Raw genomic sequence first — 55,769 nt, 5'->3', positions numbered from 1 at the left:
TCCAAGTCTAAGCGACCGGTAAAATGTCTATTAGCCTGACACGGGGCAGCGGCCAGCAGGCGTGAGCGAGACACAAGAGCCAGAGAAGAAGCGCGTCACGGTTCCGAACCTGCTGGAGGCCGTCGCAATTGTCTTGGTGATTCAGCTCGCGGCGCTCGGCATCACGTACCAGAACCTGCCTACCTACGTCAACTTTGTTGCAACTAGCGGCTACACCTACGCCCCACTGGGTACATCAAGTGCCGGCTCGGCAGGAAACGCGATAATCCTCGTACTCGTTGTGTTCGCATCGACGTTGGCTCTCGTGTGGGTCCTTCGAAGGAAGAGGGTCATGTCGTTCCGGGTTCTCATCTTCGCTTCTGTTTCGCTCTCCGCGTTCCTCCTGACTTTGACGACTGTCGACGACATCATCTGGAGGTACGTTCCGCCCGTGCTGGAGCTGCCGATTGACGCTGCAGCATCGCTGACCGTTGTTGTGCTGATCGGGTACACGATATTCGTGAAGAGCAACCCTTGGCTCTCGGACGCGATTCTCGCTTTCGTGGGAGCTGAGGTGGGCAGCTTCTTCGCCTCGACCCTCCCACCCCTTACAGCCCTAGCGCTACCAGTAGTCTTCTCGGTCTATGACATCTACGCCGTGTTCAGGGGGCCCCTGAAGCAGTTAATCGGGATGGCCCCAGGGGTCGCCCTGCAAGGGATGTCCATCCGGGCTGGCGAGTTCACACTCGGGCTGGGCGACATTGTGTTCTACACTATGCTCCCGTCGCTCGCCCTGTTCTACCTGTCGCCGCTTGTGTCTCTTGTGACCATCTTCACAATAGACGCGGGGGTGATTGCAACGCTGTTTCTCCTGAGCAAGAAGAGGTTGCTTCCTGGACTCCCTATCCCAATGGTGCTTGGGGTCGCCCTTCTCGCCATATTTCTACTCTAGGTCAGTACTCTACGACGTCTATCTTCAGTCCCTTGGTCAGCTCGTCCGCTTCCTCTGTCGTCGTCTTGTAGGTGACGAGAGAATCCTTCGTCTTAAGCTTCAGCTTCGCGTTGTCGCCGCTCCTGACCACTCTCACCTCGTCAGCTGACTCCAAGAGCTTCTGGAATTCTTCCTTCGACTTCAGTTCAGTTGGCAATCTGGCCAGGCCTCCTTCACCCCCCATATCAATCCTATCCTAACCCTTGCAGGCGCAGAATGTCTAGACGCGAGGACGGAATAGTTCACAATAATAGGATGGAGAGGCTGAACGGAGAGTTCAGAGACAGAGAAAAGGTCATGCGGGGGGTAAAGCGGGGGGACACCCATCCTCAAGGGCTACCAGATTTACCACAACTACGTCAGACCGCACATGGGTTTGGACGGGGCGACTCCTGCGGACAAGGCGGGAATCATCGTGCGGGGGGAGGACAAGTGGCTGACGCTGATTCAGAACGCGAGTCATCCGACGAAAGTTTCCAACTCAGAGAAGGGGATCGAATCCGACTAAGACTTTCCAGAACCCGACAACGTCACGTTTAATAACCCGAATCGGAGGTCGCTTCTTCAGCGGTACCGAAAAGACGCTAGGATGTGAAAAGACGAGTTTCGGACGAGGAGGAGGCTACGGCCGCAGCGGCGGTTCGAGTGGAGGCGGTTTCAGGTCCTTCAAGCCAAAGCCAGTTGAGGTCGGAAAGGAGTACGACGTTACCATTTCCGAGATCAGCAGGCGCGGCGACGGCATCGCAAAGGTCGACGGTTTCGTCATCTTTGTGGCCGGCGCAAAGCAGGGCTGGCAAGGAAAGGTCAAGGTCACTCAAGTAGCCAACAGGTTCGCCACGGGTCAAGTCGTCGGCGGGTCTGAGGGCGGCGAGTCCTCCAGCTCAGAGAGCGAAGAGACAGGAACGTAGGGTCCACGCGACCCTGCACTGTTCGCAGGCGGCCTGTCTCAGAGACGGCCGCTCCGTTTTCATTTTCATTCTTGATACCGCTTCTTACCCAGATAGGGACGCAGAAAGGCTATATTGGACGTAGGCACACTAAGATACAATGGTCCTCTACGCAAGGGACATTCTTCAGAAAGACCTGCTGGCGCTTCCGAAGGAGACCACGGTCCTGGAGGCAGCAAAGACGATGAAGTCTGCAAGGCACGGCTTCGTTGTCATCGACTCGCCGACGCATCCAGCTGGTTTGGTGACGGAGTGGGACATCGTCTCGAAGGTTGTGGCCGAGGGCAGGGACCCTGCCACCGTCAGGTTGGCTGAGATAATGACAACGGAGCTCTTCTCAGTGAAGGCGAGCGAAGGAATCGCGGCCATCTCCCAGATGATGAGCGAGAAGGGCATCAGGAGGATGCTGGTCAAGGAGGGTGACCAGGTTGTCGGATACATCACCGAAAAGACGGTATTGGCCAATCTCCAAGCCTACGTGGACAAGGTGTCTTCCCAGATCAGTAGGCTTCAGGCACCCTGGTTCTAGCAAGGAGGCCACATCTCTGACAGCGACGGTCTACATTGATGGGCTAAGCGAACCTCGCAATCCGGGGACGGGCACCTACGGGTTCACAATCTACGAGGGTTCGAAGAAGATCGCGGAAGGAGAAGGGCTGGCCGGCTACGGCGTAACGAACAACTTCTCAGAGTACACGGCGCTCGTCGAGGCGCTGAAGAAGCTGAAGCAGCTCGGGGTCAAAGGAGACGTGACCGTCAGGTCTGACTCAAGGCTGCTCGTCGGCCAGATGGGGCTGGGGTGGAAGGCCAAAAGAGGCGGCTACCTTCCGAAACTGAAGGAAGCGAAAGAACTGGTCAGTCAACTCGGGTCGGTGAAGTTCGAGTGGATTCCGCGCGAGAAGAACGAGGAAGCCGACCTGCTGTCGCGGGTCGCCTACGAGAAGCACAAGAGATAGACCTGCTCGACTCCGACGGCACGCATCATTTCAGCGCGCAGCCCACTATAACTTCAGCAATTGCCGAGCGGTTACGGCTCCAGACGGTCGTCCGCAGCCTCGTGAAATGAAGCCGCATGCTTGAGGTGGGCCGGAGGAGAATTGAACTCCTGACTTCGAGCGTGTGAGACTCGCGTCCTACCAGGCTAGACCACCGGCCCCAGCGACCCGCCTTCAACTCACTCGATATTTGCTTTACTTTTTCACGCCGACTGAGCGGTTCTTTAGCCTCAGGTCAGAGGTCCTGCACTTCCTGCACCGCTCTGCCTGCAACGGGTTCCTCGCGCCGCAGCGCAGGCAGACCTTCAGGTAGAGCCTCCTCTTCTGGGCTATCTGCTTCTTGGTCACGTCGGCTATCGGCAAGTCGTTCTATGCCCCCGGCGTTCTCCTTTTCAACCTGTCGCCTGCTTCAGCAGGCTTGGAACATCCGAAGGCGTCATCGCCACCCTCACTCCCGAGTCCCTGAGCGCGCTGATCTTGGAGTCGGCAGTCCCGACGTTGCCGTAGATTATTGCCCCGGCGTGGCCCATCTTCTTCTCCTTGGGCGCGTGCCTGCCTGCCACGTACGCCACAACAGGCTTCTTCGTCCCAGACTTTGCGATGTGCCTCGCGAGCCTCTCTTCCGCGTCGCCGCCGATCTCCCCGACGGCCACTATAGCCTTGGTCTCCTTCATGCCTTCGACGAAGTCGAAGCACTCCGTGGGGGTCAGCCCCGTGACCGGGTCCCCCCCTATCCCTATCGCGACGGACTGCCCGAACCCAGCGAGCGAGAGCTGGTTTGCGATCTCATAGGTGAGGGTGCCGCTCCTCGAGAACAGGGCTACGCTACCCGGCTTGAATGATGGGGCCGGCATGATCCCCAGCTTGACCTTCTCGGCGGGCACGATGAGGCCCGGGCAGTTCGGCCCCACTATCGAGGTGGAATGACTTTTGGCGAGCTCAAGCATTCTCAGTGTGTCTCTGACGGGGATATGCTCCGTGATGACCACGAGCAGCTTGATCCCCGCCAGTATCGCCTCCTCTGCTGCGTCGTACGCGAACTGCGCGGGCACGAAGAACACAGATACCTTCGCCCCCGTCTCCTTGACCGCTTCCGCGACCGTGTTGTACACTGGAACGCCCTCGACCGACAGACCTCCCTTGCCCGGGGTGGCCCCGGCAGCTATGTTGGTGCCGTAGTCGAGCATCAGCCGAGTGTGGAGCGCCCCATACCTGCCTGTGATGTTCTGGACGACCACAGGGTCGCCCCTTCTGGGAAGGATCATCTCGCCTTCACCACTGCCTCCACCGCCTCCTGCGCGGTCCTGAAGAGCTTCACCTTGGAGCCCGAGAGCAGCTGCTTCGCCTCCTCCTCCTCAGCCCCGCTTATCCTGGCGAAGACGGGCTTCACAGGTCCGCCTGCGAGGACGTCCTTGATCCCCTCCGCTACGTCCGTTGTCCTCGTGATGCCGCCGAAGATGTTCACAAGTATCCTCGAAGCGTTCGGGAGCTTGTTGACCAGCGCCAGGGCCGCTACGATCCTCTCACGCTGCGCTCCCCCTCCGAGGTCCAGGAAGCACGCAGCGTTCCCGCCCGCGTCCCCCACGAGGTCCAGGGTGGAGAGCACCAGCCCCGCCCCGTTCCCAACTACTGCAATGTCTCCCTCCAGGCGGACGAAGGCGAAGCCCTGCCTCGAGGCCTCCCCCTCGAACTCGTCCAAGGGGTGGACCTTCGCGAACTCGGGATGGCGGAAGAGCGCGTTGTCGTCGAGTATTATCTTGGCGTCGAGGGGCATCATGATCCCGTCACCTCCCACGGCCAGTGGGTTAATCTCTGCCAGCTCGCACTCCTTCTCCCTCGCCAACTTTTCCAAACTGAGAAGTATCTTGACGAACTGCTCTGACTGGCTTCCGCGGAGGCCCAGCTCGGAGGACACGGTATTGGCGAAGGGCCGGTCTATGCCAGACAGCGGAATCTTCCTGACTACCTTCCCAGAGAGCGACTCTACGTCAATCCCTCCGGCCTTCGCAGCGATCACTACGAAACACCTCTCGCTCCTGTCGAGCGTGACCGAGAGGTACATCTCATCCTTGTGGGGGAACGACTGCTCGACCAAGATGGAACTCGGGACCTCTCCTCCAATTGAGAGATTGAATATTCTCTCGGCCTCTCTCTGGGCCGAAGCCTTGTCGGAGACGACCACAATGCCTCCCGCCTTGCCCCTCCCTCCTGCCAGGACCTGGGCCTTCAGGACTGCGGGCAGACCGATGGTCTCCAGCGCGTTGAGCACTCCGACCACGTTTCCTGCGAGTACTGAGCGAGGAACGGGAAGCCCGTAGTTCTTGAACAGCTCCTTCGCCTGATACTCGAAAAGCCGCACGAACCTAGGCGGCCAGGCAAGATGGGATAAACGTAGCGGGTTCTGCCGAGTTGTCGGTGCATTAACCCGACCTCTCAACTTCCACCCATCTGCTCTGAGGATTGCTCGCGTCCTCTTGCCTTCGGGGTTCCCCTTCACCGCTTCCCTTGGATGGCCGAGCCGCACAAACCAATGCGGCCATGATGTTTTTCGAGGCCAGTTCGTCCCTATCCCATGTCTGGTGGCAACTTGGGCAGTAGAGCTTCCTCTCTGCCAGAGCCATGACGCGGGAGCCACACTTGGGGCAGTTTCGGGAGGTACCTCTTGGGTTGACGTAAGAGATGGGTATGCATTCCCACCTTGCCTTGTATTCGATTTGCCTCTGGACCTCATGGAAAGTCCAGCTATTCATTCGACCTCTGAAAGCGGTTCCCTGTCCATTTCCCTTTCGGTAGAGATTGCGAATCCCTTTCAATTTCTCCATGACGATTCCGAGCTTGTCCTCTTTTGCGTGTTGGACTATCGCCTTCGAGACTCGATGAATCGCTTGGGTCGTCCTGTTCCTCTCCCGCCTCCCATATTTCGCATAGAGCTTCTGCCCGACGCGGTTGTCCTGTCGCGTCTTTCGCCCAATCCGCGCCCTGATTACCCGATAGACCTCTTTGACCTCCGCTACCTCAGAGGTATCGTAGACCTTCGTATTCCCGAGGGTGTCTGATGCCGTGACATTCCTCTCATTCACATCGATGCCGACATTTCCCAGAGGCTCAATTTCGGCAATCTCTTTCGAGAAGGCGATACTGATTGTGTGCGCGGTAATTGTAATCGAACCTCTCTTGAGTGTCTGGTCGTCGATGAAAGAGAGTTGATAGTCAGAGGCTTGGAGGGTGAGGTAGATGAACTGTCTAGGCTTGTTAGGAATTCTCAAGATGAGATGGTTGAGTAGATACGACTGGTTGTCCAACTTGAGGAACGCGCGCTTTACGCAAGGGTTCGACTTTCTGTCTTTGTTCCGATATGCTGAGAAGGCGACCTCGCAGGCAGAGAGAACGTAGTGGGTGTGGAGGCCGTATTCCCTGAGACGAGGGTAGGCAAGCTCAATCAGTTCGAACCTGCTCCCGACCTTCTCACCATCATGTTCTCTCTCATGCTTGAGGGCGATTCTGAGTGCATCGTTGCACATCAGGCGGAAATCTTCGAAGAGAGAATCGAGTTCGTGCGAGGCTACGTACCCGAACTGAATTGCCTTGACTGCACGCATGGAGGGCGAAGCTTCCAAGCCACTTAAGCACCACGCCCCACCAGCTTGACAAATTTGAAATGTGGAACAATCGTCCATTATCCATAAATATAATGAAACAGGCGATTCGCATTCAATGTCCGCAAGCGAAGCACAGCACCAAGAACCAGCACCTCAGGAACCACAGGCACGCGACCCAAACACGATCTTCATCGGCAAGAAGCCTGTGATGAACTACGTCCTTGCCTGTCTGACCACCCTGCAGAACGGTTCGGGGGGAGTCAGCGTAAAGGCAAGGGGCAGGGCAATCTCGAAGGCAGTGGACGTTGCTCAGATACTGACGAAGCGGTTCGCGACAGACATCGCGATCAAGAAGATAGCCATCAACACTGAGCAGGTCAAGAGCATAGAGACGGGCGCGATGAACAACGTCTCCTCGATCGAGATAAGGCTCGAGAAGTAGTCCCTTCGAGTCTCACAGGCGGCGACAGCCACACCTTCCGAGAGGATGCTCCGATTTTACTCAACGATTTTTTTATTTATGGGCTCGCCGCGGGCAGCTTTCGGCTTGGCCCTACGCCTTCCCATCTGCAACTTCGATGCGAAGACGGGAATCCTTTGCCCGAAATGCGAGTCCAAGCTCAAGGCCGGGGAGATAACCCCCGCCGACGTCGAGGCCTCGAAGGCGCTTATCCGAATTGCTGAGAGGGTAGCCGAGGTCAACAGGTTGACCCTGAGAAGGAGCTTCGAGGTAGGGGGAGATTACGTGCTGGAGTTCGAGGGCTCGGACCTGCAGGTGCTGAGGGGCAACGAAGCAATCCGCTCTGAGCTCGAGGGGGCGATGAAAGGAAAAGTTTGGTTGGTAGGTGCGGGCAGCTCGGACAGGAAGTTCCTCGAGGACATCTTCTTCCCGGTGAGGGTCCTGACTGTCAACACGGTCTGGCTGACCGACGGAGGGAAGAGGACCAAGGTGATAGTCCCGGGGAGGCGGAGTGAGCGCTCAATCGGCGACTTCGACAAGCTGAGGGCGATAGTCAGGAAGGCGCGGGGAATCGACCTGCTTGTCGAGACCGAGAGAGAAGCGAGCCTCTGGCAGGGCTCCTAGGGCACAAGTCGTTCCGGGTCCCTCGGGAAGAGCACGGCCTCCTTTATGCTCTCGAGTCTGAGAAGCTTCGCAACGAACCTCTCGATGCCGAAGGAGTACCCCCCGTGGGGCGGAACGCCGTACCTGAAAGGCTCCGTGAACCACCTGAGGCCATCCGCGTCCATCCCCTTCTCCTTGATTTGGGCCAATATCCTGTCGTGCCTGTGCTCCCTCTGGCCTCCCGAGGAGAGTTCCAGACTGCCGAAGAACAAGTCTGTGGACCTTGCGAACTCTGGCTCCTCGTCCACTTTCATTATGTAGAATGGTTTGGGCGAGGACGGAAACCTGTTCACGAAGAAGAACTCGGAACCGAACTCCTCCTTCGCGTAGGCTGACAGTACGTCCTTCCCCTCCTCGTCGAGGTCCTCTCCCCTTGGCAGCTTCTTCCCTCTAGCCGCAAGGATCTCGTAGACTTCAGGGAAGGGCAGCTCGGGGAAAGGGGTCTTTGGCACCTCTAACTCCAGGTTGATGACCTTGAGCTCCTCAGAGCAAGCCTTCCTCACGGACTCGACGGCGTGGACGACCATCCGCTCCTCTACGCGCATGACGTCCCTTTCGTCGCCGATGAAGGCCATCTCAGGGGCTATGGTCCTGTGTTCGCTGAGGTGCCTCGGCGTACGGGAAAGCTCTGCCCTCCAGTTGGGGCCGAGGTCGTAGATCCTGTCGAACCCGCCTGCAATGGTGAGCTGCCTGTGCAGCTGCGGGTCCTGCCGAAGATAGGCTGGCGTACCATAGTAGTCCAGCTTGAAGACCTCCGACCCACCCTCCGAGAGTCCGCCGAGGATGCTTGGAGTGAACGCCCTGATGAAGCCCCTCTCGCGCAGGAATGCCTCCATGGAGGCGACGACTTCGTTTTCAATCTTGAAGACGGCCGATGTCTGAGGCCTTCTCATCTCGAGCGAGCGCCATAGGAGTCTCGTCTCCAGGTTTGCCGGAGTGACTCCTCGCGGGTCGAGCGGAAGGGGCGCGGCAGCCTTGCTCACCACGACCACTCTGGAGGGGACTATCTCGAAGCCGAGCCTTGCCGCCTTGCTCTCCTTCACCTTTCCCTCGCAGGTTATCACGTCCTCCTGGTGGAGCCCGGCCACGAGGCCGAAGAGCTCCTCCCCAGCCTCCTTCTTCGGAACTGCAATCTGAACTATGCCCTTTGAATTTCGAAGGAGAACGAAGGTGATCCCGCCAAGCGCCCTGACGTCGTGGACCCAGCCGGCCAGCGTCACCGTCTTGCCAATGCTTGCCTTCAGCTCGGGGAGCGAGAGGAGTTCGTGCACTGCGCCGCCCATCCCTCGCGTCCGATTAATAGCTTAGCGCGAGAGGCGTTTCAAAGGCACCTGGACCTGCGTTCGCGCCCAGGCGCGTTTGCTCTTCCAGGGATTGCCCCTGTAGACTTCGCGGTAACGACCTCCCTGTTTGTACTTGCCCTCCTTCCTTCTCCATCGGACCCACCCCTCGAGGCCGCAGTAGATGAGTTCAGGCGAGACCTCCGCAGGATTGAAAGTTATGGAGACGGCCGTTGTGGCAGGCAGAACCTTCAGTGACATTCCCTTCTCCCCCTTCAGAGCCTTCCTGCCTTTCACCTCGATGCCGACCTCCCACTTGCGTCTCTTGCTCGGCACGTCGGGGCCGTCGAGCTCTCTGAAGAACCACGACCCAGTCTTCAAGCCGAGGCGCCTCGCCCACACAGCTATCTTCGCGAACTCGGCCTGGAGTTTCCTGTCTCCCGGCCACCCGCCCACGAGGGTCCTCGTGGCGACCCTGTACCGTGGCGCCCGGCCCACAACGAAGTCTACTGCCATTCTCGAACAAGGCTGGATAGAGCCCGCGTCTTATATCCTTGAAGGAGTGCTGGCGAGCGACTAGAGGGCGGCGAAACTCTGGCTCCAGCGGTTGTAGGCCTGCGCCAGCTCTGCGGACACGCTCGGCCGCCTGGCTCGCATCACGTCCTTGAAGTCAGCCATGGTGATCAGCCTCGTCTGAGTTTCCTTTTCCAGGGCTCTCCCGCTCTCGAAGAGTTCCCTGACTACCTTCAACTGCACACCCTGGCAGATGTCCTTGATGTCGCTGCCCGAGTAGCCCTCGCTTATCCTTGCTAGCATCTCGAGGTCAACGTCCTCTGCGAGTGTCAGCGGGGCTGTGTAGTTCCTGAATTGGGACATCCTAGCCTCGTTGTCCGGGAGCGGGACGAAGATCCTCTTCTGGAAGCGACGGAGGAACGGTGGGTCGAGCGACCACGGCTTGTTTGTGGCCCCGATGACGTAAAGGTGCAGGTTCTTCCCCTTGTCGTTGAGGCCGTCGGTCTCCTTTAGGAACTGGTCCCTCACCCTTGCCTCTCCCCCGACCTCCTGACTCCTTGTCCCTATGAGGGAGTCGATCTCGTCGACGAAGATCACCACCGGCTTGTTGTCAGCGAGCATCTTCCTCGCATTCACGAAGAGCTTGGCGACGTTCTTCTCACCTTCACCCAGCCACTTGCTCATGATGGATGCGGCGTCTACAGAGATGAAGTAGCCGTCTACCTCCGCCGCTGTCGCCGCGGCGATCATCGTCTTACCGCAGCCGGGAGGCCCGTAGAGGAGGAGGCCCCTGGGCCAGCCTAGCATGAACAGGTCGGGCCTTAGAAATGGGAACACGATCGATTCCCTTATCGCCTGCTTGCAGTCCTCGAGGCCCACGACGTCGTCCCACTTCACGTCGGGCTTCTCCGTTATCACGAGGTCGCTGAACGACGCCTTGAGCTGCTGGACGACCTCCGGGCCTCTGGTCCCCTCGCCGCCCGACGCCGGACCGCCGGCGCTTAGCTGGGGCCCGAACCCCGACTGCTGCGGTTGGTCCTGAGGGAGAATCCCGTGGGCTGCCTGAATCGCCTTCACCCGCTCCTGGTAGGCCATCGCGCGTTCTGTGTACTGCCTGTTCAGACGATAGTCAGGGTAGAGGTGGACTAGCTTCACGAGTGTTGAGATTGCTTTCTGGTACATCTGGATGGCCATGCCGTGCGCGCCCTGGGAGTCGAGCCGAATCGCTTCGCTGGCGTACTTCTTCGCATCGTCTTCCAGTTCCTTCGCAGCAACAACGCTCACTGCTGGGCGCCCTCCTGCTGCGTGACCCTGACCTTGCCCTCTGAGAGCAACTTGAGCATCGCCTGCTCCACCTCGTCGGAGGGTATCTTCAGGACCGACGATACGTCCGTGATGTCAACGTTCCCGTCGTGAATCGCGGCATACTGGAGGACCTGGGCCTCGGCTTCCGGGTCGTCTGTCGGCGCGTACAGGACTCCGAGCGGAGGCGCGGACCCGCCTTCGTCGTCCCCAGAGGACAGAAGAGCGACCCTCCTCTCGAGCTCATCAGCGTCCTGCCCGATTCTGAATGTCGGCGCTCCCAGATTCCGTTTCATCTCCTCGGCTCTCTGCTCCGCGAGCCTCTTCGCCTGCTCGACCAGCTCCTCTCCGCTCTCGGTCTGTATGTTCAGTGATATGGTGGGCGAAACGTTGCCCATCTCCGCCATCGTCTCGGTCAGTGTGTTGTTGATCTCGTTCGAAGCCTGGTCGAGGGACGGAACGAGGCCTTGGACCGTCTTGTTGACCCTCCGGAGTATCTTGAAGGCCATGCTCATGTGCGCCATCACGTCGCCCACGTCCACTATGCTCTCCAGCCTGAGCGTCACCTGGGTGAGAGCGAGTTCGCTTGCGTAGACCACCTTCCCGACCTTCCTCAGTTCGGCCCACTCGTTCGCGTAGACCATGGCCTTGGGCGTGTCCTTGGCTATCATCGCCCTCACAGTGGTGTCGAAGAGGGACTTCCTGCGAGCCTCGAGCTTGGAGCGCAGGTTCTCCAGCTCTCTCTTGTGAAGCTCTATCTCCTTTATCGTGGAGGCTATCTTCGGCTTCACAGTATCGTCCTTTCTAAGGTGGATGAACCTCAATGCCTCTCGAACCGACAAGTACGGTCTTTCTCGCAACTTTCCGAATAATCACCAGCTAGGTCAACATCATCGCTACTAAGGTGTGAACACTTTCTCTGCGCCGCAGGCCGGTAAAAGGAAGAATCTGGAAGTACTCGGAGACGTTGGTGACCATCCTTCTCTCGACCAGCTCGGCGAGCATCCACGGATTCTTGTATACGAATATTCCCAGCCTGTCGAATTCGTCGTGGTAGTCCTTGAAGGGCAAGGTGGTGAGCAGCCTTGGGTCGCCCACCCACATCCCCTGTATCGCGAGGAGGACGTGGGGCGTATTGACCAGGGAATCGATGCTCTTGATTCTCTCCCCCGACCTCTTGAACCAGTCCCTGCGGAGCTCAGGTCTGTCGTACTCGCTGTCGTCGATGAGGCTGGTCTTGGGGGTCTTAATCTGTTCTGCTGCGAAGTTCATGGCGTTCTTCAGGGCCACCAGCGCAGGGGAGTAGTTGACGCGCTGGAAGAGGAACTGGACCCAGGCGAAACTAGGCGACGCGGCCTCGATTGAATGAACAAGCTCTCCGATGAGCTGCTGTGACTGAGGAAAACGGGGCATGGACATCACGTTGGCGTTGATCAGGGAGACGTTGAAGAACCGGACTTCGGCTGTCCCGGCCGCCCTCTTCTCTTTCATGGCGACTTTTCTCCTCCTCCCTCCCGGACCGCCAAGGCGTTGTGCTTCTCCCCTGAATGACGCTTCGCCTGTTCGAGGTGCCTGACCCTTGTTCCGCGGCGCGGGTAGGGTAGGAAATCCCTGTAGGGTTTGTAGGATAATGGTCCGAAATTCCTGACGAGAACGAGGAAGAGTGGGAAGGCTGCGGCCACCCGAAGCGCAATCAGTGCGTACCACGTGAACGGGAAGGGGATTATTGCCCAGAGTCCGCTTGTGACGCCGCATGCAAGGATCGCCAGCCAAGTCCAACGTCCAGGGTCGTCGGCTGGCATCTTGACGCTTCCATCGATAAGGCCGAGGTGCCTGCAGACCGACCACCATTCGGCCTGGTTCGCGTGGTCCCGCAGGGGACTCCTAATCCTAGACAGGTCGTGGCGGTAGGCCACGACGTACATCGCAACCAGCCAAGGGAGAGGGGTGTAGCCGAAGAGCCAGCTGATGTCGCTCATCGAGCGCTGAGCGTCCAGCCGCTAATAACGGGCCTACTCGGCCGGCGTTGGGTGTTGGGTGCCGGGCGGGCCGAACTGGTCCTCGAAGGCCTTTCGCGCCCTCCTCACCTCCTCGACGAAGTTCAGACCGTCTCCCCATCGGAATCGCCCTGCGAAATGATCCCTGTAGAAGCGCTTCAATATCCTGCCTTCGACGAGGGTCGCTCCAACGGGATTGAAGAGCACAGAGAGAAAATCGTCGAAGTCGGCGGGCCTACTTGCGCAGTCACGCAACGAGACTCCGTTCATGCTCAGTCGGTAGACCGTCGACGCGAACCCGCTCAGCCCGAGTACCTCCTTCAGGGTGGATTCACAGGCTGAGGCCATCGCAGCCTCGAACTCGGTCATGGAAAGTCTGCGTTGAATGGTTCTTAACGCTAGGAGGAGTAGACATCCGCCGAAATCAGGGCGTGTCCCGCCGAGTCGAAAAACAGATCGTATGCTCCCGGAGCTGTGGCGGTGAACTGGTAGTGGTACACCCCAGACACGGACTCTGATCGCATCACAACTCCTTGGAACACTATGGAGAGGGTTACGGCGGCTCCGGTGGAGTTGACCTCGCCGCTTATCGTTTCACCCTGCTTCATCTGCGCCTTAATCGTATAGGGGTCCCTTCCGTTGAGTTGGAACTGAACAGGAGCGAGTAGCGCAACATGGTTTTGGTCAGGAGCGGCCGAACCACCTCCCAAAATTACCGAGCAGAGTATGGACGACGCCAACAGGACTGAGAAGGCCAAACGGCAACTCTCTTTCGTGCCAAGTCACTGGTTCATGCCGAAATCCGCAGTTATTGTACTGTGGGCTTTGGTCGAAACTGTAGTTGATGCTGAAGATGATGGTGCCAACCGGAGACACAGTCGGGCCTGCCGCTCTTTTTCTGCCCGCCTTTTTGTGTTCCTTTCCCAAACTCTGTAGTCAGGGAGCCCCCAGGTTCGAAATAGTGACCGACCTCCCTGAGCGCTGTGAACGTCCCTGCTCGAGCGTTTCCTCAGCGCTTTCAGTATGGCTTCCCCTTGGGAAATGGATGAACGCGCCGTGGAACCACCGCGAGTGGTTCCGGAACTTCTGGACCTGGACATGTCTCATCCCGCTCAGCAGTAAAGCATCAACCTCGTGTGGTTGTCCAACGTGGCAGAAGCTCTTCTGAGGAATCCGTACTACCACGGTCTGGGAATTCTGACACTTCTCATCACGCCGTCGATGAGTGGAGGCGGCTCATCGACACATCTTTGAAGATACTCGAACATCCAAGTTTGATAAGAAGCGACTCATAACGTGGACTTGGCCGAGGGCTGCATTCAATCCTACCATTGAAGTGGCCCGAATATTCTAACGAGCCATGATTGGAATCTCTTAGCTCGGTCTGCCAGTGTCTGCCGGTAGTTACGCCGTTAAGTCTTGGCTGCAAGGGTCCCATTTGTGTCAAGTCTGGGATAGTAGTTCAACACTCTGGATACCCTGTGGAAACCCCACTGCCTGGAACTTTGCTGGCCAGGTCGGCCATGCGCGCAAAAAGAGCGGTTTCAGCCCCCGAAATTCGGGGGTGCCGAAGCGTGGTTTGAGACGAAGACCCAAGCCGCGAACTACGCAGGCACGGAGTAGCGAAAGACTGCCGAGGAGGTCGCCGCGGGCGCTCCAAGAGTCGCAACTGTGTCGTACAGAAAAACTGTGACCGTGTAGGTGCCAACTATCCAGGCTGTACTTCCCCCCGCTGTGAAGTTATGTGAGTAGACCCCAACAGCTCCGTTGCCACTTACTTGGGCTGATGCAAAAGCCACCAGTGTGTTTGACGGATTAATGACCAGTATGAATACGGCAGTGCCGGAGGAGTTGCCAGACGCGGTAATGACGTTCCCCGATACGACAAACATCTGATTGCTTCCTAAGTTGGAGGGAGAGACCGCCACACTGACATTGTCCTTAGAAGGACTCGCGGCAATGGTCAGCGTGCGTGTCGAGGTCAGTGTCGTTGTCGCGGTGTTTAACGTTGCAGTTGTGGTGAACGTCACAGTCATCGGAGGAGCGTGCTGAAGTGAGCTTACTTGCGATGAAAGATTGGACAGGCTTCTTTCTTGTCCCGCTACCACGCTTGACGTGTTCAGGTAAGATGCCCCGAAGGCCGCAGAAATCACAACCAGAATCGCCACGCTTGCGATCAGCCCTTTGGTCACGGTGTCCATGATATCAACTGGTCATTCATTTCGTGTGATTGGAAGCATAGCCAACATGAGTGCTGCAATCACAATCACCGTCGCCGCTGAGAAGGCATTCCTCATGTTGGAGGAAGACACGCGGATGAATATATCCATTCAGGAAGCTCCTTCCGTCGCTCATGTTAGATTCCCTTCGAAAGGTCGGTTCAGTGTAAATATAAGGACTTGGGTGATAACATGAATAGTTAGTACTAATATATGTATTTCTACCGTCCTGCGTCTAATGGCTTCAGTGGTATGTTTCTGAGCTTCAGCTTCGCGGCATCCTGTATGCACAATGCTTCACCTCCACAACCTGCCAAACGAGAAACATGGACGATTTCCATCGCCTCTCTGGCTGAAGATGGTTTGTCTGTTGCCCCTTCTTGGGTTGGCTCATGTCCTCGCGTATATCGCGTTCCGCCTCGCTCCTATAGTTCGATAGGCTCGACCTCGATCAAGAGCTGCCTGACCTTCCTGAGCTCGATCTGGAACAATCAAGCGGCCGGAATACCTCGATGTAATCCCTGTTGCTGGACTGGAATTCATAGTTCCGCAAGAATGGAAATAAGAAAAAGGAGAGGATTAGCGCCCTACCTAGTAAGACGCGCCCTCGGTGCTAGATTCCGTCCCTGCTGGCAGGCTGGTTGGTACCTCAGGGAACCTCTCCTTCATGCGCTGCTCGGCCACCGCGGAAGCTTCCGCTAGGATGCGCTCCGCGTCCTCGTTGGCAGCCTCGAAGTTCAGTGAGTATCCGCCCACAGTGCCTGCGTCGACAAGGATGCTGCTTAGCAGACCAGAGATCTCGCCTATCTCGCTCTCCGCCTCAGGCAGTACGCCCACCAAGCCTTGCTTGACGTTGCGCATTACTGCCATGGCTGGGGTCAATGTGACGACAATGTCGCCGAGTTCGGTGATTGTGTTGAGTCTGAGCACTATCTGTTCGAGAGCAAGTTTGGCCTGGGTGACCATCTTGTTCATCTTCCTGACCTCGGCCAGCTCGTTCGCGTAGACTGAGGCGTGCTGCGAGTCGTGCTTCTGGAGCGACCCCACGACCTTGTTGAAGATCGCGTTGTCTCTCTCTCTGAGTTTGGAGGATGTAGAGTCCAGTTTTGCTACCTGGACCTGGATTTGGCGTGTGGCTAGGTCGAGCCTCGGTTTGAGAGGACCAGGATTCCTTACGGTTTCCTTGACCTTCGTCCCGAAACTCTGGTTGTTCTGCTTGTCCCACTTTCCTGCGAATGCAGACATTAGATTCGAGATTTCATGTGCGCTGAGACAATGTTATAGAGGGTGGTAAAATTAAGTTCACAACCGAATGAACTATTGGTCTTTGGCTCAGGAGCGCCGGTGGGAGGATCTCGTGACGAGAAAGCTATAGAGGGGAACTGTCGCGGAAGCAATCAGATGCTCAGGGTTGCTTTCGTCTCAGATATTCACTCGAACCTTGAAGCACTTGACAGTGTGCTGGGGGAGCTGAGAGGGGAGGAAGTCGTTTGCCTCGGGGACGTGGTGGGCTATGGCAGCAATCCGAACGAAGTGATTGAGACGCTGAGGGAAACAGGGGCGAGAACGGTTCTCGGCAATCATGACAGCGCCGTTCTCACCGGCGACACTTCGATGTTCAACGCAAGGGCGGCGATGGCCGCAAGATGGACGGAGGCCCAGCTGACCCCTGAGAGCAAAGAGTTTCTGAAGGCGCTGCCCAAAGAGATCAGGGTTGATTTTGGGGGCGTCAGGACGTACCTCACCCACGGCAGCCCCGACGACAACCTATGGGAGTACGTTGACCCGTCGACCCATCTGGACCTGTTCGGCCACTACCTGAGCAAGCTAGGTGTCAGGCTGATCGGCTTTGGACACACGCACGTCCCTTACGTCTGGAGCGGTGAGAACGGGACCGTCTTCAACCCGGGGTCGGTGGGGCAGCCAAGGGACATGGACAGAAGGGCATCCTTCGCAGTGGCGACTTTCGACAGGGGCTCGGTGGATGTGGAGCAGCGCAGGGTTGAGTACGATTACAAAGGGGCAGCAGAGAAGATCGTGAAGGCTGGCCTCCCCGCGTCGCTCGCTCAGAGGCTTTCTCTTGGCATCTGAAAGGTGGCTCTGTTAGGTTGTCGGGTGGTCAGCCTTCTCCTAGTCTGATGGTGATGACGACTTCTCAAGTTTAGCGTCCAGCTAATTTACCCGAGCACGGCAAAGGGCTTTTTTGCCTTGATGTGTGAGCTGTGATAGCTGAAAGGATATTTTCCAATGTTCGAATCCGAAACGTGTTCGATTTGCACATCTCGAAATCCGGCGCTCTTGAGTAACCTCTCGTAGTCCGAATCCGTTAGAGCCCCCGCGATACAAGCCGACCAGGAATCCATGTCTTTCCTTGCACTATCGGGGATATCCTTCTGAAGAGTGACGTCCGCGACGGCAAAGATTCCGCCTCCCTTTAGCACGCGAAAAGAGTCCCTAAAGACGGCCAGCTTGTCAGGCGAGAGATTGATCACGCAGTTTGAAATGACGTAGTCCACGCTGTTGGATTCAATTGGCAGGTGCTCGATCTCTCCAAGCCTGAACTCCGCATTCGCGTACTTGCTTCCATACTTCGACTTCGTCTCCCTCGCTCTCCAGATCATCTCAGGCGTAGCATCGACGCCTATCGCTCTCCCTTTCGCGCCGACCATCGACGAAGCTCTGAAGATGTCTATCCCGCCGCCGCTTCCGAGGTCGAGTACTACATCACCTTCCTTCGGGCTTACCAAAAGAAGAGGAGAACCACACCCGGCGTTGACCGAGGAAGCTTCGATTGGAACGACCTCGCCATGGGACATTACGGTTGAATCGTTACAACTACCATCTCCACCACAGCATTCCGACTGGGAAGACGTCGCCATCTTGGCGTATCTCTCCTTGACGGCCTTCCTGATTTCAAGCTCAGACATGCTCTTACCTTGGGAATCGGGAGCTATTTATTGACTCAGTTCCTCGCTTAGGCACTGCTAACTTGTCGGGACACGATGATGAATTCCCAAGTGTAGTGTCCACCAAACTTACCAGAGCAGCCTGAGAGGTTATGGTTAAAATAGAGGCAGGGGAGAGCGAACGGAGCGTTGAGTGATTACAAAATTAGCGAGACGCACTAGCCGCAGAAGTAGACTCAGCGCAGACTACGACTGGAAGCAAATCGAACCGAAGGTCAGGGACTTCTATGCGAAACCACGCGTTCGAGCTAGTCTTCAGAAAAGGCTCGCCAAGGCCAAGCCCGTAGGTTACGTGGAGGGTCCGCCGACCCTCAACAACCAGCCTCACATGGGGCACGTGAGGGGCCGCGTCATCAAGGACCTGTGGTACCGGTACAGCACGATGAATGGAGTGAGGATAGTCTTCCGTGGAGGATGGGACACGCAGGGACTGCCCGTTGAGCTGCAGGCAGAGAAGGAGCTCGGGCTGACCGGGAACAAGTGGGACAACCTAAGGCAGGTAGGCATGGAGAAGCTTGTCGAAGCCTGCAAGGGCCTGATTGGGAAGTACCGTCCGACTTGGGAGGAGGCGGACAGGCTCATCGGTCTGATGCTCGACCAGAAGAAGGCCTACATGACCTACAGGGACGACTACATAGAAAGGGAATGGAAGTACCTCAAGATTGCCTGGGGAAAGGGGCTGCTCGGAGAAGGGTACAAGGTGGTCGCCTACTGCCCGAGCTGCCTGACTGCATTGAGCCACGCTGAGGTGGCGCTGGGCGGATACGAACAGCTCGAGGACCCGAGCCTATACTACAAGGTGAAGGCTGGGGACGGCTCCTTCCTGGTCATCTGGACGACGATGCCCTTCACAGTGGTGACCGACGAGCTTGTCGCGGTCAAGCCTGATGCCGACTACGAGTACGTCGGGGTGGGCGCGGAGACCTGGGTCGTGTGCTCGGAAAGGAAGGATCAGATGGCGAAGGAACTCGGGGTCCAGTTCGGAGAGACTCGAAAGATGGTCAAGGGCAAAGAATTGGCGGGAATCAAGTATACCCATCCTCTGCTCGACGAGATTCCAGGACTGAACACACCCGAGTATGTCGGCAAAGTGCACAAGGTCGTGGCGGAGGACTTCGTGGACACGACCACCGGCACAGGCCTCGTCCATCTCTCACCAGCAAACGGCGAGGACGATTTCGCGGCGGCGCAGAAGATTGGGATTCAGGTCTTCGCCCCATTCGACGACCAAGTGAGGTTCACGCAGGATGCCGGCAAGTTCAGCGGGCTCTTCGCCAGGGACGCGGACGAGAAGGTCGTGTCGGAGCTGGGGGATAGGGGGGCGCTGGTCTACGCGGGGAAGCTCACCCACGACTACCCTGTCTGCTGGAGGTCAGGGCACAGGATCGTATGGCTGGCCAGGAGGGAGTACTTCTACTGGATCGACAGGGTCAGGGACCAGCTCATCCGCGCGGCGGAGAAGGTCGAGTACTACTTCGAAGCGCCCAGGAACAGGTTCCTAGAGTCGATCCGCGATTCGCCGCCTTGGGGGATAACCAGGGAGCGGGTCTGGGGGACCCCGCTACCAATCTGGGTCTGCAAGGATTGCGGCGAGAAGGTGCCAGCCTTCTCGCGGAGGAGAATCCTGAAACTGGCCAGGGAGCTCCCTGACGGACCGAACTTCGAGCTGCACAGGCCGTGGGTGGACCGGGTCGTGCTCAGCTGTCCGAGCTGCGGAGGCGACGCAGTCAGGGAGCCGTTCGTGCTCGACGCCTGGCACAACAGCGGATCAGCCCCGTACTCTGCGTTCACGGACAGGGAGTACCGCCAACTCATCCCCGCGAAGCACCTGACCGAGGGGATAGACCAGACCAGGGCCTGGGCCTACACGCTGCTCGTGCTGAACGTCCTGATGACGGGCAGGCCACAGGCGCCCTACAAGGCGTTCCTGTTCCAAGGGCACGTGCTGGACGACCAGGGGAGGAAAATGAGCAAGAGTCTGGGCAATACGATATGGGGGCTGGACCTTCTTCGGTCGAAGTCGGTGGACCTCTCTAGGTTCTACCTCATTCGGAAGAGCGCCCCAGAAGACTCGCTGAGCATGGACATGAAGGAGATGGAGGCGAGGCCATACCAGGTGCTCAACACGTTGTACCACTTGCACGTCTACCTCACACAGAACGGGGAACTGGACGGCTACGACCCGGAAAGGCACACCGTTGCTTGGGCGAAGAGGAGCGGACTACTGACCACAGTCGACAGGTGGCTGCTGACGAAGCTCTCAAGGGCAGAGAAGGAGGTTCCGGCTGCGTACGAAAGGACTCGCTACAACGAAGTCTGCAAAGCACTCGAGGCGCTGGTGATCTCCCACGTCAGCCAGACCTACGTCAGGCTTGTGCGCGGAGAACTTTGGAAGGACGACCCGAAGGAAAGGAAGAGGAGACTCGCAATATACGCCACGCTGGGCCACGTACTGAGAAGGGCGGACATCATGCTGCACCCCGTCATCCCATTCGTCACTGAGTACCTCTACCAGCAGTCATTCTCTGGAAGGCGCAAGTGGCTCTCACCACTTCTGACAGAGGAGTTCCTAGAGCCGGCGCGGGTGGGTACAAGCCCGACGGCTGAAGCGTCTGTCGAGTTTGCTCTTGCAGCGGAGGAGGCGTCGAACTCCGCCAGAACGAAGGCCAGACTGAAGAGGCGCTGGCCCCTGAGGAGGATGAGCGTGCTTGTCTCAAGGCGAACTGTCGGGAAGGCGAGAGGTGCTAGGAGACTGACATGCTCTCTGTGCAACGTAAAGGAAGTGAATGTCACCTCCTCGGTCAAAGATTTCCCCGCCTCGTTCGAGCTCGTACCGAACGCGTCTCGTGTCGGAGCCCTCTTCAAGGAGAGGACGAGGGAGATCCTGGCCAGCCTGAAGCCTCTGACGGGCCAGGCTGCGCTATCCGTCTACCTGTCTGGAAAGCCCTTGGCCGTGGAGACGACTGCGGGGAAGGCCGAAGTGCCGACTGCCGCTTTGGAGCTGGTCGTCAAACCCGCCGACGGGTTCGAGGTGGGCGAGAGCACAGGTGTCTTCGTGGCCATCGACAAGACGAGGGACGAGGGGCTCGTCGCAGAGGGCCTCGTGAGGGACGTTGCCCGGAGGCTGCAGGCGCTCAGGAAGGTGAGGGGATACTCGCCCACGGCTGTCCTGAACACGGCGTCCGTCGCCGGGTTGGAGAAGGAGGAGCTGAATCTCCTGGAGCCCATGCAGAAGGAACTTGCCTTCCTGGTCAGGGTGCGGTCCGTCCGGCTGCTCGGGACTGCAGAGAAGGACGCCAAGTGGGCCGAGGAGGACCTGGACGGGAAGCCGGTCTACCTGGACGTAAGCTAGAGTAACCTACGGGCCAGTCGAGTGAACCATCTGAGCCATGAAGGCAACAGGACCTCGATGAAATCAACGTCCGCTAGGCTGAAAGCCTTGAGCCACCTCATCACTCCAAGGTAGAAGACGAGCCCGACAGGCATCATGACGGCCGCTGCCACAACTGTCTCGACCCTTCCGAAGGCGAACATCATTTCCGCGGAATCCAGGGCGACGAAGACGAACACCGCCATGATTCCCGAGGCGGCGATGGACTTCAGGTACGCAGCCACGTCAAGCACCAACATGCGCCTCCTCCTGACGAAGTAGGCGACGGACCCCAGCATGATGAAGAGCATCGCAGACCGCCCGAGAGCAATCCCCATCAGCCCCAGCGCAGGCACTGTCAGCACTGCTACGACCACCAGGCCGACCAAGGCGGCAAGGCTGCTGACCGTGAAATGGTGCGCCCTATCGTCGACGAGAAGGCTGGAAGAATAGACTGAGGTAATCGCAGTGAGCGCTATCGACAAGGAGATCGCGGCCATCAATGGAGCTGCCGAAACGTAGGCGTCCCCGAAGACCCTCAGCAGGAAGGGCGAGACAGCAGCAAGTCCAAAACCCATAGGCGCAGCCGTCAGGGTGACGTACCGAGTGTAGGTCCGAAGCGTCGCTCTCTTCTGCTCGTCCAGCGACCCTTGACCGCTGAGCGCCGGGACTAGGACGTTCGTGGCTGCGTTCGGAGCAAAGGAAGCAACAGCCGCCCCTACCGCCGCTATGTTGTAGAGGGCCAGGTTCCCCAGCCCTTGCTGGAAGAAGGCAAGGAGCTTGTCGGTCTGCGAGACCGCGAATCCCATGGCCGCGGCGAAGAAAACCGACGTCATGTACGCGAACACCGGCTTCAAGCTCGCGCCTTCGATGCGGGCGTGCTCCACCACCCTGTAAGAATAGAAGTTTGCGAGCGCGGCCATGACCGCGTCGCCGACCGCGAAGCCCATGAAAACGCCAGCGGGGCCGAAACCGAGAACAAGAAGCGCTGACGCGAAGACGTAACGGATGACGGCAGATGCGACCATCAACTTCCCTGCAGAAGTAGCCCTCCCCGCCCCCAGCATGGAATAGCCGCCTAATTGGGCGAAGGAGTAGAATACGGCGTCCACACTGGCGAAGAATACGACGTTCGTCTCGTTCGGCCCTGCGACCAGGCTAGCGATGGATGGAGACGAGATTACAAACGCGGCAGCGAGGGAGAGCACAGAACAGACACCAACTGCGAGGAGGTACACCCTCCTGGCCGGACCTTGACCAGTGATGTACTGCGAGATGAATCTGGTCACCGCAGGAGGCGTGGCACTGACGCCGGAGCCGCTCAGAGGGAGTGCGAGGACGGCGAGCGTGGCGACGCCGACGACTACCACGTTGAGGAGCGAGACGAGGCCCACTGCCTGAAGCGAGATGTAGTTTGTCAGGAGGACGAGGTAGAGCGTGTTGAGAACGAGCGTCATTACTGTGGCTGCGTATAGTGCCGCCGCCCCCCTGGCAACGGTCGTTGCTGTTTGCATCGGTTACACTCTTCGCGCCCGTGGAGAGCACTATTTAATCGGACGAGAAGTCTGCGAGGGAGCTCTGATAGGGATTCAGCGTCCTCGCTGAAAAGCCGAGCTTCCTGAGGTCCTTGGCAAATTCCTGAGCGAACCCGTGCGTAGTGTATACTACTTCGGGGGAGACTTCGTCGACGAGCTTGAGGAGCTCCGGGTAGTCGCAGTGGTCACTCAGCGGGAATGCGTAGTCAGCTCCGAGCGAACGGGCGTACCCTCCATCCATAGCCCAGCCGCTGAATGCCACGAGGACAGCCCCGTACCTTTTCTTCAGGTGTGCCAGCATCTTGCTCCTTCCATGGGAGAGGGGAGCGACCATCAGCCACGGCCCGAGCGGCAAAGAGTCGGAGTCCTTGTCAGGCTCGAAACGGCTTCCCTCCCTTAGAGGAACTCCATGCCTCCTGTGGATGTCGTTCATCCTAGCGACCGATTCGTGGAAGAAAAGCGGTTCCCAGGTCGAGAAGAAGTAGCTGAGGAGCTGGGCTTTGCCCAATGGGTAACCCATCAGCACAACAGGCTTGCCCCTGTGGTACATCTCGCCGATCAGCCCGTTCACCTCCTTCACGAGCTTTGCTGTCGAAGGAAAGACGTACTCGGGGCTACCGTACGTCGTCTCCATTATGAGTAGCCTCGCCCGCTTCGCCACGCACTTGCCAAGGAACGCGCGCTCCCTGCCAGAGGCGTCACCTGTGTAGTAGACCTCGTCTTCGATTCTGATTGCCCTGGAGCCGAGTATGTGGCCGGAATCGAGAAGCTGGACTCCCTCGAGGGCCTTGATCGTGTCACCAAGGTCAAATCCCCTGGCCGCAGCCAGTTCCTTGGTCTCGTCAGACGTAATGACCGTCTCCAACTTGGAGGCGTTGTGCATGTGGTCTACGTGCGCATGGGAGACGAATGTGTAGTCCGCGCGGGCTGGCCCCTTGGGGTCGAGCACGTACCTCCTCTCCCCGAAGTCAACCTGTATGCCGATGTGCGATGATACACGGGCCCCGCCCAAGATGCGGCTCCGCCTCCGGTTCCGATTATTAACCTGTCGAGAGTCTGAACGCCCTCCATTCACCCGGTCCGAGGGCGATGTCGAAGGACATCGACGGAAGAATCTTCAGAGTCCCCGCCTTCTGCCACGAACCTGACGAGGGGTCCAGCTCATGAAGGCCGATCGACAGGCGCTTTGATAGCTCCGGGTCTCGTGGCCTGAAGACGACCTTGGTCCTCAGGGCGCTTTCGGAACCGTTCCCAGTGCAGATTACCTGACCGGGCCCATGGAAGGTAATCGCAGCGAGACGAGCATCCTCTGGGTGGGCTGCCTCCGAGCCCGAGAACTTCCACCCGTTCTCTGCGCGAAGCTCCGCCCCGCTGGCGAATGCGTAGGTCTTTCCTCCCGCCCTCCCGACGAACGCTGATGTCCTCTTCCCAGTCCAGAGGTTGCTCGCAAGAACCCACTTCAGACTGGAGGAGACGCTTGGGTTGAGGGTGACCCCCTCGAGGCCGACGGAGAGGCCAAGCTCCCCCAGGACGAGAGACTCGACGAACCTAGAGGCGGCGACTGGGTCGCACCCCCGACCGTGGGCCTCCCGCCTCTCGACGTCCAGCCAGTAGGGGAGGTCACCAGGTGCGCCACCGAACTTGACTATGTCCGACGAGGCGAGCCTCCCAACGGCCTCCAGTTCGAGACTGCCTGTACCTCCGAACCCCGACTCGTAAGCGAGTACTGCATGCGCCAGGGCTCCCCTCGTCCAATAGCCACCGAGTTGACCGTCGCCGTAGCTGCCGTTGAAACTGATCCTGTTCGAGGTCGGGATGGTCCTCGGTCCGTACCCCCCCTCGAAGTCCCTCTCCAGGAGCCTGTGCGTCAGCGAAGCGGAGACAGCCCTGTCGAACAGATACCTGTAACAAGCGACCGCTTGGTCAACTGTCTCGTCCGCGTGGAGCTTCCCTGCCTCGTCCAAGTTCAATGCGAGGGCGCCGCGGTCGTCGAGCAGCCGCTTCTTGACTGATGAGCTGATAATGACCGATCGTTCCTTGAACTTCGCAGAGTCCTGAGCTTTCCCGATTCGCGAGGCCAGTGAGGCCGCCTGGGAGAGCCCTCCAGCGACCGCCAGCGACACCTCGGCAAGCTCGCCGGTCGGATAGCCCCGTCCGATCCTTCTCCTCCATCCCTGAGGAAGAGAGCCGTCGAGGCCGACTACGCCGTCAACCGAACGCGCCACGAGGAAGTTTGCCGCCCTCCTGAGCATTGGAAAGATGGCTCGCATGTACTTCTTGTCCCCGCTCATTGCCGCAAAGCGCGAAGCACCGTCGAGAAAGACAGAAGTCTCGAGGACGCCTGGTTTCCAAGGGTCAAGGGAGTGTGGCAGAGAGCCGTCCCCGTTCATGATTGCCCTCGCCGACTCGATGATTGTCTTTGAAGCTCCCGGATTCAGTGGGGCGAGTCCCTTGAGCGTCTCGAACCTGTCGAGAAGGTCGTCCTCATACTCTGCGCCTTCAAGCCCCGCCTTGGCCCAAGCGGACCCAGAGGTCACCGCCCCCGACGAGGTTGCGACCGAGGGGCCGTCGGACGCTTGCTTTGCTGGGGCAGCGAAGAGCGCGCCGAAGTCAGAGAGAGCTGCCTCAAGCTTGTTCGGGTTGTACAGCGACACGAACACAATATCTACGCTGGCTGCTGCCTGTAGTTCGAACTCGTGATCGGCGAGCACGAGCACCTGCCCGGACATCCCTGCACTAGACTCCGGCAGCGCTCCAGACTGAAGGAATCCCTGCGCCTTGTTCCTGTCCGTCGTCATGTAGAAGCGGCTGGGCGGCGGCTGCGCGCCCACCACCCTGGCAGCGGGCGGTTCCGCGAACTCGTCCATCGCGACGTGGCTCGACCGGTTGAAGGCATTCACCGCTGCAGCTCCCCAACCGTAGGTGCGGTCTCTGAAGTGGGCTGTGGTCGGGTCTTGGAGGTGAATGACCCTCACCCTCACTCCAGACGACCCCGAATTCCGGATTGTCACCTTCCTGGAGTACCCGAGAGTCGGTGCCGGGAGCAGCCGAATGGACTGTGAGACTTCGACAGAATCGAGTACGTGAGAGGAGAAGGACGCTTCGTCGGGCGTAGCGGTCACTCTCGACTCCTGTTTCTGCGATTGCACCAGGAGGCCCGCCTGGGTTTTGTAGAAGTGGAGTTCGTCCCTGCCGAAGAGGAGCCTCCGTTCCGCCGAGGACTCGAGATAGCGCACCGACCCGTCTGGGTCCAGCGAGAGCCTTAGAGCGCCGCTTCTGAGCACTACCGGCGCCCTCAGGGCGGACGCTCGGTGCTCGATACTACGCACGGGACGCGGGTCTAGGGCTGCTCCCATCTGAGCTAAGGTGGAATTGTCGGCTAATATCACCGTGGCTTGCGAATCTTGAGCACGGGTGTCCCATCAGTTAACCCGCGGACCTGCGTTTCCAGACCGTGCCTGAGGGGGTGTCCTCGAGGACTATGCCCTTTTCGAGGAGTTCCGCCCTGATTCTGTCCGATTCGGCGTAATCTTTCCTCCTCCTCGCTTCCTCCCTCTCGGCTATCAGTTCGGCGACCCCTGGAGGCACCGCATCCTCCTTGAAGTTCAAGACGCCCAGCACCGAGTTCACGCGTTCAAGTGATTTGACAATCTTCGCAGCCTCTTGGCGGCCCAGACCGCCGCTGTCGATCAGGCCGTTGACCTCCTTCAGGAACGCGAAGACTGCGGCCAGGGCAGCCGGCGTGTTGAGGTCGTCGTCCATCGCCCTCGTGAACTGCGAAAGCAGCCTCGAAGCAAGCCCGCTGCCTCCCGACCCCGCCTTCATAGACCTCAGCCTCGAGATGAACTCTTGGAGCCTTTTACGCTGTGCCGCCGCCTGATCTAGGCTCGTATCTGTGAGGTCGATTCCGTCCCTGTACCTCGATGATATGAGGAAGAGCCTGACGGTCATTGGTTGGACACCCCTTTGCAGGAGGTCCCGAAGGTAGACCACGTTACCGATGGACTTGTGCATCTCCTCGCCCCGAATGTTGAGGAACTCGGAGTGCAGCCAGAATCGGACGAACCTCTTCCCAGTTGCAGCCTCGGACTGCGCGATCTCGTTCTCGTGATGCGGGAACTTGTTGTCCATCCCTCCGGTGTGGATGTCAAAGGAGCTCCCGAGGTACTTCATAGACATCGCCGAGCACTCGATGCTCCATCCCGGCCTTCCCTTTCCCAGCTCGGTCTCCCAGTAGACCTCGCCGTCGTCCTCGTCCCAAGCCTTCCAGAGCGCGAAGTCGTTCGCCTCCTCCTTCTCGTAGTGGTCCTGGGCGACGCGCGCTCCGGCCTTCAGCTCGGAAGGTCTGATGCCTGACAGCCTCCCGTATCTCTTGAACTTCGAGATGTCGAAGTAGGTCGAGCCGTCCTCCGCCCTGTACGCGAAGCCCTTCCTCATCAGCTTCTTGACGAGCGCCACCATCTCGTTGATGTGTTCTGTCGCGCGGGGGTAGAGTTCCGCGGGCTCGACGTTGAGGAGTTTCAGGCCCTCCATGAACGCCTTCTCGTAGAAGTCTGTCAGCTCTTCTCTTGTCTTGTGGAATTCCTTCATCCCCTTGATGATATTGTCTTCAACATCAGTTATGTTCATGACCTGCTTGACCCTGAAACCCTTGAACTTCAGGTATCGGCGCAGAATGTCCTCGAAGACGAACGTTCTGTAGTTCCCGATGTGCGGGTAGTTCCAGACTGTCGGCCCGCAGGTGTACATCCTGACGACGCGGCCCCTAATCGGCCGGAAGGTCTGCACCTTTCGCCCCATGCTGTTGTAGAGCCTGAAGACCAACGCGCACTATCACATACCAGACTGAATGGTCGAAATAAAAAGGAAAGGGAGAGAAAGATTCTTAGAGCTTACCTATTCTGTAGATGGGCTTGCCGCAGGAGGCGCAGATGCCCTTTATCGCTGGGCGCCCGTTCTTCAGTTTGATTTGCTTGGGATTCTTGATCTCCCTGTTCTTCTTCTTCTCGTAGACGCAGTATCCTGTTACCAACTGCGAGATGCCTCGCGCCAAACGGGCTCGATTTGATATATAAACCTGAGCCAAACGCCTTGAAACGCGTCTCTTTTGACCAGCGCGTTTGCGTGGAGACCGATAAGCCGTCCAGCGCCGATGTTCCGAGGTAAGCGATAGTCCGATGTCGCCGAAAAGGTCAGGAATTTGCCCATCCAACCATGACTATTCTCCCCTTTTTACCATCAAGGCTGGCAGATACGGTGGCTACTGAGCACGCTTACCATGGATGCTCACTAATATTGACCTTTGGGGACGGGAAACAGGTATTTCTGACAATCTGAGCATTATTCTAGCCTTTCTGCCCTTCTCCAATCCAGTTATAAGGTCTGTGCCTCATCAGGGCGGACTTCAGATGTTGCCAGGTTCGAGGCAGGCCAACCGCGCCATAGCCTCGCTGATAGCGATGAGGATAGTGTACGCCATCAACTGGCTCAACGTCGGCGCTGTATTCTACGCTATGGGGCCGGAGTTCGGCTCGGGTGTCGTCGGGCTGGGCACTCTGACGTCCACCTTCTACCTCGGACTCGGACTTTTCCAGCTGCCGGGGGGCGTAATGGCGGCAAAGTGGGGACCGAAGAAGATCGTGGTGCTGGGGACAATGCTCTCTTCCGCGAGCGCGCTCGCTACAGGAATCGCACCAACTCTCGAGGTTGTAGCCGTCCTCCGGCTCCTAGTCGGAGCAGGTATGGCTTTCGTCTTCGCTCCCGCAGTTGTCATAATCTCTGGGCTCGTCAGGGGAGGCGGCTCTGGTGTTGGCGTGGGTCTTTTCAACTCGGCGTACGACGTCGGAGGGATATTCGCACTGTTCTTGTGGGGAATAATCGCAGCGACCACCGGATGGAGGCCGAGCTTGGAACTCGGGGGCGGTCTGGGAATCGTGTCAGGGCTGCTCGTGATGCTCACCGCCCCCGTCGACGAGAAGAAACTTGAGTTCAAGGTGAGAACTGAACAGCTGAGGAAGGTGCTCGAAGACCCGAGACTGATCATAATCGCCGTCGGCATGCTCGCTGTGAGCGTTGGCAACGGGCTGATCTCCAGCTTCATGGAGTACTACCTGATTGGGACTTTCGGCGTGGGCACCGCATACGCGGGCATAATCGCGTCCATGGTGGTGGCAATCCCGATCTTCTCCGCTCTCTACGCGGGTCGGTTGTACGACAGGACGAGAAGAACAAAGGCGCTGATGCTTGCCAGTAACGTGGGGGGCATCGCAGCTCTCGCAGTGTCCGCGTACCCCTCTGTGGTCACGGCGCTGGCTTGCACCCTAGTCGGCGGTCTGATTTCCGGGTTCGGATTCACCGTCGGTTTCGCTGCCGCCAAGGACTATCATAGGGCGGAGAGGGAATACGACGGCCTCGCGGTAGCTTGGGTCAACTGCATATCGTTGACTGGAGCCGTCTTCCCGCCAATCATCTTCTCCTACGTTGCTGACCTGAACGGATATCCGTACGCTTGGCTGGCAGGCGCTCTCCTCACTGCGATATTCACGGTACCACTGCTATTTCTGGCTGAGAAGGGAGGAGGGGCTAGAGCGGCGTTGCAATTATCTCGTCGCCCTTCTTTACGTCCACAGTCAGCCCAGACACACCTATCTCCTTGATCTCAGGGACACGGATGCCTAACTCTTCTAGCTTCGACCTGTGCCTCGTTATCGCCTGCATCCACGCCTCCTTTCTCTCCTCTACCTTGGGCACGCCAAGGCCGGACCTGAACGCCAGCTCCTCCAGCTTCTGGTCGTACTCGAAGAAGTCGGAGGGGAGCTTCCAAAAGTCCTCCATAGGCTTGAACAGCAGTGGAGAGAGATAGATGAAGCCGTGCTTCAGCTGGCGAGAGATCATCAGCTTGTGCTCGTTGCTCATCTTCTCCGCAATCGTATCCAGCATGGCCAGTGTCCCAGTGAGGTGCCTAGACTCGTCCCGCGTTATGTTCTTGAACGAAGTAGAGTAGACCTTGTTTGTTGACCTCTCCCCGACCTCCTTGAAGATCAGCTGGGCGCCTATCTCGGCGAAGAAGAAGCTCGAGAATATGAGCTCGAGAGGGTACTTGCCCCACGCCCCCTGGAAGGCTGACCAGTACCTCCTCCCGTTCTCGTACATCGCCAAGATGTTCCTGTGAGCCTTCGCCTCCAGCTCCGACTCCGGCTTGAACCTGTAGGGGAAGTTCGGGCACACCCTTGCGCAGGCACGCCTGCAGACCTCGTCGTGTCTGCACTCGTCGAAAGCAACGGCGGAGAGGAACTTCTTCGTCGGGTCCTCGTAGCCGTGCGTAGCCGCCTGCACCGACGCCATCCCGAACGCACCTATCCCTGACTTTTCGAAGAGGGCGAGTTTCGAGAGCCAGTATGCCTGCGCAACGGCCTCGTCCCGGGAGAAGTTCTTTGCGTCGCACGCATCCCACGGAAGGTCGACAGGGCTCCAGTTCTGTGGGAACCAGAGCTCGTAGGTCTTGAGCAGCGTCTCTGAGACGACGTCCCAGTTGCCCGGGAAGACGTTCGGCTCATTCTCCTCTTTCTTCGGGTCAAATCCCTTGGTCAAGTTGCTTCAGTCTCCGATAGCCTGCATCTGGCCATGCCTAGGGACCTGCCTTCACGATTATCGTTCCCTTCATCCAGCCGTGGTAGACGCAGACGTAGCTATAGCTGCCGGGCGTGGCGAAAGTGTGGCTCCAGCTACCGCCAGGCTGGATGTTGCCCGAGTTGAAGCTCTGGTCAATAGCCGTCGCTGTGTGTACAACGCCGTCCTGGTTGACCCATGTGACTGTGTTGTTCACACCTATCACCACCGTCAACGCTTGCGGAGAGAAGTTGAGGTTCTGGCTGGAGCCTACACCGTCCGGAATCACGATGGTCGGACCAGATGGGGCTGCCGCTCCTGACTTCACGACAATGGTCGCCTTCATCCATGCCGGGTGTATGGAACAGTAGTACGTGTAGACGCCAGGGACCGTCAGGGTGACGTTGAACGTATCGCCCTTTGCCATGACTCCTGACTGAAACGGTTGTGCGCCAGAAGGCACGCTCCTTGAGACGACCGTGTGGGACGCAGTGTCCTCGTTGGTCCAGACTACCGTGTTGTTCACACCGACGACAATCGTCGCGTTGGCCGGGGAGAAGTTGAGGCTGCTGCTCGCCCCCACCCCTGCAGGCATCATGATCGTGGCGACGCCTTGCTGGGTCGTTACCTGAATCGCAGGCGGGGCGTAAGGGGGCTGCAGCCTGAATATGAACAGGGAGGCGATCGCCACCCCCACAATCAGCATAATCACGCCGAGAGCCGGCAGGAGTCCGCGAGGCGCCCCTTCGCTGTGTTCTGGTTCCATTTGCATTTGTTTATCACCCTAACGATGCCATCATCGCGACGAGCAAGGCTGAGAGGAACATCAGCGGTATGAGAGCGAAGAGCCTCAGCGAGCCCGGCTCGTCCTTCAGGTCCATGTAGAACAGGACCACAGCGACGGCCTGGCTGGCGGCAAGGACCGAAACGACTGCAGTGAGAGCATAGACTGCGTTGAGCATGTAGAAAGCAACGACCTCGGTGATGACTGAGAGCATCATGTAGAGCCAGACGCCGAATAGGACTGTGTTTCTCAACTTGGCAACCTCATAGCAGGTAGAAGAGGGGGAAGACGAAGCACCAGACGATGTCGACGAAAGCCCAGTAGAGGCCGAAGTTCTCTATTGCCTCGTGGTTCTCTTTGGTGTAGATTCCGTTCATCGTTTTCTTCATCAAGTATATCATGACAAGCAGGCCGACAGTGACGTGCGCCCCGTGAAGGCCCACGACGAAGTAGTAGGCACTCGCAGCAAGTGAGACCATAGGGTTGCTCGCCCCGATGACGAACCCGCTCGAGGCCAGGTTGCTCCATTCTGAGAGTTTGATGCCTATGAAGACGGCGCCAAGGACGAACGTGGTCGCAATCCACATCAGGAGTTTTCTCTGGTCGCCTCTCTTGATTGCCTGAATGCCCATCACCATCGTGAGGCCGCTGCTCATCAGGATCAAAGTGTTCAGGGTGGTAAGTGGAATGTCGTGGATGGAAGCCGGCGAAGGCCAGCTGGGAGCAGCTGCGCGCATGAATACGTAGGCTCCTAGGAAACTACCGAAGAGGACTATCTCTGACGAGAGGAAGGTCCACATGCCGAACTTGATTTTGGGTATGCCCTTGAACGGCCATCTGTCCCCCTCTTCCTCGGGCGGGACGCGGAACTTGCCGCTGAAGTCGTCGCGGGCCCACCCCACAACGGCGTACGCAAGCACAAGGACACCTAGGAGCATCGCGCCCCAGCCGAGCATGTCGGGGTATAGCGCAGTCCCGAACAGGAATACCATCACCCCCATCGACACCTGCAACGGCCTGCTGCTGAGGTGGGCATAGTACGCCTCCGCCCCTGCGGCCGGCGACGACGCTGTGGCAAGCTGCCCTATCCAACCGCCCTTGGGCGGTGCGTCTGCCGCACCCAACGCGGGCGACATCCCAGCCGCGGGAGATGCCCATTCCAGGTCCTCGGAGCCCCACGGGTTGGCGAGTGCGGGCGGTCCCCTGAACCATGTGTTCAGCAGGTTGTATGCGAGAATAATCTGGGCCCCAGCGAATATGAAGGCGCCGACGCTCGCTATCCCGTTTAGCATCGGCCAGTCGCCTAGGTTCTGATAGGTGAAGATGCGCCTAGGCATGTCCAAGAGAAGGTTCATCGGAAAGTAGAGGACGTTGAAGCCGATGAAAGAGATGATGAAGTGGACTTTGCCGAGGCTTTCACTGTACATCTTGCCCGTCATGCTCGGCAGCCAGTAGTAGACGCCGGCGAGGATGCCGAAGATGGCAGCGCCGACCATCACGTAATGGAAGTGTGAGACGACGAAGTAGGAACCCCTGAAGACCCTGTCGAGTACCGGGGAGGAGAGGAAGACTCCCGTGATTCCGCCGATTATGAAGAGTACGATCCCGCCCAAGGCGAAGAGCATCGGCGTGGCGAACTTGACCCTTCCCCTGATCAAAGACTCGACGAACGAGAGGGTAATGACGTCAAACGGGATTGAGATGGCTATGGTAGCTATGCTGAACGCCCCCTGAAGGGCTACTGGGATGCCTGTCAGGAACATGTGGTGCATCCAGACGCCGAAGCTGAGCGGGAGCACAACCAGAGCAGTGGCAATGAGAATCGCGTTCTTTGCTGCGAGGGGCCTCCCAGTGAACATCGGTAAGATGTTCGCTATGATGCCAAAGCCTGGGAGGAGTACGATGTAGACCTCCGGGTGCCCGAAGAACCAGAAGAGCTGGTCCCACAGAATCGACGGCTGTACGTTGAGAGTGGAGAAGAACACGGTCCCCAGTATCCTGTCCGAGGAGGCGAGCATGAACGCAGCGATCAGAGTCGGGAACGCGAAGAGCATAGCGACTATAGTGAAGAGCATGAACCAAGTGAACATCGGGAGCTTCATCATCGTCATCCCCTTCGTCCTCATCCAGAAGATGGAGACGACTATGTTCACGCTGCCAAGCGTCACGGACGCGGCAAGCAGTACGAGACCGAGGTAGACTAGGGTCGGACCAGACCCAGGCTCAAAGCCCGGAGTGGAGAGCGGCTGGTATGTTGTCCACCCAGCATTAGCGGAACCCCCCGGGACGAAGAAGCTCAGGACCGCAAGGATACCGCCCGCAAGGAAGAGCCAGTAGCTCATTGCGTTGAGCCTCGGGAACGCCAGGTCCTTGGCGCCTATCTGGAGAGGCACGAAGTAGTTGGCGAGGCCTATGGCAATCGGAGACAGGAACCAGAAGATCATGATCAGCCCGTGCATTGTCACCGCCTGGTTGTAGTAGACGGCGTCGAGGAAGTTGTTGTTCGGCACAGCGAGCTGGACCCTCATCAGCAGAGCTAGTATCGCCCCGACGAACCCGAAGAAGAGCGAGGTGAAGAAGTAGAGGAGGCCGACATCCTTGTGGTAAGTAGTGAAGAGCCAGCGTCTAATCCACGAGTTCATTTATCCTGCCCCCACAGAGCCTGGATGGCCCTTGGCAATCCAGGCATTCCACGTTGCCTGGCTGACGACGGTAAGGTTCCCTATCATGAAAGCATGGCCGATACCGCAGAGTTCGAAGCACCTGATGGCGTATGGGTAGAAACCTGGCTGCGGGACTTCGAACCAGAGCTGGTTGACCTTGCCGGGTATGGCGTCCTCCTTCACCGCCAGCATAGAGATGCCGAAGGTATGGAACACGTCCCTGCTCGTGATGTTCAGTATCACAGTCTCGCCCGCGGGGACCGTCAGATTGTCGATGGCGAATGCCCCGTTGGGGTAGGTAAAGTTCCAGCCCCACTGATAGCCGAGCACGTGAATGTAGACAGGATCACCGCTACTCGGGACCTCTATGTTGCCGAAGCCCGCGAACGTCTGGTACTCGGCGGCAGAGAGGATGGAGATGCTGATGAGCACAGTGAGTAGGACCACTTTCCAGCCCTCCGTCTTGTGATGGCGAGCCGGCTCGTTCCCCCTCGCCCGGTATTTTACCATGAAGACAACAACCATGCTGATGACGACGATGGCAGCGCCCGCGCCGAAGAACAGGTACCAGTTGAACAGGAAGTCAAAGGTCGCCGTCGTTGGCGGGAGAGATGATACCAATGCCGAATGCATTAGGAACTGCGCGGGAAACCCCAAGCGGTTTGGTTATAAGCTTTGAATTCATGAAGCGGAAAATAGAGTCACAACAGCTCGGGCGCCATGCCCAGTAGCCCTATCCTGTTAGGGCGAACCTAGGTACCTGTCCGCTGGAACGCATAATTACTGCAACCGTTCGAACCACATTCGCGGTGGGTTGGCGGAGCGGTTACGCGTGCGCCTGCAGAGCGCATTCACGAGGGTCCGAATCCCTCACCCACCTCCAAGGCTTCGAGGCCCAACACTAGAGCCGATTCCCTCTTGCTTCCGCGCTATTGAGAATCCTATGAGTTTCGCAAACCTCGCATTCCCTTCGCGTCTCAAACGCACACAGTACAGCTACTTATTCACCTTGTACCATCTTCCCTTGATCAGTACCTTGGTTCCGGGGGGTCGACCACTCTTATGGGGACCTGTTGCATCCAGAGAGAAGCGAGACTTCAGGATAGTTTTGACATAATTCATGAGCGGCAAGTTCGTGTTGCAACAGGAGACCGAACCTCCACTTGAACTGCCTTCGGCATCGAAGAAGGCTCTCAGGAATGCAGAAGTGCAATTCCTGCAATGCTCCAGAAAGGGTCGAAATTCGTCGAGGGATCGTTTCAAGAATCGGTAAAGGAGCATGCTATTGACTTCGGTCTGCCAAAGAGAGCGTTTTCGATCCCAATTGACATTCGGAGCCCTGCAATTCAGGACCACAGATGCCGCCCTCGCGAACTCCCGAGCGAAGTCTTCGTCCGTAACCCGCAATCTTATGGTGTAGTTGTGGTGCCAACTGCTCCTTTCCCTGCTCGTGTCCCCAAAGTTGACACCAATGAGGTAAGCAAGCTCGGGAACAGGTCGCGAGACCATCTGTCGCACCCGCCCGTACGGACTTGTGCGACCATTCGTCCAGTCCTTGACCCGGTGGTAGTCCAATCTCGTCCCAAGTCTTCTCTCAAGGTTCCTGATGATGTCTCCTCTGCTCATACCCTCGTGGAAGAGTCGAATCACAGCCTGGTACAATTGCACTCTTTCATCGTAGGAGCGGATGATCCTGATGCCTTTCGGCCTGCGTGATACCACTTTCGACTATCGCTGGTAGGCGCTTAAGCGCCTACACGAACAGGGCGAAGAGGACGATGGCGGATACGAAAACTATCGAGATGGTGTTGAGCACCTTGATCAAGGAGTTGATCGCAGGCCCGGCAGTATCTTTGAACGGGTCGCCGACCGTGTCGCCCATCACTGCCGCCTGATGTGCGGGAGAGTTCTTCCCGCCGTACTGGCCAGTCTCTATGAACTTCTTCGCATTGTCCCAGGCCGCTCCCCCGTTGGTCATCAGGAATGCCAGGAAGACGCCCGAGACGACGCTGCCAATCAGCACACCGCCGAGGGCGATAGGCCCCAAGACGAAGCCGACTACGAGGGGTGTCGCAATCGCCAGCGCGCCTGGCTTCGCGAGTTCTCTTATCGCTGCTGAGGTGCTTATGTCGACGCACTTCGCGTAATCAGGTTTCGCCTTCCCCTCCATTATGCCCGGGATCTCCTTAAACTGGCGCCTCACCTCCTTTACCATCTTGAAAGCTGCCCTCTGGACTGCGCCGATGAGGAAGCTCGAGAAGTAGAACGGGAGTAGGCTGCCTATGAAGAGGCCGATGACGACGCGCGGGTCTGTGAGCGTGAAGGAGATGGAAGTGTTCGGTGCGATTCCGTACTTTGCGAAGAGATTGTTGAAGCCAATCTGCCTGTTGACCTCAGACTGAAACGCCTCGAAGATCGACACAGCGGCCAGCGCTGCCGACATGACGGCGAACGCCTTCGTCGTGGCCTTTGTTGTGTTGCCGATTGCATCGAGTTCGTCTGTCACCTTCCTGACGCCCTCCTCAAGACCTGCCATCTCCACGATCCCGTTTGCGTTGTCCGTTATCGGGCCGAACGAGTCAATCGACATGATGATGCCCGTCAGTGACAGCATCGACATTGTGGCTATGGCTGTGCTGTAGACGCCGAAGAGTTGGTTCCCACCTGACCCAGCGTAGCCCAAGTAATAAGATGCGAGAATGGCGACCACAAGCACGACCGCCGAGGGCGCGGTGCTTGTGAGACCTGTCGAGAATCCGGCGAGGAAGTTGGTCGCTGCGCCAGTCTCACTCGCCTTTGCAACCCCCTTGACTGGCCCGTACAGGTACGAGGTGAAGTAGTTTGCCACCTGCTCGATGGCGATGACAACGACAATGCCGACTATGGCGCTTGCGAAGAGGTAATAGCCGAGACTGGACGTGCCGAACACAGCCTGGCCTAACACAAAGTCGAGCACCACCGTGACAACTGCGCCTATGACGAGGGCGATGTTCAACGCACCAAGCGGTTTTGACTTTATCGAACTCCTGATGTAGAGGCTCCCCACTATCGCGCCGACTATCCCAGACGCCCCCAGCATCAAGGGATAGACGAGGAGGTGGTTCGCACCTATGACCGGAAGCAAGTCGGGGGAGAGCCCGAGCGCACCTCGCCTGAGAAAGATGAGGGCGCCCAAGATCATCGCGGCTATCGCTGTGACCACGTATGACTCGTAGACGTCCGCTCCCATTCCGGCGCAGTCGCCCACGTTGTCGCCCACGTTATCAGCTATCACTGCCGGGTTCCTGGGGTCGTCCTCAGGTATGCCCACCTCCACCTTGCCTACGAGGTCCGCGCCAACGTCGGCTGCTTTCGTGTAAATGCCGCCTGACACCCTCATGAACATCGCGATTAGCGAGGCGCCGAACCCCAGGCCTGCGATTGTCGCAGGGTTGGACGCGACTGTGTTCCCGTAGATCAAGTAGAAGACCGAGAGGCCCAGCAGGTCGAAGCCTACCACCGTCATTCCCATGACGCCGCCGCCTCTGAATGAAAGAGTCAGGGCACTGCCCAGTCCCTTCTTGGCAGCCTCAGCGGTCCTAGAGCTGGTTCGCACTGTGACCGCCATCCCAATGTATCCGGCTGCGGCTGAGAGCGCAGCGCCGAGGGCAAACCCTGCCGCTGTGGCCCCTCCTGTCCCGTTGGGCAGGTCGATCAGGCCGAAGATGAGGACAGCAATAGCGATCGCTATCGGCGCGATTACCTTGTATTCCCTGCTCAGAAATGCACCCGCGCCTTGCCTGACCGCGTCTGCAATCTCCACCATCTTCTCGTTGCCCCGGTTCCGTCCCCGGAGATAGAGCCAGAGGCCTACCGCGTCGATTATGGCAACGAAGGAGACACCGAGGGCCAGCAGACCAAAGTCTAGGGCCAAGCTTTTGTTGCCTGCCTCCGCGTTCGTGTTATAAGCTATTCGAAGAGAACGTCGTCAAGCACCGGAGGTCCGCCGTTTCGCCAGCACGTATGAGACGATAAGCGGGAGGACCAGGGTCGCGTCGGCATACAGCGTTGCCTTCCTCGCTCTGCCCTTGACCTTCCCCCACGAGACGGCTTCCCTAACCTGGGCACCGCTGAGAGAGCCATCGTACTCGACGGCGGTGGTGATGTAACACGCATAGTCGAGCCCTTCCTTGAACTGGTTCCACCACAGGACGTGATGCTTGGAGATTCCGCCGCCGATGACCACTGCACCGGACCGCTTGGCTGAATGCACGATGTCCGATAGCCTTCGCTCGTCACCAATCACGTCCACCTGGAAATCGCGGTGCCTCTCTGCGAACAGCCAGATTTGGCTTCCCACAGCGCCGTCCATTATGCCGGGGATGAAGACGGGCACGTTCCTCTTGTTTGCCCAGTGGAGAATCGATTGTCTTGATGTTATTGACTCACCGAGCAGCCTGCAGAGCTCCTCCGTAGTGACCTTCCTCACGCCTCTTGCGTACAGCGATTCGAGCAGGGCCTGGACCTTCTTCTCGATCAGAGGGCCATAGTTTCGGAGTGGAATGACGACGTTCCCCAGCCTGTGGAATCCCTGGCGGTACAGCCTCTCGTCGTCCATCATGAAACTCCCGTGATAGTAATCTGAGTAGCTTCTTGCCAGGTCGTGGTCGAGAGTGCCGGACGCGGTGACTACGGCATCCACCATCCTGCCTTTGATCATGTCGACCAGAACCCCCCTCATCCCAGTCGCCACCGGTGCCGCAGGAAATGACAGGAACTTCGTGCAGTCCTTGTCCTTGGTCATGGCATCCATGATGAAGGCCGTGGCGGCGAGCTCCTTGGCCATGAACCCGCCGCCTCTTCCCATCTGTTCGACGAGGTTCACGACGTCACGCGAAGGCAGGACATGGATGTCCCTGACCTTCTCCAGTCCTCCTATCCTTACCATGAGATTTGCGTTCGAGCATCGGCCTGCGGCATTTAACTCTTGGCGGTGTCAATTTCGTTGAGCCCACCCTCTCTCCCTGCCAGAGCGGAGGGAGAGTCCTGATCGGTCTGTAGGCTGAGCAGACGACCAGGTTACAGCTGGGAGATTACGAGAGGAACCCATTAACACCCTATGCTCGCTTCGTTCAGAGAGAGATGCGCTGAATGCTCGGGAGAGGTCGTGGACTTGAGGGACGAGTTCGTCTGCAGCTCCTGCGGCGTCGTCACAGAGAAAGAGGTGGTAGAGAGCGGAGAAGGAAGGTCTCCCAAGGCGATCGACTTCACGGGGCAGGCTCTGGGAGGATACCTCGGCCCTCTTGAATGGGGACCAAGGGAGAGGTTCTCCCGTGGGCTTGCGGCCTCTCCTTCCAGCTTCAGGTACCTGAAGCTCGTCTCAGACTTCGCCGGAAGGGAGGACAGCACGCTCTACTCATGTGTGAAGATGATTGAGAGGGTATGTGAGAAACTCTCCCTCCCGGGAGTTGTCATGCGCCACGCAATCCTGATTGCGAAGAGACTTTTCCAAGGCAAGGGGTTCGGAAGGGCCACAAATGCGGCTACCGTGTCTGCATACTCGATCATCACAGCCTGTAAGATCGAGGCAGTCACAACGATTGGGGTCCGTGAAGTAGTCCGAGCTCACAGGCTACTCGGCAGGAGGGTGAAGGCTTCTTCTCTGATCCAGCTCTCTCTGAACTCCCCCTTCAAGGCCCATGCGAGACGGCCCGAGGAGTACGTCCCTAGGGTCGTGGCGCGCCTCTCGTTGTGCATTGAGCTGACAAAGCGTCTGGCGGATGAGGGGGTCAACAAGACAGTGTACTTCAACAGCCTGCGGACTGCGGCGTTGGAGGCGCTCTGCGTGCTGGGCGAAGCTGAAAGGGGAGGTCGCAGTCCGTGCGCCCTCGCGGCGACTGCAGCCTACGCCGGTGAGGCTCTGCTTTCGCGTCGGGAAGGGCGAAAAATGCGAGTGACTCAGAAGGAGCTGGCAGAATGCGGCGACGTTGCAGAGTACACGGTAAGGGAGCAGTACGGTGACCTCTTCAGGCCGGCAATTACGCAGAGTACCATTGCACTTCAGCCGATTCCGACGCAGAGAATGTGAACGGTCCTTCGGGTCCATCTATCGAATACTGCGAGACCAGCACGGTGAAGCTCGCCGCGCACGCAGTGCCTGGGACTGTTGAGTAAGAAATCGAGAGCGAGAAGCCGGAAGACGCAGCGGCACTTCTTAGAGAACTCCCGATGGAAGTGATCGTGCTCTCGACGATTGTGGCGTTGCACAACTGACCTCCGATGCCCTCCAAGCCCGACAGAACGACATCAACAGATTGAAGGCAAGTCGACACGAGCGCAGGCAAGCGGATGGGCAAGTTGACCAGGTGTGTCTCGTTCACGCCCAGAGCAACTGACGAGTCGGGGGCTTTGCCATCCACCGAGAGCCTTACCTCGAAGTCTGCAAGGCCTGCTGCAGTGCCGTTGAAGGGGGCAAGAGCGAGGACGTCATCTTGAATTGTCTGTTGCGGAGCAGCCGAAAGCTTCCCTGAGGAAAATACTCCCTCCCAGCCGACGTCCACCTTCTCCGTCGAAGCTAAGAGAGTAATCGCTGTGGTCGCGTCAGAGCACTGGAACGTCCTTGAAGATAGGGAGTCCTGCATCTTGTCGAGCAAGTCCGTGATAGCAGCTGCCTTCACGACAACGGCTTGGTCGTAGAGGCCCCTCTCCTCCGCGGCGATGGAGGTGAACTCGAACTTCTGTCGCTCGGCAGAAACCAGGATGAAGTTGGAGATCAGGACCGAGGAGAAGATGACTGCTGCGGCTAGGCTAGCGCCTACGGCCCTGCGACCTGCCATGCCTGGAGGAGCACTCTTGCAGAGCCAACATCGATGGTCAGGTTCGCCGAAGGTGCGCCCCTCGGGGGTGGAGTAGAGCACGCAAGGCCGTCCACAACCGCAGAGACCTCGACCGTGGAGTTGGAATACTGGGACAGTCTGTTGCAGATGCTCGAGAAGCTGGCGTGTTGGAACCAGGGAACACCTTCCGCTGCCACTATGGTAGTCATGTAGTCCTGCAGCGAAGCTTCCCGCAAATAGAGCCTAGAGCCCTCCTCGAATGAGTATGGATTCCAGGCGACGAGCGATGCTAGTGCGGTCATGCCGATGATGGCGGCTACGGAGACGTCGACGAATCTCAACCGAAGAGGAACCTCGGAATCACGACTATGAGGGCGAGGAAGAGGAGCATCAGCAGCAAGAAGTACATCAGGGCGACGTCCGTGTAGAGTCCAGTCTCAGACAGGCCTGAGCACCTCCACTGAGGTTCCGTTGAGCTTCACGAGGTAGTCGAAACCCGCTGCAAGGGTAACGGTCGGGAGAAGCCAGGCGACCTTCCTCTCGGCAACTGAACGTCCAAACAAGATGCTCAGCGTGTGACCTTGCATCTCGACCGTCATTCCGGGGGACAACGAGCCCAGTGGAATCAACACGATCAGACCAGGACGAAGTGAGAGGAGGTTCCCCAGAACGCCATCGGCGACCGCAGCGCATGCTCGGTTGTCAGCATAGTTCCTCACGCCATCCAAGGCAGGTAGCACGGTGCCGACGAGAAGGAGTGAGGACGCCAAGTAGAGGCCCCAGGAAACTGAGGAGGAGTAGGACGAGGCTGGCAGGTCACCCAACCTCCAAGCCCAGATAGCCGTTCGAGTAGCGGAATGTGAGAATATGCGGCCCTATGAGCCTCGTGTAGGTGAACCCGCATCCAACAGGCAGGGACGATCCCGCAGAGAATGATGGGGAATCGAACTCCAACCTGCCCGAGCTGCAATTCAACGACGCGTGATCGAGACTCAAGGCACCACTGGAACTCCCCCTTTCTATCGCGGCGTAGGCGAGGGTCAGATAGGAGGAGTAGTCTGCGCGCTGGGTGGCGTTCTCGATTGAGGCAGAGTACGCGGAGTAGTTCACGAACGAGAAAGAAATGACTAGAGTCGATGCAAACACGACGAGTGCGTACTCTAGTATCTCGACCAAGCAGAGTTGAACCTCTGATGGAGATTTAAGCGGCAACGGGGGCACTTTTAGCTTGGACACGCTTTCTCTGAAGATAACAGTGGAAGGCCCCTTGTCCAGAGGACTCCTCAGAATCCTTGAGGCGAAGAAGGAAAAGCGTTCGCCACCGCCACTGCTGGTAGAGCTCTTCGGACCACCCCCAACTGACCATCCCGTGGCCTACGAGTGGTACCCTTTCAGCTACCTCATCTCGAAGAATGAGACGACGCAGGAATATGGGGTGGCGAACATGATCCAGGAGGAGACGCTCGTCAGGCTCCGGCATGTAGCTGCGGCCACTGCAGACGCGTTGGACCCGGAGTCGGTCGAGCCGCTGACTTTTACTCGGCTGCTACAAGTTCTCCAGCAGCTGGCTGCGGGGCCGCTCGCGAGAATTCCTGGGGCCGCCCGGGTCAAGGAGCTCTCGGAACTCGTCGCCTACGACGTCATCGGTATGTCTCGCGTCTTGGCTCTGGCAAAAGACAGGTTCGTCACAGAATTCTACGTCGACTCGGATTCGTCTCCGGCGTACCTCGACCATTCCAGGGTGGGAAGGTGCAACACTTCGATCTTGTTCACCGAGAGGGAGAGGAAAGCACTGGAGACGCATCTCGACACGTTCAGGGGATACACCCTTGACTACGCGACACCCTCCCTCAAGAACGACCTTGAGGTTTCTGGCGCCAGGCTCAGGGTCTCGCTCGACCTCGACCCCATCTCGGTCAACAGGTTTTTGCTGGACGTCAGGAGGCTCAACATTACGTCGCTGACGCTTCCGCAGCTTGTCGAGATGAACGTGCTATCGGACGAGGCGGCGTCGTTCCTCGTTTCGTGGCTGGAACTCGGCGGCAACGTGACCATAATCGGAGAGACTGGGACGGGCAAGACGACGCTGCTGAACGCGCTTGACGAGCAGCTCAACCCGAACTTGAGAAGGATCTACATAGAAGACGCCGTAGAGACGAAGGACCTGCTTGACAGGGGATACCATCAGGTCAAGATCAAGGTCGACCCATTTGAGCGGACTGGCGGATACCTCCATACGAAGGAGACGGAGATAGTGAAGGTCCTCCACAGGTCGCCAGACTTGGTCATATTGAGCGAGATCCAGTCAGAGGAGCACAGCAGGGCGTTTTATCACGCGCTGGCCTCCGGCGTCAGAGGGATTCAGACTTTTCACGCTTCTTCCCTAGAGCAAGCAGTCAGGAGATGGGTGAACGTCCACGGAATCGCGAAGCAGAACCTTCTCGACCTGGGAGTCCTTGTCCAGATGAGCAGGCCCGACCGCCTGAAACCGTTGAGGGTCTGCTCGAGGGTCTGCGAGATGGTGTCTGAAGTGGACGAGCCGAGGCTCAGGGAGCTCTACATTCGCGACAGGTCTTTCGAGCTCAGGCGGGTTGTTCCGTGGGAGCGTGTGAGTCCACCGCAGGGAAGAACCAGTGAGGAGCTCCTCGAAAGGGTCGTCGAGACGACGGCAGCGATGAGTGGCAGGCAGATGACTGCGAGGTGAAGGTCTCATCCTGGCAACATTACGGTCTGGACGCGCGCAAAATGCTACTGTTTGGAGGCATCGCTGGCGGTTCGGGCGGCCTCGCGGTGTACTTCCTGACGGTGGGCATACTGGGTAGCAGCGCACCAGAACTCGGGATAGTTATCGCCGCAATCACGTGCTATCTCGGACTGTCGTTTCCGAAACGACTGTTGGAGGCTGAGGCATACTCGCAGTCGAAGGAGTCACCTGTGCTGGCCGTCATGGGATCTGCGAACATCGAAGCAACGCGTTCGTTGACAAGGTCATTCTTGTACCTCAGGTCCAGCGAGCCAGGCATCTCGACGGTGCTGAAAGCCGCACGCGCCAGAATCCTGCTCGGGCGCCCTCCCGCCTCTGCCTTGGAGGAGGTGGGAGACAGGCTCGCTTCTTACTCAGCAAGGGACGTCCTCCGTTCTGTGGCTGCCGCTCGGCTGGGCGCGATAGTGGAGCGAGGTGAGGAGAGCCAGGGCATAACGAATTCGTCTCAGCTTGCTGAGGAATCGAAGCTACCGCTCTTCACAGCGGTGGCGTTCTTCGCCCCCATTATGTTGCTCCTCTTCCTGATATTCTCCCACCAGAGCGACCCCGCCAGCCTCGGGGAGACGGTTGCGCTCGAGGTCGTGCTTCTGGACGTCGCATTCTACTTCTCATCGACTGAGAGGCGAAGACTGGGTTGAACAGGGATCTCGCCAGACTGCTGCTCCTGAGGCATGTGCTCGACTCCGTCAGCTCTGGGCGGGGCGTCTCGGCCTCGATAGTAAAATCCCTCGGCGCCGGAGGAAAGGAGGAACGCGCGGCAGCCAGGAAAGTCCTCCTGGGACATCCCCCGGCCGTTTCTCTGGCTGCATTGGTTTCGGACGAGGCGAGGGAACTGTCGATGCTCGCTAGCCTCATCGTCAACGCTTCGAGAAGTAGCGCGAGGGTCATGGGACAGAAGGGAGAAGCGCTCGCCACCGTGCTGGAAGGATGGCTGAAGGCGAGGGAGGCGAGGCTGCTGGAGGGTCGAGTCTTGCAGTTAAGGGGATACATAATGTGCGCAGTCCTCGGGGCTGTGATGGCAATCATCTCTGCAATCGGGCCCGTCGTGAGCAGCATCAACTTCCTCCAGGCCGGCTCCTCGACCGGAGGGCCGACACTTACTTACACCGCTGCCGCGCTGGTCGGCATCAGCTCCTCGATGCTCGGGGTCTTCCTTTCGGGCAAACGTTTCTACGTTGACCTGGCCGTGGCGATGACGGTCTTCGCGCTGGCGCTGGAGGCCGCCTCACCCCTGGCTGCAGTCCCCGTCGCTCCCCTGTGGGGAATTAAATAGCGAAACAGACTCAACATGGCATGAAGAGAAGGGAGAGGTTCACAAGGAGGTCAGGTGCGCAGCTGATCGAGGAGGCTCTGCTCCTGTCGGTCGCCCTCGTCGCACTCTCGCTCCTTGTGGGAGGGATCGAGTCGATACTGAAGCAGAGCGCGAGCTACACCTCCAGTATCTGGAGCTCAATCTCATCTGCAATCAGCAACATGTTCGGCTCTCTCTTCCACTGGTGACTGCTTTGCGCGGCGAGGGAGAGGGATTCGGATCCAGGTTGGCCTGGAAGATCAGACCGACGGAGACACTGAAGCTAGAGTCCATACGAATCCTAGACGGGAAGTTCGTGTCACTTTCGAACGGTTCCAAGGAGAGGGTGATGGCCCTGATGCGTGTCAGGCTCTCGGACAGCTCGGATGAGTCGAGACTGGACTACGCTGCGACGATGCGCATCACCCTTCAACAGCAAAGAATGCGTGGCCTCTTTGACGGTCTCTACAGGGCGGGCGTCCCTTTCCTTTACATTTCCATGATGACACCCGCTCAAGAGGAGGAAGAGGAGAAGGAGTTGTTCGAGTTCGACCTCGTTGTCGGCACCTGGGTTGACACAAAAAGTAAGGAGTTGGGCGAGGCAGCACAAAGCCTTGAGCAGCGGGCCAGCGTCCTGGCCGCGACCCTGACAGTCGCCCTGCCGAGTGCGACTGTGAGGAGGCTGTGCAGGAACGAGCTGCGAGACTTCGTGAAGACGCTCTTCCTTCCCAGTGAGCCGCGCCTCCCTCAGGTCGGGAGCGCCTCCGTTGTGAGCACTCTCGAATCGTTCGAGGGCAGGAGCCCGTCCGTTGGCTCGCTTGGACAGTCGCCGCAGTTCTATTTGCCGAACGCAGCAGAGTCCGGCAAGACCGGGATTCTCCTCGGCACCGTGAAGTCTGCCGGCGGAGAGTTCCACGACTTCCACCTCCAGCTCGACGACCTCAAGAGGCACGTGGCAATATTGGGAATGACAGGCAGCGGCAAGTCGACTACTGCAGCGACTGTAGTGCAGCAGGTCGCAGAGATGGGTCTTCCTGTAATGGTCCTGGATTGGCATAACGAGTACGCTCCAATAGTTTCCCGGGTAGGCGGGCAGGTGTTATCACCTGGCAAGGATGATTTCTCAATCAATCCGGTCGAGGCTTCGCAGTCCACAGACCCGATGGAACACATAGCGATGGTCACAGACATCTTCTCCGACATCTACCACTTCACGCACCCCCAGGCGTACATGTTCAGAAACGCCCTCCAGAAGCGGGTGACAGAGAGCAGTGAGGATGAGATACCCAGTCTCGCATCGCTCGTCAGGACAATCGAGGCATACCCCCTGAGATCTGCCTACGACAATGAAACGAAGGTCGCGCTGCTCCGCAGGTTAGTGCCCCTGACACAGGGACAGGCGGGGAAGGCGCTTGACGGGCCCGGGACGTACAGCTTGGAGGAGCTTCTCGGGAAGGTCGTCTGTATCGAGTTGGGCCATCTCAGGGACGCGCAAACAAGGAGTGTATTCACTGACATAATGCTGAAGATGGTCTACGAGTACAGGATCAGGAGACGAAGCAGTCTTGAGCACCTGACAGTTGTGGAGGAGGCGAGAAACGTTGCCCCTTCGAGGAGGACGGAAGACCCGCCGAGCGTGGGAGAGAGGATGATCTCTGAGCTGAGGAAGTTCGGCGAGGCTATGCTCTTCGTGGCCCAGTTTCCGACACAGGTCGCCTCAGAGATGATCAAGAACTCCGGAGTTAGGGTCATCCACAGGGTGGCGTGGCCGGAGGACCTGGCGCTGATTGGAGACGCCCTTAGCCTGACACGCGAACAGAAGGACCACATAGGGGCGCTACAGGTGGGCGAGGCTGTCGTCAGCCTCAGCAGGATGCAGAAACCAATCCTCGTTCAGGTGCGAGCAGACTCGGTGCTCTCGTCCGAGAGCAAGGACCTGAGCTTCACAGCCGAACCGTAGTCCCCAATCCAGTCTATCGGCGGGGCAGGGCGGATGGTCCTCTTGAGCAGCCTAGCAACACTCTGCGCCGCCTCATGCGCATCGGTTGAGGTCGTGTCGAATTCGAGTACCGTACTTCGTCCGAACCTCGTGATTGAAGAAGCTGAGACAAGCCCAATCAGCTCCGCCTCGACGTTTGCGGCCACCTTGGCCGGAGGACAGCCCCTTGCGCGCAGTCGCATCTTCAGGACTGCCGGGTCGCATCGGAGGACAACGACCATGTCAACATCTCTCTTCTGAAGGACGTCTGGGACGAGGTGCCCGTGAACTACGCAGGGTCCCCTCGCAGCCTTGAGAAGGACGCGCCGAAGAAGGGCGGTGTCGACATCGAATTCCCTGGCGCCTGCCCTGCCGCTGCGACCCGAGCTAGCCAGTTCGTTGAGCGACAGGCATGGGAGGCCGAGTTTCGCTGAAACGAGAGGCGCTACGCTCTTCTTTCCCGTGCCCGGAGTTCCTGTAATCCCGAGAAATCTTCCCAATCTATGGTCGCACTAGGGTCAGGATGAGGTAGTAGGCAGGCATGAGAATCACGGGTGCAAGTATGATTACTCTGAAAGCGAGGCCGAGGACCCCCTCGATGGACGACTCGAGCGGGGAACCTTCGCTCACGAGCGCGATCAGCCTCTTCGCGCTACGGAGCTTCACTGCCGCGGCCAGCTCCCAGATTGTTCGCTTCATTGATGAGAGCAGCGATCCTAACCACCGCTTCGACGGGCCGATGAGCCTGGACATCACGTTCTCGCGCGTCATGGTCCGTGGCGTGGATTTAACTTATCCAGCAGCTGCCCGCGAGTCCTTCAGCTTGCCCCTGAAGTGCTCCCTGAACTTCGCGAGCTTTGGGGATATCACGACTTGGCAATACGGCCGAAAATTGTTTCTCTTGTAGTAATCGTGATGATAATCCTCAGCCGGGTAGAACGCCTTGAGAGGCGCCACCTCTGTGACTATCGGTTTCTTGAAGGCGCCTTCTTTCCTTAGTTCTTCGATAGTTGCTTCGGCAACTGCCTTCTGCTCCTCGCTATGGAAGAAGATCACCGACCGGTACTGGGTTCCAACGTCATGACCCTGGCGGTTTAGCGTAGTCGGGTCATGGGTTGAGAAGAATACTTCGAGGAGCTCCCTGTAAGAGACCACCTCAGGGTCAAAGGTGACCTGCGCGACCTCCGCGTGGCCAGTCTTGTCGGTGCAGACATCCTCGTAGATAGGATTCACGACCGACCCTCCAGAGTAGCCCGGCTCCACCTTCACAACACCGACGAGTTCCTTGAACACGGCCTCAGAGCACCAGAAGCAACCTGAACCAAACGTCGCAACCTCAAACGCCGGCATCTGTCCAACCCCCTGCGTTTTGGAAATTAAGCCTTGCATGAGCCGCCACCCGCGACCCTGAGATTCTTCCCGTTGAGGTCGATGACAGCGACGCGCATCCCAGGCCAGACGGGCACCTGGGTTGGCAGCTTCACCGTAATCTCGCCATCAGATTGTCCCTGAGTAATCGCGGCTGTGAGCATCTCGCCCGGTAGCTGAAGGTGGAGGTCGCGCCCGACAACCGATTGCTTGTAGAACGGCGACCTTCGAAAGTCGATTCGCAGCCGGTCAGTGAGTTGTGTCGTCCCATCGTCCAACCAGTGGCTCTTCTCAAGGTCCTTCGCTTCGCCCTTCTTTGCCAGCGAAGTCTCGAACGCCGTCTTCATCTGGGAGTCTGAGCCGAAGACCCCTATGATTGTCCCTTCCATCTCTCCAGATTCAGCTCTTTGTCTTCAGATGCATGTCGAACCAGCGCAGGTAGTGCTCTAGACGCGCGACCCTGTGTTTAGGCTTCCCGACCCTGGATAGGTCGTGGTTCTCTCCTGGGAAGAGGACCATCTCGGCCTCCTTCCCGAGAATCTTCAGCGCAGTGAAAAACTGGACCCCCTCCGGGAGGGGACAGCGATAGTCCTCCATCGAGTGGACCACAAGGAGGGGCGTTTTCACGTTGGGCGCGTACCGAAGGGGGGAGTCTGCGAGAAGCCGCTCCTCTGCGTTCCAAGGGTCTCCGCCAATCTGATCGGATGTGAAGTGCGGCCCGATATCCGAGACGCCCCACATGCTGACCCAACTCGCGATGCTCCGGTCCGTGACCGCTGCCTTGAACCTGTCAGTGTGCCCGATTGCCCAGTTGGTCATGTAACCGCCGTATGAGCCTCCAGCTATGCCCAGCCTGCTTCCGTCTATCTGCGGGTAGCGCTTCAGCACGTAATCCAGTCCCTCCAACAGGTCGTCGTAGTCCCGAGTCCCGTACATCCCCCTGATGTCGGCGAACCTTTCGGAGTAACCGTCGCTGCCCCTTGGGTTCATGTACACACGGCGTAGCCCGCGCCTCCGAAGGCCTGGAACTCGTGCATGAAGGAGTGTCCGAAGGCGGTCTTCGGCCCGCCGTGAACATAGAGTATCGCAGGCACCTTCCCTTTCTTCTTTGGAAGCAGCACCCACCCCTCCACAACTTGACCGTCGCTAGCCCTGAAGCTGAACGCCTCTGAGCGTCTGATGTCGAGTTCCCTTGGCACCGCCGCGTTCATCGTAGTCAGTTGCGCCTCTCGACCTGCCTTCACGTAGAGCTCTTCGAGGTGCGTAGAGTCCATCGCCACGAAAGCGACCCTTCCGTCGCGGACGTCGAAGCCCTCTATGCTCCTACCGCCCTTCACGACCTGCACCGAATTCGAGCCAGGCTCGAGCCTGTAGAGTCCGACGGACCCGCCGTCCGCTTGCACGAAGTAGATTCCATTCTTCTCCCAAGCAATCTTGTGAGGGCCGTGGGCCTTGGCTCTGACGTCTGAGTTGAGGCCGTTCGCCTTGTTCTTGTCAACTCTGTCTGGCCGCGACAGCTTGCGTCTGGCGAGGTCCACAACCCAAACTACTTCATGAGAGGCGAAACCAAAAGGAAGGTCATCGCCCAAGACAGCGATTCGTCTGTCGTCTGGGCTCCACGACAGGGTGGAGATCTCCATATTCGATCGAGTCAGCTTGGCCTTCTTCCCGGTCTTCAAGTTGCAGACGACGAGATCTGAGATGTACGGTTTCAGGTCGTCGGCGACCGCCAGGTAAGCAACCGCTTTCCCGGCGTGGGAGACCGCGAAGTCTGTAACGTCGAACGCACCGCTCGTGATATGGTCTGACTTCGATGTCGCGAGGTCTATCTTGAACAGATGCTTCCGCTTGTTGTACGTGAACCCTTTCCCGTTGAACCAGTAGCCGAACCGTTTGATCACCTTCACGTCTCCCTTCTCTTCTTTGACGATGTCCGAGAGGTAGAAGATCGCCTTCGAGTCTGGAGACCATTGCGGGTTCTCGATGCCGTTCTTGCTCTTCACAAGAAGCCTTGCCTCACCACCTTCAGCTGGGATGACGTAGAGCGCCGAGCCCTTCTCGTCCTTCGCGAATCCTCGCTTTGAGAGGAAGAGAATCGAGGAGCCGTCAGGAGACCAGACCGGGTCGGAATCCTTCCCGCCTGACGTGAACTTGGTCAGGCTTCCTCCCCTCGTTTCGCAGACGTAGACTTCCGAGTCGTATTCGTCGTTTGCCAGGTTCGCGCGTCTCACGGAGAAGGCGATTCTCTTACCGTCTGGAGAGAAGCTCGGCTCGGAGAGCATGCCGTATAGCGCGAAGTCGGCTGGCTTGACGGGTCTTGACATGAGCCGAGTGCCGCGCGAGGCAATCTTATGCTTTCCCATGGCGACAAGGATTAAATCCGTGATAGGAGGCGGGCCTCCGCCTTGAGCGACGTCACCGTCGTGATTGTTGCCTCGTTTCTGCTCTCGTTCAAGGCAGTCCTTCTGGAGGGAAGTGAGGTCGCCATTCTGTCTGTGGCCACCGTCAGGCAACTGGGGAAGAACAACGTCCTGTTTGGGGTTGTATGCGGCGGAACAGCATCGGTCCTCCTGTTCCTCGCCATCCGCCAAGTCTTCTTGCTGCTGCCCACCCTACTGATTGACTTCGCGACAGGGGGCGTCATACTGTACTTCTCCTACAGGTTTCTCCGGGGCTTCAAGCGGTACTACTTCGGGAAGAGGTCGTTCAGGGACAAGATGAAGAAGATGGAGGACGAGGCTGTCGAGAAGGACATGAAGCGCTACGAGGGCGAGAGGCCCGTTGTAATCCCATTCTCCCCATTCAACTCCCTTCCTGTTCTGAGCATAGCGCTCACCGAGGGATTCGAGGCTAGCCTAGTCCTTGCAGCGGCTGGGACTTTCAACCTCGAGTGGACGCTTGTGGGTGCTCTGGTGAGTCTGGCCCTCATCATCACAATCTCAGCTGTCTCCTACGAGTACCTGCTGCGCGTACCGAGGTGGGGGCTCGACCTGCTCGCGGGCTCCGTGCTTCTTGCGTTCGGAAGCTTCTTCATCCTTAGCGGGATTCTTGGCCTCTGAGACCCGACTTCGATTTCAGAAACGGCTGGCGCCCCAGCCAAAGTGCCCCGGGGGGGATTTGGACCCCCGTCGCTAGCTCGAGAGGCTAGCATGCTTGACCGGGCTACACCACCGGGGCAGGTAGCAGCCGCCGAGGAGGAAGCCAGATTAAGCTTTGCCGAAAGTTGGGCCACCGCGCTCAGGTACTCCTCCTGCTGCTTGCCTTGAGGCAGGTGCGCCATGACACGACTGCCTCGAATCTTCTTCTAATGATTTGGCAAAAGAAGCCCAAGAAGGAAGTGTATTTGACTGCTGCCCAGAACTTGAGTGCTGTTGCTCCGAGAAAAAAAGGGGGAGAGTGGTCAGCTGGCTGCTAGGCCAGTCCAGAAGCCGTGAAGCAGCCCTAGTGCTTCCCTGATGCCACTCTCGAAGGATTTCTGGACGGCAGGGTCGTTCCCCACGATTTCGGCCACCTCCTCCATCGCGTCCTCGTGCTGGGTCTCAAGCTCGCGGTGGAAGGTGAAGTACTCCATGTCCATCTGGGGAATCTTTCGCTTCTTGATCTGGCTCAGACCAGGAATGAGTTGGTCCCACATTGGTATGGCCATGTTCTCGAGCCCGAACGAGGCCCCGAGTGCTCTGGCGTGGTCGCTACCGCCGTAGAGCTCCCAGAGGCCGTCGAGGTAGGCTTTGGTGGTTGGCTTCATTGGCTTGGTGATTACTTGCCTGGAGTCTATCCCTACGGAAGCGAGGAACCTCCTGAAGAGCAACTCGTGGCGCTTGCTCGGGTCCCCGTCCCCAAGCTCTGAGGTAAGCACCTTGGTCAGCTCAAATGCCTCGGCTTCATCAGGCGTGTTGACCAAGAGGTTGGCGAGGATTGCTGGGAAGGTCCTTGAGAAGTGGAAGAACTCCGTCGCGAATTGCTTGAATTCTGTGTCTGAGACCTTGGCCTCGGAGAACCTTGTCAGGAAGTCGTTGTGAATGGCCGGGTGCGCCAGCACGATTTCTCTCATCCTGCTGTGAAGGCTCATTCAGTCCTGCCCCCTGTGAAGTGCTCCCGCAGCAGCGATAGAGCCTCGGCGCCCGATGGCGTGAGAGAGGCCGTGTGTTCAGATGTGGAGATGAGTTGGAGTTCGCGGAGCACCTTGGCGTTTAGTTTCAGTGTCGACAGCGGTACCCCGGTCGTCTCGGAGATCTCCAGTACGTGTGATGTGAGCGACCTTCCGTCTATGGACGAGAGGTGTTCCAGGATGAGTTGCTGGTTTCTGTTGATAGCCTTCGCTAGAAGGCGTGCGATTCCTGCCCTGCCGTCTTCGGATATTGGCGGGACATTACCTTTTCGACACCTACTTTCACGAGGAGGCTAGTAAAGCGTTTTGGGCAGGGCCACCTGCCCTCATCGCCTAGACCGAGGTCAGATTGAGGTCTGTCAGTTCAGAAGCTACAAATTCTGCTTCAGAATCGCCTTCGCAGCCAGTTTTATGTCCGAAGGCTTGACTGTCTTCCGACCCGCGTGCGCCGCAAGCTCCACCGCTTGTTTCGATATCTGCAAACCGAGCGATTCCAACTCTGCCCTGAGCTCGATGGCCGCGTCGTCCCCAACTCTATCCGCTCCGGCCTTCTTGATCACCCTGTACACCGCTGCGAGGCCGAACTCCGAACTGTCCGACATTAGACTACAGTTGGGACGGCGACGTTAAAAACCTTTGGCACCAAAGGCGAGCGTCTTCGTCCTCTTTTGGCCTTGCGGAGCGTCCAATCACCCCTCTTCTGGAAATAAGGGGGAATAACGCACCATAGAGGCCGAACGACGCTCTTTGCGCCGTGAGTGTTAGGAGTGGGCTAAATATCACCCGAGGACAAGGTTGAACGTGCGATTCATCGATTCGCATGTGCACTTGAGCGACTACGTTGATCCTAGTGGCGTCTTGCGGTTCGCATCCTCATCGGAAACATTGCTCCTCTCGTCCAGCACGAGCAGAGACACTTCGATGATAACACTCAAGTTTGCAAGCGAAAACGGGCTGTTTGTGAGGCCATTCGTCGGAGTCCACCCCTCAGAGGCAACCGAGGAGCCCAGCCTCGACTGGCTCGACAAAGCGGCTCGGCGAGCCGCCGGGGTGGGCGAGATAGGCTTGGACCCGAAGTACTCCGAAATCGGGGAGAGGAGCGCCCAGATGAGGGTGTTCAAGGAGCAGCTCAGCCTTGCCGGTCGTCTTGGAAAGCCTGTCCAAGTCCACTCTAGGGGTGCTGAGGCAGAGTGCCTGCGGCTACTGCCGTCGTTCTCGCCCAGTGCGGTATTACTCCACTGGTTCCAAGGGGATGTGTTCGCGGCCGAGGCCTCCAACCGTGGCTACTTCGTCTCCTTCGGCCCAGCTCTCCTGCACTCGAAGAAGCTGCAGAAGATGGCCTCGAACTACGCCGAGGGGCTTATCCTTACAGAGAGCGACGGCCCGGTCAGCTTTGCCTCCCTGGGAGGCGCTGGCGGACCCTGGCTAGTCCCGTCCGTAGTACACAAGCTCGCTGAACTATGGCGCAGGTCCTTTGGGGAAACTGTCGAGCTCCTCGTGAAAAATGGCACGGCCTACCTTGCTGCCCGTGGGAAAGGTTAAGCACTCGCCAGTTTGGGGTTGAAGAGGAAGATTGGATAAGACCAGGCGGCTATCCGAGATGATCCTACAGAGGCACCCAGAAGCGTTCAGTTCAGACTACGAGAAGAACAAGAAGGCGTTGGTGGAGCTCGCGATCATCCCCTCGAAGCAGCTGAGGAACCACATCGCAGGCTACATTTCCAAGGCCCTGAAGAGCGACGAAACAGAGGAAGAGGCACCAGGGGAACCGAAGGCAGAGTAGGCCTTGTCCCTGGAAGGCGGTGAGGCTCGAGTAGACCTCCGACCCGTCTCCGCCCTCCTTCCGCACGAGGAGACAATCCAGTCGCAGGTCGAGAGGCTTGCGGGCGAGCTGAAACGGGACGGAATGCAGAAGGATCCAATCATCGTCGACCATGATACAGGCGCAGTACTGGACGGAATGCACAGGCTCAGCGCCCTAGCCAGCATGGGAATCGGCTATGCAGTGTGTTTCACAGTCGACTACAGCTCCAGGGCGATCATGGTGAAGAGATGGGCGAGGGTCTACGGTGCAAGGAGCGCAGATCAGATCAAGAATACACTTGGCGAAGCAGGCCTCTCCGAAAGATGTCCCACCTCCGAAGCAATCGAGAAGCTCGAGGACAGGCACTTCGCCGTGGCTGCTATGACGGAGACTGGAGGTTATGTGCCCAGCGGGAAACTGGAGCTGGAGGGCGGATTCGACATCATGAGAAAAATAGACGAGATGGCGGCTGCTGCAGGATGGACGCGAAGGTTCCTGCCCGAGGACGACATTGACGTTCCGCTCCAGAAAAGAGGTAACTTGATTCTCCTCTCGCAAAGGCTGACCAAGCAGGACGTCATCACGGCCGCGAGGACGAAGCATCTCTTCCCATGCAAGACATCGATGCACGTGATCGACCTGAGGCCTGTATCAGCGAACGTCCCTCTCGCCGAGCTCAGGGAAGGCTCAAGGAAGACCCTCGACGCCCGCTTGAGGGCTCCTCACACTCTGCTTCCACCGAACTCCGCATACGGCGGCAGAAGGTATAAGGAAAGACTCCTAGTGCTGGGCGGCCAATGATCAAAGTGAGATGTCTGGGCCACATCAAGACGAGCGTCGGTGCGGAAGAGGTGGAGCTGAGCGCCGATGAACTGGAGACTGGAGAGTTGGTGGAGAAACTGAGGAATATGTGCAAGGACTGGGACCCAGGCTTCGACAGGTACAACACACTTGCGTTGATCGAGGACGGGGAAGCATTCGTCCCAGCGTCGACCAAGAGGACTATTAGGAGCGGGGAGCGGGTCGTCCTGATTCCCTTCTCGCACGGCGGGTGAGCCAATGGAGGTCCGCTGCTACGTAGTAGCTGGCGGCGCAGACCCTGAAAGGCTGAGGGAGTCTGTCCGGGGGGCGGCTCCGAAGCTCCTGGTCCAGACCGTCAGGACGTCCGCGCTCTCCAACGAGTCCCTGGCTGAGATGATTGTGGCGCAGACGCTGAGAGCCTCCCTCGCCCAGAACCTGTTGGCGAAGAAGCTTGAGATCGACCTGCTACTTCGACTGGCTGGAACCACGCAGATCACGGAGGCAATCCGGTCAGTCGGCGCGAGAGCGGGCGAGGACTTCATCTTCGTGGCCGCTGGAGAGGGAGAGGAACTCAACGCAGCTGAGAGTTTGGGCGTGCTCGGAGCGGAGCGGCTCCCTAGGGGGACACTCGGAAGGGGCGAGATGATGCGCGTCGAGGAGTCGGCCCTCCTTAACGCCCAAAGAACCTAGACGGCCCTCTTCAGCCTCATTATGCTGAGGATGTCCTGAGGTGCGACGACCGAAACGCCGGTGTACTCTCCGAATACTTGGATGAAAACGATCTTGTCCGGTGCGTTGAGGCTGACCTTTCTGTCTACCACATCTGCTATGGCGTCTATGAGCTGCTTGTCCGAGTAGGGCGAGTCCCTCGCCTCGATTGTGATTCTGAAGGTCTCGCCCTGTCCGATGTGCGCTGCGAGGTCCTTCACCGCCTTCACTATATCGTCAAGCTTTGTGTCGATGACCCTG

At 58.3% G+C, this 55,769-nt stretch carries 64 protein-coding genes and 3 tRNA genes (2 of these 67 running past the window's edge); 24 read left to right on the top strand and 43 right to left on the bottom strand.

Translation table 11 applies throughout. The features are described from left to right. Positions 1–11: the 3' portion of an MBL fold metallo-hydrolase gene (locus LYZ69_03225; protein MDV3277462.1), read on the top strand. Its footprint begins 1,246 nt before the window's first position; 11 of the gene's 1,257 nt are visible here — the last part of the coding sequence; the start codon falls outside the window, past its left edge; the stop codon is at positions 9–11. 50 nt (positions 12–61) lie between these two features. Further along, positions 62–931, top strand: coding sequence for a presenilin (locus LYZ69_03220; protein ID MDV3277461.1), 870 nt, complete (start codon positions 62–64; stop codon positions 929–931). 1 nt (position 932) lies between these two features. On the opposite strand, the gene LYZ69_03215 is transcribed toward LYZ69_03220, so the two are convergent. Further along, positions 933–1,127: a hypothetical protein gene (locus LYZ69_03215; GenBank protein ID MDV3277460.1), complete on the bottom strand. Its 195-nt coding sequence runs from the start codon at positions 1,125–1,127 to the stop codon at positions 933–935. A 213-nt stretch (positions 1,128–1,340) separates the two neighbouring features. Between LYZ69_03215 and LYZ69_03210 the strand changes: the two genes are divergently transcribed. The 4 genes from LYZ69_03210 to LYZ69_03195 all read left to right on the top strand — a co-directional run bounded on the left by LYZ69_03210 (position 1,341) and on the right by LYZ69_03195 (position 2,873). Then, positions 1,341–1,478: a hypothetical protein gene (locus LYZ69_03210; protein ID MDV3277459.1), complete on the top strand. Its 138-nt coding sequence runs from the start codon at positions 1,341–1,343 to the stop codon at positions 1,476–1,478. Positions 1,479–1,710: 232 nt separating this feature from the next. Next, on the top strand, positions 1,711–1,878 hold the full coding sequence (locus tag LYZ69_03205; GenBank protein MDV3277458.1) for a TRAM domain-containing protein: 168 nt from the start codon (positions 1,711–1,713) through the stop codon (positions 1,876–1,878). Positions 1,879–2,017: 139 nt separating this feature from the next. Continuing rightward, a complete protein-coding gene (locus LYZ69_03200; protein MDV3277457.1) occupies positions 2,018–2,446 on the top strand; it encodes a CBS domain-containing protein in 429 nt (142 codons plus the stop codon). After that, positions 2,346–2,873, top strand: a complete 528-nt coding sequence (locus LYZ69_03195) for a ribonuclease HI family protein (protein MDV3277456.1) — start codon at positions 2,346–2,348, stop codon at positions 2,871–2,873. The genes LYZ69_03200 and LYZ69_03195 overlap by 101 nt, the downstream gene beginning before the upstream one ends. 126 nt (positions 2,874–2,999) lie before the next feature. Here the strand turns inward: LYZ69_03195 and LYZ69_03190 are convergent. The 5 genes from LYZ69_03190 to LYZ69_03170 all read right to left on the bottom strand — a co-directional run bounded on the left by LYZ69_03190 (position 3,000) and on the right by LYZ69_03170 (position 6,511). Beyond that, a tRNA-Val gene (locus LYZ69_03190) sits at positions 3,000–3,073 on the bottom strand. Between the two features lie 34 nt (positions 3,074–3,107). Further along, complete coding sequence (locus LYZ69_03185) at positions 3,108–3,275, bottom strand: 50S ribosomal protein L40e (protein ID MDV3277455.1); 168 nt, start codon at positions 3,273–3,275, stop codon at positions 3,108–3,110. Between the two features lie 29 nt (positions 3,276–3,304). After that, positions 3,305–4,177: a succinate--CoA ligase subunit alpha gene (sucD, locus tag LYZ69_03180; GenBank protein ID MDV3277454.1), complete on the bottom strand. Its 873-nt coding sequence runs from the start codon at positions 4,175–4,177 to the stop codon at positions 3,305–3,307. Next, positions 4,174–5,271, bottom strand: a complete 1,098-nt coding sequence (locus LYZ69_03175; GenBank protein ID MDV3277453.1) for a succinate--CoA ligase subunit beta — start codon at positions 5,269–5,271, stop codon at positions 4,174–4,176. Before LYZ69_03175 ends, sucD begins: the two co-directional genes overlap by 4 nt. Before the next feature lie 61 nt (positions 5,272–5,332). Then, positions 5,333–6,511 (bottom strand): transposase, encoded by a 1,179-nt coding sequence (locus LYZ69_03170; protein MDV3277452.1) that lies wholly within the window; start codon positions 6,509–6,511, stop codon positions 5,333–5,335. 115 nt (positions 6,512–6,626) lie between these two features. Here LYZ69_03170 and albA point away from each other — a divergent pair, with 115 nt between their 5' ends. Together albA and LYZ69_03160 are read left to right on the top strand one after the other, a co-directional pair. Continuing rightward, the gene (albA, locus tag LYZ69_03165; GenBank protein ID MDV3277451.1) at positions 6,627–6,953 is read left to right on the top strand and encodes a DNA-binding protein Alba; all 327 of its coding nucleotides are present in this window, start codon (positions 6,627–6,629) and stop codon (positions 6,951–6,953) included. Positions 6,954–7,058: 105 nt separating this feature from the next. Continuing rightward, entirely contained in the window at positions 7,059–7,595 is a 537-nt protein-coding gene (locus LYZ69_03160; GenBank protein ID MDV3277450.1) for a hypothetical protein, read from the top strand. Here the strand turns inward: LYZ69_03160 and aspS are convergent. From aspS to LYZ69_03110, 10 genes are all read right to left on the bottom strand, one after another. Next, on the bottom strand, positions 7,592–8,905 hold the full coding sequence (aspS, locus tag LYZ69_03155; protein MDV3277449.1) for an aspartate--tRNA(Asn) ligase: 1,314 nt from the start codon (positions 8,903–8,905) through the stop codon (positions 7,592–7,594). The genes LYZ69_03160 and aspS overlap by 4 nt on opposite strands. 33 nt (positions 8,906–8,938) lie before the next feature. Then, positions 8,939–9,430: a hypothetical protein gene (locus LYZ69_03150; protein ID MDV3277448.1), complete on the bottom strand. Its 492-nt coding sequence runs from the start codon at positions 9,428–9,430 to the stop codon at positions 8,939–8,941. Positions 9,431–9,490: 60 nt separating this feature from the next. Further along, positions 9,491–10,711: an AAA family ATPase gene (locus LYZ69_03145; GenBank protein ID MDV3277447.1), complete on the bottom strand. Its 1,221-nt coding sequence runs from the start codon at positions 10,709–10,711 to the stop codon at positions 9,491–9,493. Beyond that, a complete protein-coding gene (locus LYZ69_03140; protein MDV3277446.1) occupies positions 10,708–11,571 on the bottom strand; it encodes a hypothetical protein in 864 nt (287 codons plus the stop codon). Before LYZ69_03140 ends, LYZ69_03145 begins: the two co-directional genes overlap by 4 nt. A 37-nt stretch (positions 11,572–11,608) precedes the next feature. Next, a complete protein-coding gene (locus LYZ69_03135) occupies positions 11,609–12,220 on the bottom strand; it encodes a hypothetical protein (protein MDV3277445.1) in 612 nt (203 codons plus the stop codon). Further along, positions 12,217–12,708, bottom strand: a complete 492-nt coding sequence (locus LYZ69_03130) for a hypothetical protein (GenBank protein MDV3277444.1) — start codon at positions 12,706–12,708, stop codon at positions 12,217–12,219. Before LYZ69_03130 ends, LYZ69_03135 begins: the two co-directional genes overlap by 4 nt. Before the next feature lie 33 nt (positions 12,709–12,741). Beyond that, positions 12,742–13,095, bottom strand: a complete 354-nt coding sequence (locus tag LYZ69_03125; GenBank protein ID MDV3277443.1) for a hypothetical protein — start codon at positions 13,093–13,095, stop codon at positions 12,742–12,744. Between the two features lie 29 nt (positions 13,096–13,124). Further along, entirely contained in the window at positions 13,125–13,484 is a 360-nt protein-coding gene (locus tag LYZ69_03120; protein ID MDV3277442.1) for a hypothetical protein, read from the bottom strand. Positions 13,485–14,330: 846 nt separating this feature from the next. After that, positions 14,331–14,618, bottom strand: a complete 288-nt coding sequence (locus tag LYZ69_03115) for a hypothetical protein (GenBank protein ID MDV3277441.1) — start codon at positions 14,616–14,618, stop codon at positions 14,331–14,333. A 918-nt stretch (positions 14,619–15,536) separates the two neighbouring features. After that, positions 15,537–16,190: a Snf7 family protein gene (locus tag LYZ69_03110; GenBank protein ID MDV3277440.1), complete on the bottom strand. Its 654-nt coding sequence runs from the start codon at positions 16,188–16,190 to the stop codon at positions 15,537–15,539. Between the two features lie 156 nt (positions 16,191–16,346). On the opposite strand from LYZ69_03110, the gene LYZ69_03105 reads away from it, so the two are divergent. After that, positions 16,347–17,036, top strand: coding sequence for a metallophosphatase family protein (locus LYZ69_03105; protein ID MDV3277439.1), 690 nt, complete (start codon positions 16,347–16,349; stop codon positions 17,034–17,036). An 86-nt stretch (positions 17,037–17,122) separates the two neighbouring features. Here LYZ69_03105 and LYZ69_03100 read toward each other — a convergent pair whose 3' ends face one another. Beyond that, entirely contained in the window at positions 17,123–17,872 is a 750-nt protein-coding gene (locus LYZ69_03100) for a methyltransferase domain-containing protein (protein ID MDV3277438.1), read from the bottom strand. A gap of 172 nt (positions 17,873–18,044) precedes the next feature. Between LYZ69_03100 and LYZ69_03095 the strand changes: the two genes are divergently transcribed. Beyond that, positions 18,045–21,263: a class I tRNA ligase family protein gene (locus tag LYZ69_03095; protein ID MDV3277437.1), complete on the top strand. Its 3,219-nt coding sequence runs from the start codon at positions 18,045–18,047 to the stop codon at positions 21,261–21,263. Here LYZ69_03095 and LYZ69_03090 read toward each other — a convergent pair. The 5 genes from LYZ69_03090 to LYZ69_03070 all read right to left on the bottom strand — a co-directional run bounded on the left by LYZ69_03090 (position 21,260) and on the right by LYZ69_03070 (position 27,848). Continuing rightward, on the bottom strand, positions 21,260–22,795 hold the full coding sequence (locus LYZ69_03090; GenBank protein MDV3277436.1) for a polysaccharide biosynthesis C-terminal domain-containing protein: 1,536 nt from the start codon (positions 22,793–22,795) through the stop codon (positions 21,260–21,262). The two genes, LYZ69_03095 and LYZ69_03090, sit on opposite strands and share 4 nt — an antisense overlap. Before the next feature lie 34 nt (positions 22,796–22,829). Next, the gene (locus LYZ69_03085) at positions 22,830–23,828 is read right to left on the bottom strand and encodes a hypothetical protein (protein MDV3277435.1); all 999 of its coding nucleotides are present in this window, start codon (positions 23,826–23,828) and stop codon (positions 22,830–22,832) included. A 28-nt stretch (positions 23,829–23,856) separates the two neighbouring features. Beyond that, positions 23,857–26,145 carry a hypothetical protein gene (locus tag LYZ69_03080; protein ID MDV3277434.1) on the bottom strand — a complete coding sequence of 763 codons (2,289 nt, stop codon included), beginning with the start codon at positions 26,143–26,145 and terminating at the stop codon, positions 23,857–23,859. A gap of 97 nt (positions 26,146–26,242) precedes the next feature. Next, complete coding sequence (cysS, locus tag LYZ69_03075; GenBank protein ID MDV3277433.1) at positions 26,243–27,640, bottom strand: cysteine--tRNA ligase; 1,398 nt, start codon at positions 27,638–27,640, stop codon at positions 26,243–26,245. A gap of 61 nt (positions 27,641–27,701) precedes the next feature. Then, a complete protein-coding gene (locus LYZ69_03070) occupies positions 27,702–27,848 on the bottom strand; it encodes a DUF5679 domain-containing protein (GenBank protein MDV3277432.1) in 147 nt (48 codons plus the stop codon). A gap of 379 nt (positions 27,849–28,227) precedes the next feature. Between LYZ69_03070 and LYZ69_03065 the strand changes: the two genes are divergently transcribed. Next, on the top strand, positions 28,228–29,472 hold the full coding sequence (locus tag LYZ69_03065) for an MFS transporter (GenBank protein MDV3277431.1): 1,245 nt from the start codon (positions 28,228–28,230) through the stop codon (positions 29,470–29,472). On the opposite strand, the gene LYZ69_03060 is transcribed toward LYZ69_03065, so the two are convergent. From LYZ69_03060 to coxB, 5 genes are read right to left on the bottom strand one after another with little or no spacing between them, the layout of a single operon-like run. Next, a complete protein-coding gene (locus tag LYZ69_03060) occupies positions 29,399–30,406 on the bottom strand; it encodes a hypothetical protein (GenBank protein ID MDV3277430.1) in 1,008 nt (335 codons plus the stop codon). The genes LYZ69_03065 and LYZ69_03060 overlap by 74 nt on opposite strands. Before the next feature lie 37 nt (positions 30,407–30,443). After that, positions 30,444–31,196, bottom strand: a complete 753-nt coding sequence (locus tag LYZ69_03055; protein MDV3277429.1) for a cupredoxin domain-containing protein — start codon at positions 31,194–31,196, stop codon at positions 30,444–30,446. 7 nt (positions 31,197–31,203) lie between these two features. Next, entirely contained in the window at positions 31,204–31,461 is a 258-nt protein-coding gene (locus tag LYZ69_03050) for a cytochrome C oxidase subunit IV family protein (protein MDV3277428.1), read from the bottom strand. Between the two features lie 10 nt (positions 31,462–31,471). Then, entirely contained in the window at positions 31,472–33,850 is a 2,379-nt protein-coding gene (locus tag LYZ69_03045) for a cbb3-type cytochrome c oxidase subunit I (GenBank protein MDV3277427.1), read from the bottom strand. Next, a complete protein-coding gene (gene coxB, locus LYZ69_03040; GenBank protein MDV3277426.1) occupies positions 33,851–34,504 on the bottom strand; it encodes a cytochrome c oxidase subunit II in 654 nt (217 codons plus the stop codon). It lies immediately after the preceding gene. A 175-nt stretch (positions 34,505–34,679) separates the two neighbouring features. Between coxB and LYZ69_03035 the strand changes: the two genes are divergently transcribed. Further along, positions 34,680–34,754 (top strand) — tRNA-Cys (locus tag LYZ69_03035). A gap of 870 nt (positions 34,755–35,624) precedes the next feature. Here the strand turns inward: LYZ69_03035 and LYZ69_03030 are convergent. Both LYZ69_03030 and LYZ69_03025 read right to left on the bottom strand, forming a co-directional pair. Next, the gene (locus tag LYZ69_03030) at positions 35,625–37,784 is read right to left on the bottom strand and encodes a sodium-translocating pyrophosphatase (protein ID MDV3277425.1); all 2,160 of its coding nucleotides are present in this window, start codon (positions 37,782–37,784) and stop codon (positions 35,625–35,627) included. Positions 37,785–37,838: 54 nt separating this feature from the next. Then, a complete protein-coding gene (locus LYZ69_03025) occupies positions 37,839–38,798 on the bottom strand; it encodes a deoxyhypusine synthase (protein MDV3277424.1) in 960 nt (319 codons plus the stop codon). Positions 38,799–39,023: 225 nt separating this feature from the next. Between LYZ69_03025 and LYZ69_03020 the strand changes: the two genes are divergently transcribed. Further along, positions 39,024–39,938, top strand: a complete 915-nt coding sequence (locus tag LYZ69_03020) for a hypothetical protein (protein MDV3277423.1) — start codon at positions 39,024–39,026, stop codon at positions 39,936–39,938. On the opposite strand, the gene LYZ69_03015 is transcribed toward LYZ69_03020, so the two are convergent. From LYZ69_03015 to LYZ69_03000, 4 genes are all read right to left on the bottom strand, one after another. Then, positions 39,889–40,686, bottom strand: a complete 798-nt coding sequence (locus LYZ69_03015) for a hypothetical protein (GenBank protein ID MDV3277422.1) — start codon at positions 40,684–40,686, stop codon at positions 39,889–39,891. The genes LYZ69_03020 and LYZ69_03015 overlap by 50 nt on opposite strands. Beyond that, entirely contained in the window at positions 40,665–41,027 is a 363-nt protein-coding gene (locus LYZ69_03010; protein MDV3277421.1) for a hypothetical protein, read from the bottom strand. Before LYZ69_03010 ends, LYZ69_03015 begins: the two co-directional genes overlap by 22 nt. A 96-nt stretch (positions 41,028–41,123) precedes the next feature. Next, the gene (locus LYZ69_03005) at positions 41,124–41,510 is read right to left on the bottom strand and encodes a hypothetical protein (GenBank protein ID MDV3277420.1); all 387 of its coding nucleotides are present in this window, start codon (positions 41,508–41,510) and stop codon (positions 41,124–41,126) included. Then, a complete protein-coding gene (locus LYZ69_03000) occupies positions 41,503–41,862 on the bottom strand; it encodes a hypothetical protein (protein MDV3277419.1) in 360 nt (119 codons plus the stop codon). The genes LYZ69_03005 and LYZ69_03000 overlap by 8 nt, the downstream gene beginning before the upstream one ends. Before the next feature lie 91 nt (positions 41,863–41,953). Here LYZ69_03000 and tadA point away from each other — a divergent pair, with 91 nt between their 5' ends. From tadA to LYZ69_02975, 5 genes are read left to right on the top strand one after another with little or no spacing between them, the layout of a single operon-like run. Next, the gene (gene tadA, locus LYZ69_02995; protein ID MDV3277418.1) at positions 41,954–43,390 is read left to right on the top strand and encodes a Flp pilus assembly complex ATPase component TadA; all 1,437 of its coding nucleotides are present in this window, start codon (positions 41,954–41,956) and stop codon (positions 43,388–43,390) included. Beyond that, a complete protein-coding gene (locus LYZ69_02990) occupies positions 43,387–44,088 on the top strand; it encodes a hypothetical protein (protein ID MDV3277417.1) in 702 nt (233 codons plus the stop codon). The genes tadA and LYZ69_02990 overlap by 4 nt, the downstream gene beginning before the upstream one ends. Then, a complete protein-coding gene (locus LYZ69_02985; protein MDV3277416.1) occupies positions 44,085–44,723 on the top strand; it encodes a hypothetical protein in 639 nt (212 codons plus the stop codon). Before LYZ69_02990 ends, LYZ69_02985 begins: the two co-directional genes overlap by 4 nt. A gap of 20 nt (positions 44,724–44,743) precedes the next feature. Further along, positions 44,744–44,950, top strand: coding sequence for a hypothetical protein (locus tag LYZ69_02980; GenBank protein MDV3277415.1), 207 nt, complete (start codon positions 44,744–44,746; stop codon positions 44,948–44,950). Between the two features lie 38 nt (positions 44,951–44,988). Continuing rightward, positions 44,989–46,701 (top strand): ATP-binding protein, encoded by a 1,713-nt coding sequence (locus LYZ69_02975; protein ID MDV3277414.1) that lies wholly within the window; start codon positions 44,989–44,991, stop codon positions 46,699–46,701. Here LYZ69_02975 and LYZ69_02970 read toward each other — a convergent pair. The 6 genes from LYZ69_02970 to LYZ69_02945 are packed head-to-tail and all read right to left on the bottom strand — an operon-like array spanning position 46,635 to position 50,411. Beyond that, entirely contained in the window at positions 46,635–47,219 is a 585-nt protein-coding gene (locus LYZ69_02970; protein ID MDV3277413.1) for an adenylate kinase family protein, read from the bottom strand. The two genes, LYZ69_02975 and LYZ69_02970, sit on opposite strands and share 67 nt — an antisense overlap. Position 47,220: 1 nt before the next feature. Continuing rightward, positions 47,221–47,472: a hypothetical protein gene (locus tag LYZ69_02965; GenBank protein ID MDV3277412.1), complete on the bottom strand. Its 252-nt coding sequence runs from the start codon at positions 47,470–47,472 to the stop codon at positions 47,221–47,223. A gap of 39 nt (positions 47,473–47,511) precedes the next feature. Further along, positions 47,512–48,069 (bottom strand): peptide-methionine (S)-S-oxide reductase MsrA, encoded by a 558-nt coding sequence (gene msrA / locus LYZ69_02960; protein ID MDV3277411.1) that lies wholly within the window; start codon positions 48,067–48,069, stop codon positions 47,512–47,514. Positions 48,070–48,095: 26 nt separating this feature from the next. Then, positions 48,096–48,476, bottom strand: coding sequence for a hypothetical protein (locus LYZ69_02955; protein MDV3277410.1), 381 nt, complete (start codon positions 48,474–48,476; stop codon positions 48,096–48,098). 10 nt (positions 48,477–48,486) lie between these two features. Then, a complete protein-coding gene (locus tag LYZ69_02950) occupies positions 48,487–49,077 on the bottom strand; it encodes a prolyl oligopeptidase family serine peptidase (protein MDV3277409.1) in 591 nt (196 codons plus the stop codon). Then, positions 49,074–50,411, bottom strand: a complete 1,338-nt coding sequence (locus tag LYZ69_02945; protein MDV3277408.1) for a hypothetical protein — start codon at positions 50,409–50,411, stop codon at positions 49,074–49,076. Before LYZ69_02945 ends, LYZ69_02950 begins: the two co-directional genes overlap by 4 nt. A gap of 81 nt (positions 50,412–50,492) precedes the next feature. Here LYZ69_02945 and LYZ69_02940 point away from each other — a divergent pair, with 81 nt between their 5' ends. Further along, positions 50,493–51,146, top strand: a complete 654-nt coding sequence (locus tag LYZ69_02940) for a hypothetical protein (GenBank protein MDV3277407.1) — start codon at positions 50,493–50,495, stop codon at positions 51,144–51,146. 43 nt (positions 51,147–51,189) lie between these two features. On the opposite strand, the gene LYZ69_02935 is transcribed toward LYZ69_02940, so the two are convergent. The 3 genes from LYZ69_02935 to LYZ69_02925 all read right to left on the bottom strand — a co-directional run bounded on the left by LYZ69_02935 (position 51,190) and on the right by LYZ69_02925 (position 52,797). Further along, positions 51,190–51,264 (bottom strand) — tRNA-Glu (locus LYZ69_02935). A 223-nt stretch (positions 51,265–51,487) separates the two neighbouring features. Then, a complete protein-coding gene (locus tag LYZ69_02930) occupies positions 51,488–52,156 on the bottom strand; it encodes an iron-containing redox enzyme family protein (GenBank protein ID MDV3277406.1) in 669 nt (222 codons plus the stop codon). Positions 52,157–52,566: 410 nt separating this feature from the next. Beyond that, positions 52,567–52,797, bottom strand: a complete 231-nt coding sequence (locus LYZ69_02925) for a histone family protein (protein ID MDV3277405.1) — start codon at positions 52,795–52,797, stop codon at positions 52,567–52,569. A gap of 220 nt (positions 52,798–53,017) precedes the next feature. On the opposite strand from LYZ69_02925, the gene LYZ69_02920 reads away from it, so the two are divergent. The 5 genes from LYZ69_02920 to LYZ69_02900 are packed head-to-tail and all read left to right on the top strand — an operon-like array spanning position 53,018 to position 55,490. After that, positions 53,018–53,737, top strand: coding sequence for a TatD family hydrolase (locus LYZ69_02920; protein ID MDV3277404.1), 720 nt, complete (start codon positions 53,018–53,020; stop codon positions 53,735–53,737). Between the two features lie 31 nt (positions 53,738–53,768). Next, positions 53,769–53,978 (top strand): hypothetical protein, encoded by a 210-nt coding sequence (locus LYZ69_02915; protein ID MDV3277403.1) that lies wholly within the window; start codon positions 53,769–53,771, stop codon positions 53,976–53,978. Between the two features lie 3 nt (positions 53,979–53,981). Continuing rightward, positions 53,982–54,800: a hypothetical protein gene (locus LYZ69_02910; protein ID MDV3277402.1), complete on the top strand. Its 819-nt coding sequence runs from the start codon at positions 53,982–53,984 to the stop codon at positions 54,798–54,800. Further along, entirely contained in the window at positions 54,797–55,054 is a 258-nt protein-coding gene (locus LYZ69_02905) for a hypothetical protein (protein MDV3277401.1), read from the top strand. Before LYZ69_02910 ends, LYZ69_02905 begins: the two co-directional genes overlap by 4 nt. 4 nt (positions 55,055–55,058) lie before the next feature. Continuing rightward, on the top strand, positions 55,059–55,490 hold the full coding sequence (locus LYZ69_02900) for a hypothetical protein (protein ID MDV3277400.1): 432 nt from the start codon (positions 55,059–55,061) through the stop codon (positions 55,488–55,490). Here the strand turns inward: LYZ69_02900 and LYZ69_02895 are convergent. Beyond that, positions 55,487–55,769, bottom strand: partial view of a THUMP domain-containing protein gene (locus LYZ69_02895; protein ID MDV3277399.1) — the 3' portion only. Its footprint extends 230 nt past the window's final position; only the last 283 of its 513 coding nucleotides appear in the window; the start codon falls outside the window, past its right edge; the stop codon is at positions 55,487–55,489. The two genes, LYZ69_02900 and LYZ69_02895, sit on opposite strands and share 4 nt — an antisense overlap.

It is taken from the genome of Nitrososphaerales archaeon, from assembly GCA_032906765.1.
In the GTDB taxonomy this organism is placed as follows: Archaea; Thermoproteota; Nitrososphaeria; order Nitrososphaerales; family Gagatemarchaeaceae; genus DASPPF01.
The sequence above is the reverse complement of the archived record's forward strand: the minus strand, read 5'-3'. Positions and strand labels throughout refer to the sequence as shown.

Bases quoted from the DNA above. Each gene is read 5' to 3' on its own strand.
- LYZ69_03210 (MDV3277459.1), top strand. From the start codon at position 1,341: ATGGGTTTGGACGGGGCGACTCCTGCGGACAAGGCGGGAATCATCGTG.
- LYZ69_03200 (MDV3277457.1), top strand. From the start codon at position 2,018: ATGGTCCTCTACGCAAGGGACATTCTTCAGAAAGACCTGCTGGCGCTT.
- sucD (MDV3277454.1), bottom strand. From the start codon at position 4,177: ATGATCCTTCCCAGAAGGGGCGACCCTGTGGTCGTCCAGAACATCACA.
- LYZ69_03170 (MDV3277452.1), bottom strand. From the start codon at position 6,511: ATGCGTGCAGTCAAGGCAATTCAGTTCGGGTACGTAGCCTCGCACGAA.
- albA (MDV3277451.1), top strand. From the start codon at position 6,627: ATGTCCGCAAGCGAAGCACAGCACCAAGAACCAGCACCTCAGGAACCA.
- LYZ69_03150 (MDV3277448.1), bottom strand. From the start codon at position 9,430: ATGGCAGTAGACTTCGTTGTGGGCCGGGCGCCACGGTACAGGGTCGCC.
- LYZ69_03135 (MDV3277445.1), bottom strand. From the start codon at position 12,220: ATGAAAGAGAAGAGGGCGGCCGGGACAGCCGAAGTCCGGTTCTTCAAC.
- LYZ69_03130 (MDV3277444.1), bottom strand. From the start codon at position 12,708: ATGAGCGACATCAGCTGGCTCTTCGGCTACACCCCTCTCCCTTGGCTG.
- LYZ69_03125 (MDV3277443.1), bottom strand. From the start codon at position 13,095: ATGACCGAGTTCGAGGCTGCGATGGCCTCAGCCTGTGAATCCACCCTG.
- LYZ69_03115 (MDV3277441.1), bottom strand. From the start codon at position 14,618: ATGTTTGTCGTATCGGGGAACGTCATTACCGCGTCTGGCAACTCCTCC.
- LYZ69_03110 (MDV3277440.1), bottom strand. From the start codon at position 16,190: ATGTCTGCATTCGCAGGAAAGTGGGACAAGCAGAACAACCAGAGTTTC.
- LYZ69_03105 (MDV3277439.1), top strand. From the start codon at position 16,347: ATGCTCAGGGTTGCTTTCGTCTCAGATATTCACTCGAACCTTGAAGCA.
- LYZ69_03100 (MDV3277438.1), bottom strand. From the start codon at position 17,872: ATGTCTGAGCTTGAAATCAGGAAGGCCGTCAAGGAGAGATACGCCAAG.
- LYZ69_03090 (MDV3277436.1), bottom strand. From the start codon at position 22,795: ATGCAAACAGCAACGACCGTTGCCAGGGGGGCGGCGGCACTATACGCA.
- LYZ69_03055 (MDV3277429.1), bottom strand. From the start codon at position 31,196: ATGCAAATGGAACCAGAACACAGCGAAGGGGCGCCTCGCGGACTCCTG.
- LYZ69_03045 (MDV3277427.1), bottom strand. From the start codon at position 33,850: ATGAACTCGTGGATTAGACGCTGGCTCTTCACTACTTACCACAAGGAT.
- coxB (MDV3277426.1), bottom strand. From the start codon at position 34,504: ATGCATTCGGCATTGGTATCATCTCTCCCGCCAACGACGGCGACCTTT.
- LYZ69_03025 (MDV3277424.1), bottom strand. From the start codon at position 38,798: ATGGTAAGGATAGGAGGACTGGAGAAGGTCAGGGACATCCATGTCCTG.
- LYZ69_03015 (MDV3277422.1), bottom strand. From the start codon at position 40,686: ATGGCAGGTCGCAGGGCCGTAGGCGCTAGCCTAGCCGCAGCAGTCATC.
- LYZ69_02980 (MDV3277415.1), top strand. From the start codon at position 44,744: ATGAAGAGAAGGGAGAGGTTCACAAGGAGGTCAGGTGCGCAGCTGATC.
- LYZ69_02965 (MDV3277412.1), bottom strand. From the start codon at position 47,472: ATGTCCAGGCTCATCGGCCCGTCGAAGCGGTGGTTAGGATCGCTGCTC.
- msrA (MDV3277411.1), bottom strand. From the start codon at position 48,069: ATGCCGGCGTTTGAGGTTGCGACGTTTGGTTCAGGTTGCTTCTGGTGC.
- LYZ69_02955 (MDV3277410.1), bottom strand. From the start codon at position 48,476: ATGGAAGGGACAATCATAGGGGTCTTCGGCTCAGACTCCCAGATGAAG.
- LYZ69_02950 (MDV3277409.1), bottom strand. From the start codon at position 49,077: ATGAACCCAAGGGGCAGCGACGGTTACTCCGAAAGGTTCGCCGACATC.
- LYZ69_02945 (MDV3277408.1), bottom strand. From the start codon at position 50,411: ATGTCAAGACCCGTCAAGCCAGCCGACTTCGCGCTATACGGCATGCTC.
- LYZ69_02930 (MDV3277406.1), bottom strand. From the start codon at position 52,156: ATGAGCCTTCACAGCAGGATGAGAGAAATCGTGCTGGCGCACCCGGCC.
- LYZ69_02925 (MDV3277405.1), bottom strand. From the start codon at position 52,797: ATGTCGGACAGTTCGGAGTTCGGCCTCGCAGCGGTGTACAGGGTGATC.
- LYZ69_02905 (MDV3277401.1), top strand. From the start codon at position 54,797: ATGATCAAAGTGAGATGTCTGGGCCACATCAAGACGAGCGTCGGTGCG.
- LYZ69_02900 (MDV3277400.1), top strand. From the start codon at position 55,059: ATGGAGGTCCGCTGCTACGTAGTAGCTGGCGGCGCAGACCCTGAAAGG.